General features: G+C 71.8%; 51 protein-coding genes and 4 pseudogenes. 16 read left to right on the top strand and 39 right to left on the bottom strand.

Annotated features, from left to right (window positions below):
• Positions 1-196 precede the first annotated feature (196 nt).
• A complete protein-coding gene (locus AQJ91_RS36415) occupies positions 197-1,213 on the top strand; it encodes a phosphatase PAP2 family protein (RefSeq protein ID WP_067030346.1) in 1,017 nt (338 codons plus the stop codon).
• A gap of 53 nt (positions 1,214-1,266) precedes the next feature.
• Here the strand turns inward: AQJ91_RS36415 and AQJ91_RS36410 are convergent, their stop codons facing one another.
• On the bottom strand, positions 1,267-1,482 hold the full coding sequence (locus AQJ91_RS36410) for an I78 family peptidase inhibitor (protein ID WP_067030344.1): 216 nt from the start codon (positions 1,480-1,482) through the stop codon (positions 1,267-1,269).
• Positions 1,483-1,732: 250 nt separating this feature from the next.
• Here AQJ91_RS36410 and ctaD point away from each other — a divergent pair.
• Positions 1,733-3,439 (top strand): annotated as a pseudogene (gene ctaD, locus AQJ91_RS36405) (aa3-type cytochrome oxidase subunit I); the annotation flags it as partial.
• A gap of 1 nt (position 3,440) precedes the next feature.
• On the opposite strand, the gene AQJ91_RS36400 reads toward ctaD, so the two are convergent.
• The 4 genes from AQJ91_RS36400 to AQJ91_RS36385 form a co-directional block, all read right to left on the bottom strand.
• Positions 3,441-4,481 (bottom strand): helix-turn-helix transcriptional regulator, encoded by a 1,041-nt coding sequence (locus AQJ91_RS36400; protein WP_079085491.1) that lies wholly within the window; start codon positions 4,479-4,481, stop codon positions 3,441-3,443.
• Positions 4,482-4,536: 55 nt separating this feature from the next.
• A complete protein-coding gene (locus tag AQJ91_RS36395) occupies positions 4,537-5,337 on the bottom strand; it encodes a hypothetical protein (protein WP_067030338.1) in 801 nt (266 codons plus the stop codon).
• A gap of 70 nt (positions 5,338-5,407) precedes the next feature.
• On the bottom strand, positions 5,408-6,706 hold the full coding sequence (locus AQJ91_RS36390; protein WP_067030334.1) for an ABC transporter substrate-binding protein: 1,299 nt from the start codon (positions 6,704-6,706) through the stop codon (positions 5,408-5,410).
• Positions 6,681-7,247: an MTB12 C-terminal domain-containing protein gene (locus AQJ91_RS36385; protein WP_067030510.1), complete on the bottom strand. Its 567-nt coding sequence runs from the start codon at positions 7,245-7,247 to the stop codon at positions 6,681-6,683. Before AQJ91_RS36385 ends, AQJ91_RS36390 begins: the two co-directional genes overlap by 26 nt.
• Positions 7,248-7,370: 123 nt before the next feature.
• Here AQJ91_RS36385 and AQJ91_RS36380 point away from each other — a divergent pair, with 123 nt between their 5' ends.
• The 3 genes from AQJ91_RS36380 to AQJ91_RS36370 are packed head-to-tail and all read left to right on the top strand — an operon-like array spanning position 7,371 to position 11,406.
• A complete protein-coding gene (locus tag AQJ91_RS36380) occupies positions 7,371-7,847 on the top strand; it encodes a hypothetical protein (RefSeq protein ID WP_067030507.1) in 477 nt (158 codons plus the stop codon).
• Positions 7,847-10,759 (top strand): ABC transporter permease subunit, encoded by a 2,913-nt coding sequence (locus tag AQJ91_RS36375; protein ID WP_067030332.1) that lies wholly within the window; start codon positions 7,847-7,849, stop codon positions 10,757-10,759. Before AQJ91_RS36380 ends, AQJ91_RS36375 begins: the two co-directional genes overlap by 1 nt.
• A 5-nt stretch (positions 10,760-10,764) precedes the next feature.
• A complete protein-coding gene (locus AQJ91_RS36370; RefSeq protein WP_407696981.1) occupies positions 10,765-11,406 on the top strand; it encodes an ABC transporter ATP-binding protein in 642 nt (213 codons plus the stop codon).
• Here the strand turns inward: AQJ91_RS36370 and AQJ91_RS36365 are convergent.
• Together AQJ91_RS36365 and AQJ91_RS36360 are read right to left on the bottom strand one after the other, a co-directional pair.
• Positions 11,369-11,917, bottom strand: a complete 549-nt coding sequence (locus tag AQJ91_RS36365) for a LysM peptidoglycan-binding domain-containing protein (RefSeq protein ID WP_067030327.1) — start codon at positions 11,915-11,917, stop codon at positions 11,369-11,371. The genes AQJ91_RS36370 and AQJ91_RS36365 overlap by 38 nt on opposite strands.
• A gap of 121 nt (positions 11,918-12,038) precedes the next feature.
• Positions 12,039-12,698: a LysM peptidoglycan-binding domain-containing protein gene (locus tag AQJ91_RS36360; RefSeq protein WP_067030324.1), complete on the bottom strand. Its 660-nt coding sequence runs from the start codon at positions 12,696-12,698 to the stop codon at positions 12,039-12,041.
• Between the two features lie 540 nt (positions 12,699-13,238).
• On the opposite strand from AQJ91_RS36360, the gene AQJ91_RS36355 reads away from it, so the two are divergent.
• Positions 13,239-14,021 (top strand): hypothetical protein, encoded by a 783-nt coding sequence (locus AQJ91_RS36355; protein WP_067030321.1) that lies wholly within the window; start codon positions 13,239-13,241, stop codon positions 14,019-14,021.
• Between the two features lie 249 nt (positions 14,022-14,270).
• Entirely contained in the window at positions 14,271-14,636 is a 366-nt protein-coding gene (locus AQJ91_RS36350) for a hypothetical protein (protein WP_067030317.1), read from the top strand.
• Positions 14,637-14,688: 52 nt separating this feature from the next.
• Here the strand turns inward: AQJ91_RS36350 and der are convergent, their stop codons facing one another.
• The 5 genes from der to aroH form a co-directional block, all read right to left on the bottom strand.
• Entirely contained in the window at positions 14,689-16,167 is a 1,479-nt protein-coding gene (gene der, locus AQJ91_RS36345; RefSeq protein ID WP_067030314.1) for a ribosome biogenesis GTPase Der, read from the bottom strand.
• A gap of 75 nt (positions 16,168-16,242) precedes the next feature.
• Positions 16,243-16,830: a lysophospholipid acyltransferase family protein gene (locus tag AQJ91_RS36340; RefSeq protein WP_407696980.1), complete on the bottom strand. Its 588-nt coding sequence runs from the start codon at positions 16,828-16,830 to the stop codon at positions 16,243-16,245.
• Positions 16,831-16,889: 59 nt separating this feature from the next.
• Positions 16,890-17,576 (bottom strand): (d)CMP kinase, encoded by a 687-nt coding sequence (gene cmk / locus AQJ91_RS36335; RefSeq protein ID WP_067030308.1) that lies wholly within the window; start codon positions 17,574-17,576, stop codon positions 16,890-16,892.
• A 109-nt stretch (positions 17,577-17,685) separates the two neighbouring features.
• Positions 17,686-18,771 (bottom strand): prephenate dehydrogenase, encoded by a 1,086-nt coding sequence (locus AQJ91_RS36330; protein ID WP_067030305.1) that lies wholly within the window; start codon positions 18,769-18,771, stop codon positions 17,686-17,688.
• Positions 18,768-19,130, bottom strand: coding sequence for a chorismate mutase (gene aroH, locus AQJ91_RS36325; RefSeq protein ID WP_067030302.1), 363 nt, complete (start codon positions 19,128-19,130; stop codon positions 18,768-18,770). The genes AQJ91_RS36330 and aroH overlap by 4 nt, the downstream gene beginning before the upstream one ends.
• 483 nt (positions 19,131-19,613) lie before the next feature.
• On the opposite strand from aroH, the gene AQJ91_RS36320 reads away from it, so the two are divergent.
• The 4 genes and pseudogenes from AQJ91_RS36320 to AQJ91_RS50770 form a co-directional block, all read left to right on the top strand.
• Positions 19,614-20,273, top strand: coding sequence for a hypothetical protein (locus AQJ91_RS36320; RefSeq protein ID WP_067030299.1), 660 nt, complete (start codon positions 19,614-19,616; stop codon positions 20,271-20,273).
• Positions 20,274-20,296: 23 nt separating this feature from the next.
• Positions 20,297-20,881, top strand: a complete 585-nt coding sequence (locus AQJ91_RS36315; RefSeq protein WP_067030296.1) for a DUF6529 family protein — start codon at positions 20,297-20,299, stop codon at positions 20,879-20,881.
• Complete coding sequence (locus tag AQJ91_RS36310; RefSeq protein WP_067030293.1) at positions 20,878-21,282, top strand: Rieske (2Fe-2S) protein; 405 nt, start codon at positions 20,878-20,880, stop codon at positions 21,280-21,282. The genes AQJ91_RS36315 and AQJ91_RS36310 overlap by 4 nt, the downstream gene beginning before the upstream one ends.
• A gap of 22 nt (positions 21,283-21,304) precedes the next feature.
• Positions 21,305-21,898 (top strand): annotated as a pseudogene (locus AQJ91_RS50770) (nucleotidyltransferase domain-containing protein); the annotation flags it as partial.
• 75 nt (positions 21,899-21,973) lie between these two features.
• Here AQJ91_RS50770 and AQJ91_RS56475 read toward each other — a convergent pair.
• The 15 genes and pseudogenes from AQJ91_RS56475 to AQJ91_RS36240 all read right to left on the bottom strand — a co-directional run bounded on the left by AQJ91_RS56475 (position 21,974) and on the right by AQJ91_RS36240 (position 36,815).
• Positions 21,974-22,719 (bottom strand): annotated as a pseudogene (locus AQJ91_RS56475) (nucleotidyltransferase domain-containing protein).
• Positions 22,720-22,722: 3 nt separating this feature from the next.
• Entirely contained in the window at positions 22,723-23,739 is a 1,017-nt protein-coding gene (locus AQJ91_RS36300) for an ADP-ribosylglycohydrolase family protein (protein WP_067030290.1), read from the bottom strand.
• Entirely contained in the window at positions 23,736-24,464 is a 729-nt protein-coding gene (locus tag AQJ91_RS36295; protein ID WP_067030287.1) for an NUDIX hydrolase, read from the bottom strand. The genes AQJ91_RS36300 and AQJ91_RS36295 overlap by 4 nt, the downstream gene beginning before the upstream one ends.
• A 117-nt stretch (positions 24,465-24,581) precedes the next feature.
• Positions 24,582-25,136, bottom strand: coding sequence for a TIGR03086 family metal-binding protein (locus tag AQJ91_RS36290; protein WP_079085490.1), 555 nt, complete (start codon positions 25,134-25,136; stop codon positions 24,582-24,584).
• On the bottom strand, positions 25,133-25,507 hold the full coding sequence (locus tag AQJ91_RS57915; protein ID WP_067030281.1) for a sigma factor-like helix-turn-helix DNA-binding protein: 375 nt from the start codon (positions 25,505-25,507) through the stop codon (positions 25,133-25,135). Before AQJ91_RS57915 ends, AQJ91_RS36290 begins: the two co-directional genes overlap by 4 nt.
• A 181-nt stretch (positions 25,508-25,688) precedes the next feature.
• Positions 25,689-25,790, bottom strand: a pseudogene (locus AQJ91_RS57910) (sigma factor); the annotation flags it as partial.
• Between the two features lie 215 nt (positions 25,791-26,005).
• Positions 26,006-27,076, bottom strand: coding sequence for a pseudouridine synthase (locus AQJ91_RS36280; protein WP_067030278.1), 1,071 nt, complete (start codon positions 27,074-27,076; stop codon positions 26,006-26,008).
• Positions 27,076-27,759: an SMC-Scp complex subunit ScpB gene (scpB, locus tag AQJ91_RS36275; RefSeq protein WP_067030275.1), complete on the bottom strand. Its 684-nt coding sequence runs from the start codon at positions 27,757-27,759 to the stop codon at positions 27,076-27,078. The genes AQJ91_RS36280 and scpB overlap by 1 nt, the downstream gene beginning before the upstream one ends.
• Positions 27,756-28,763, bottom strand: a complete 1,008-nt coding sequence (locus AQJ91_RS36270) for a segregation and condensation protein A (protein ID WP_067030272.1) — start codon at positions 28,761-28,763, stop codon at positions 27,756-27,758. Before AQJ91_RS36270 ends, scpB begins: the two co-directional genes overlap by 4 nt.
• 18 nt (positions 28,764-28,781) lie before the next feature.
• The gene (locus AQJ91_RS36265) at positions 28,782-29,360 is read right to left on the bottom strand and encodes a hypothetical protein (RefSeq protein ID WP_079085489.1); all 579 of its coding nucleotides are present in this window, start codon (positions 29,358-29,360) and stop codon (positions 28,782-28,784) included.
• On the bottom strand, positions 29,345-30,481 hold the full coding sequence (locus AQJ91_RS36260) for a ParA family protein (RefSeq protein ID WP_079085488.1): 1,137 nt from the start codon (positions 30,479-30,481) through the stop codon (positions 29,345-29,347). The genes AQJ91_RS36265 and AQJ91_RS36260 overlap by 16 nt, the downstream gene beginning before the upstream one ends.
• Positions 30,482-30,882: 401 nt before the next feature.
• Positions 30,883-32,007, bottom strand: coding sequence for an alanine dehydrogenase (ald, locus tag AQJ91_RS36255; protein ID WP_067030263.1), 1,125 nt, complete (start codon positions 32,005-32,007; stop codon positions 30,883-30,885).
• Between the two features lie 136 nt (positions 32,008-32,143).
• Positions 32,144-34,231, bottom strand: a complete 2,088-nt coding sequence (locus tag AQJ91_RS36250; RefSeq protein WP_067030260.1) for a tetratricopeptide repeat protein — start codon at positions 34,229-34,231, stop codon at positions 32,144-32,146.
• Between the two features lie 159 nt (positions 34,232-34,390).
• Complete coding sequence (locus AQJ91_RS36245; RefSeq protein ID WP_067030258.1) at positions 34,391-35,017, bottom strand: NUDIX domain-containing protein; 627 nt, start codon at positions 35,015-35,017, stop codon at positions 34,391-34,393.
• 130 nt (positions 35,018-35,147) lie between these two features.
• Complete coding sequence (locus AQJ91_RS36240; protein WP_067030255.1) at positions 35,148-36,815, bottom strand: CTP synthase; 1,668 nt, start codon at positions 36,813-36,815, stop codon at positions 35,148-35,150.
• A 515-nt stretch (positions 36,816-37,330) separates the two neighbouring features.
• Between AQJ91_RS36240 and AQJ91_RS36235 the strand changes: the two genes are divergently transcribed.
• Positions 37,331-39,133, top strand: a complete 1,803-nt coding sequence (locus AQJ91_RS36235) for a glycoside hydrolase family 15 protein (RefSeq protein ID WP_067030252.1) — start codon at positions 37,331-37,333, stop codon at positions 39,131-39,133.
• Between the two features lie 70 nt (positions 39,134-39,203).
• On the top strand, positions 39,204-40,586 hold the full coding sequence (locus AQJ91_RS36230; protein ID WP_067030249.1) for an FAD-binding oxidoreductase: 1,383 nt from the start codon (positions 39,204-39,206) through the stop codon (positions 40,584-40,586).
• Here the strand turns inward: AQJ91_RS36230 and AQJ91_RS36225 are convergent.
• Positions 40,573-41,529, bottom strand: coding sequence for an LLM class F420-dependent oxidoreductase (locus AQJ91_RS36225; protein ID WP_067030246.1), 957 nt, complete (start codon positions 41,527-41,529; stop codon positions 40,573-40,575). The genes AQJ91_RS36230 and AQJ91_RS36225 overlap by 14 nt on opposite strands.
• A gap of 120 nt (positions 41,530-41,649) precedes the next feature.
• On the opposite strand from AQJ91_RS36225, the gene AQJ91_RS36220 reads away from it, so the two are divergent.
• On the top strand, positions 41,650-43,293 hold the full coding sequence (locus AQJ91_RS36220; protein ID WP_067030243.1) for a PucR family transcriptional regulator: 1,644 nt from the start codon (positions 41,650-41,652) through the stop codon (positions 43,291-43,293).
• Here AQJ91_RS36220 and AQJ91_RS36215 read toward each other — a convergent pair.
• From AQJ91_RS36215 to AQJ91_RS36190, 6 genes are all read right to left on the bottom strand, one after another.
• The gene (locus AQJ91_RS36215) at positions 43,290-44,426 is read right to left on the bottom strand and encodes a glycosyltransferase family 4 protein (protein ID WP_067030240.1); all 1,137 of its coding nucleotides are present in this window, start codon (positions 44,424-44,426) and stop codon (positions 43,290-43,292) included. The two genes, AQJ91_RS36220 and AQJ91_RS36215, sit on opposite strands and share 4 nt — an antisense overlap.
• A gap of 236 nt (positions 44,427-44,662) precedes the next feature.
• Positions 44,663-45,424, bottom strand: a complete 762-nt coding sequence (locus tag AQJ91_RS36210) for a hypothetical protein (protein ID WP_407696976.1) — start codon at positions 45,422-45,424, stop codon at positions 44,663-44,665.
• 114 nt (positions 45,425-45,538) lie between these two features.
• Complete coding sequence (gene recN / locus AQJ91_RS36205; RefSeq protein WP_067030236.1) at positions 45,539-47,257, bottom strand: DNA repair protein RecN; 1,719 nt, start codon at positions 47,255-47,257, stop codon at positions 45,539-45,541.
• Between the two features lie 173 nt (positions 47,258-47,430).
• A complete protein-coding gene (locus tag AQJ91_RS36200; protein ID WP_067030232.1) occupies positions 47,431-48,336 on the bottom strand; it encodes an NAD kinase in 906 nt (301 codons plus the stop codon).
• Positions 48,333-49,148: a TlyA family RNA methyltransferase gene (locus tag AQJ91_RS36195; RefSeq protein WP_067030229.1), complete on the bottom strand. Its 816-nt coding sequence runs from the start codon at positions 49,146-49,148 to the stop codon at positions 48,333-48,335. The genes AQJ91_RS36200 and AQJ91_RS36195 overlap by 4 nt, the downstream gene beginning before the upstream one ends.
• Before the next feature lie 7 nt (positions 49,149-49,155).
• Positions 49,156-49,437, bottom strand: a complete 282-nt coding sequence (locus AQJ91_RS36190; RefSeq protein ID WP_067030226.1) for a hypothetical protein — start codon at positions 49,435-49,437, stop codon at positions 49,156-49,158.
• Between the two features lie 391 nt (positions 49,438-49,828).
• On the opposite strand from AQJ91_RS36190, the gene AQJ91_RS36185 reads away from it, so the two are divergent.
• A complete protein-coding gene (locus AQJ91_RS36185) occupies positions 49,829-50,176 on the top strand; it encodes a sterol-binding protein (protein ID WP_067030223.1) in 348 nt (115 codons plus the stop codon).
• Here the strand turns inward: AQJ91_RS36185 and AQJ91_RS36180 are convergent.
• From AQJ91_RS36180 to AQJ91_RS36165, 4 genes are all read right to left on the bottom strand, one after another.
• Positions 50,160-51,059, bottom strand: a complete 900-nt coding sequence (locus AQJ91_RS36180) for an ABC transporter ATP-binding protein (protein WP_067030220.1) — start codon at positions 51,057-51,059, stop codon at positions 50,160-50,162. The genes AQJ91_RS36185 and AQJ91_RS36180 overlap by 17 nt on opposite strands.
• Entirely contained in the window at positions 51,056-52,093 is a 1,038-nt protein-coding gene (locus tag AQJ91_RS36175) for a FecCD family ABC transporter permease (protein ID WP_067030217.1), read from the bottom strand. The genes AQJ91_RS36180 and AQJ91_RS36175 overlap by 4 nt, the downstream gene beginning before the upstream one ends.
• Entirely contained in the window at positions 52,090-53,133 is a 1,044-nt protein-coding gene (locus AQJ91_RS36170; protein WP_067030214.1) for a FecCD family ABC transporter permease, read from the bottom strand. The genes AQJ91_RS36175 and AQJ91_RS36170 overlap by 4 nt, the downstream gene beginning before the upstream one ends.
• 141 nt (positions 53,134-53,274) lie before the next feature.
• Complete coding sequence (locus tag AQJ91_RS36165; RefSeq protein WP_067030212.1) at positions 53,275-54,339, bottom strand: HAD hydrolase-like protein; 1,065 nt, start codon at positions 54,337-54,339, stop codon at positions 53,275-53,277.
• Positions 54,340-54,412: 73 nt separating this feature from the next.
• Here AQJ91_RS36165 and AQJ91_RS36160 point away from each other — a divergent pair, with 73 nt between their 5' ends.
• Positions 54,413-55,705 carry a DUF1015 domain-containing protein gene (locus AQJ91_RS36160; RefSeq protein ID WP_067030209.1) on the top strand — a complete coding sequence of 431 codons (1,293 nt, stop codon included), beginning with the start codon at positions 54,413-54,415 and terminating at the stop codon, positions 55,703-55,705.
• A 62-nt stretch (positions 55,706-55,767) separates the two neighbouring features.
• On the opposite strand, the gene AQJ91_RS36155 is transcribed toward AQJ91_RS36160, so the two are convergent.
• Positions 55,768-56,529 (bottom strand): hypothetical protein, encoded by a 762-nt coding sequence (locus AQJ91_RS36155; RefSeq protein ID WP_079085494.1) that lies wholly within the window; start codon positions 56,527-56,529, stop codon positions 55,768-55,770.
• Between the last annotated feature and the right edge of the window lie 202 nt (positions 56,530-56,731).

The following is a 56,731-nucleotide window of genomic DNA, read 5'->3' as shown; positions in this document are numbered from 1 at the left end:
CAGGTTTCGGTGAACGAATTCATAAGTGGCATAAAATCGCCGACCGGAATGATCAAAGGAAAAAGAAGGACTACGACCAGGGATTGCGGATTCCTCGGAAATAAACCTCCCCCTGAGAGGAATCCCACATCACATCGTCATCACAAAGCCGCTGATTCGCCCGGGAACAGAGCTCACTCGCTGTAACGTCCATTGGGTGCGTACCGAACGAAACCTCACCCGTCTGGACCGGGTGTTCGCCAGGCTGGACCGGGAACCCGAACGACCGGCCCACATCGATGTGCCGCGGATGACCCGGCACAGGGTCGTGCTGTTCGCCGGAACCCTGGCCTTCTATGTGGCGATCGTGTGGGCCGTCGTCATCACCTCGTGGCTGGTCCGGCTGGACTGGCAGGTCATGTTCTTCCGCCCGTACCAGCAGTGGTCGAACGTCCACTGGTTCGTCGACTACTACGTGGTGCTCGGCCAGCGCGGTCCCACCGCGGTGATGGTCGCGGCCTGGCTGGGCTGGCGCTGCTGGCGGCAGCACACGCTGCGCCCGCTGCTCGCGCTCGGCGTCTCACTGCTGCTGCTGAACATCACGGTCGGCGCCGCCAAGCTCGGCATGGGCCGCCTCGGACCGCACTACGCGACCACCATCGGCGCCAACGAGATGGGGCTCGGCGGCGATATATTTCCCAGCGGCCACACCGCCAACGCCGTGGTGACCTGGGGAATCCTGGCGTATCTGGCCTCCACCCCGCGAGCGCGCCGCTGGCTGTCCGCCCTGTCCGCGGTGACCTCGCTCGGCGTCGGCCTGTCCACCGTCTACCTCGGTACTCACTGGCTGAGCGATGTGCTGCTGGGCTGGGCCGCGGGTCTGCTGATTCTGCTGGCGCTGCCCTGGTTCGAGCAGCTGATCGCCCGCGCCGAGAACGGCATCTTCGACCTGCGCGACGACTGGCGGGCCCGCGGCACCGTCACGGTGTCCGTCCCGCCGGCCCCCGTCGAGGCTCCCGTGCTGCTCAAGCCGCGTCCAGCGCCCGCGGACGAGGACGCGGCGGCGCGCGAGGCGGCCCGCTCGGCCAGGGCGCCCGTCTATCTGGCTCCGGGCCCGCACACGCCCCGTTCGGAGCGCACACCGGTCACTCCCGTCGGCAGCCGCCGCCCGCCGCACCCGGACCGCACCGCCCGCGGCACGACCCCGACGGCCCGCCCGCTGACCGGCGGCTGACCTTCCGGACAGCGGGGTTCGGTACGCACGGCCACCCCGTACGGCGCCCTTGTTCAGCCTTTCCAGGCCCGCGCCACCCGGCTCTCCTTCACCTCGAAGTTCAGCCGTCCCACGCGGTATTCCATGGTGATGATCGCCCCGGGCGGCAGCGAGCGCACCGTCGACCACCCTCGTTCACGGGCGAGCCGTTCGGCCCGGTCGGCGTCGAGACCGACGTACGCGTCCGGGCTGTCGTGGGGTTCGGCAGGGGGTTTCGGTATCGGTGCCATGCCGCCACGCTAGGCCCTACATCCCCCTCCGGTCACGCTTTTGTCACAGGATCACGACACGTGTTTCAGTCGAAGTGCGTCACACGTACGAGCGGTTTCGTACGCCTTCCGCAGGCATTTGAACGTAATTACCGCGTGTCGCGACAGCCGACGGAATAGCGCGGCGGAAAGTTCCCGGAGAACTGCCCCCGGACTCCTTTCCTGTCCGATTCCATGCGGGGCGCGAGAGCTGACGCCGCATAGGAAATACATGGTTCTGGCACAGAACCCGCCGTACGCCCCCTGTCGGAGCGCACGCCGACACAAGCATCATGGCGTGAGCTCGCGGGCACGCGCAGCGCGGGCTTCAGCGGCCCCGGGGCGCGACGAGCGAAGGGGCGAGCGAGCGATGGGGACGCAGACCGTACACGCGACGGCACGGCCCGTGCGGACCAATCAGCGCGGCCAGGTGGTGGTCGACTGGCTGACCACCACCGACCACAAGAAGATCGGGCACCTCTATCTGATCACGTCGTTCGCGTTCTTCCTGGTCGGCGGGGTGATGGCGCTGCTGATGCGCGCCGAACTGGCCCGGCCGGGGCTACAGCTGGTGGACAACCAGCAGTTCAACCAGTTGTTCACGATGCACGGCACGATCATGCTGCTGCTGTTCGCGACACCGGCCTTCGCGGGCTTCGCCAACGAGCTGATGCCGCTGCAGATCGGCTCGCCCGACGTGGCCTTCCCACGGCTGAACATGCTGTCGTACTGGCTGTTCCTGTTCGGCGGCCTGATCGTGCTCGGCTCGCTGATGCTGCCCGACGGGCCGGCCTCCTTCGGCTGGTTCGCCTACGCGCCGCTCAACAGCCTGGAGCGCTCGCCCGGAGTCGGATCCGACCTGTGGATCATGGGCCTGGCGCTGGCCGGCTTCGGCACGATCCTCGGCGCGGTCAACTTCATCACCACGATCATCGGGATGCGGGCGCCCGGCATGACGATGTTCCGGATGCCGATCTTCACCTGGAACACGCTGTTCACGTCGATCCTGATCCTGATGGCGTTCCCGGTGCTGGCGGCGGCGCTGCTGTGTCTGGAGGCGGACCGGCGGTTCGGCTCGCACATCTTCGACGCGGCCAACGGCGGGGCGCTGCTGTGGCAGCACCTGTTCTGGTTCTTCGGGCATCCCGAGGTGTACATCATCGCGCTGCCGTTCTTCGGCATCATCAGCGAGATCATCCCGGTCTTCAGCCGCAAGCCGATCTTCGGCTATCTGACGCTGGTCGCGGCGACGATGACGATCACCGGTCTGTCGGTGGTGGTGTGGGCGCACCACATGTTCGCGACGGGCGCGGTGCTGCTGCCGTTCTTCTCGTTCATGAGCTTCCTGATCGCGGTGCCGACCGGCGTGAAGTTCTTCAACTGGACCGGGACCATGCTCAAGGGCTCGCTGTCCTTCGAGACGCCGATGCTGTGGTCGGTGGGCTTCCTGGTGACGTTCCTGTTCGGCGGTCTGACCGGGGTGATCCTGGCGTCGCCGCCGATGGACTTCCATGTCACGGACACGTACTTCGTCGTCGCGCACTTCCACTACGTCGTCTTCGGCACCGTCGTCTTCGCGATCTTCGCCGGGTTCTACTTCTGGTGGCCGAAGTTCACCGGGAAGATGCTGGACGAGCGGCTCGGCAAGATCCAGTTCTGGACGCTGTTCGTCGGCTTCCACACCACGTTCCTGGTGCAGCACTGGCTGGGCGCCGAGGGCATGCCGCGCCGGTACTCGGACTATCTCGCCGCGGACGGGTTCACGGCGCTCAACACCATCTCGACGATCGGCGCGTTCCTGCTCGGCATGTCCACGCTGCCGTTCCTCTACAACGTCTGGAAGACCGCCAAGTACGGCGAGAAGGCCGACGCCGACGACCCCTGGGGCTACGGCCGCTCCCTGGAGTGGGCGACGTCCTGCCCGCCCCCGCGGCACAACTTCACGACGCTGCCGAAGATCCGCTCCGAGTCCCCGGCGTTCGACCTGCACCATCCGGAGTACGGGGCGATCGAGCCGGGTCCCGTTCCAGCGCCCGGGACAGCAGGTCCCGAGCGGTCCTGATCGACTCGGTGAACTCCGCGGGCTCCAGCACCTCGAACTCGAAGCCCGTCATCATCACGTGCAGGACCATCACATCGAGGCTCGCGGCCCCGGTGCGCAGCACGCAGGCGTCGTCCCCTTCGGCCTCCAGCGTGCCCGCGGACGGCGAGATACGCTCCGCGGCCTCTTCCAGGGGCACCAGCAGCCGGATGACGGCCTGCGCGGCGTACGCGCGCGTGGAGACGCCCCGGGAGACGTATGCGGCGAGGTCGTCGGCGGGCGGGGGGCGGGGTGTGAAGCGCGGGCCATGCGGGGGCCTCGGCATGATGCGGTCGGCGCGGAAGGTGCGCCAGTCGTCGCGGTCCAGGTCCCAGGCGACCAGGTACCAACGGCGCTCGGTGCACACCAGGCGGTGCGGTTCGACCGTACGGCGGGTCGGGGCGCCTTCGTGATCGCTGTACTCGAAGCGGAGCCGCTCGGCGTCCCGGCAGAGGTTGGCGAGCTCGGTGAGGACGGCCGGATCGACGGCGGAGGGCTGCGGGCCGCGCAGCATCGGCACGGTGAAGGCGTTGAGGGCGCTCACCCGGCGGCGCAGCCGGCTGGGCAGGACCTGCTCCAGCTTGGCGAGGGCCCGTACGGAGGTCTCGCCGATGCCCTCGATGCCCTGTCCGGCAGCGGTGCGCAGGCCGACGGCGACGGCGACGGCCTCGTCGTCGTCCAGCAGCAGCGGCGGCAGCTCGGCGCCCGCGCCCAGCTGGTAGCCGCCGCCGGTGCCGGGGCTGGCGTTGACCGGGTAGCCCAGCTCGCGCAGCCGGTCCACGTCCCGGCGCACCGTGCGCGGGGTGACGCCGAGGCGGTCGGCCAGGTCGGCGCCGGACCACTCGCGGTGGGCCTGGAGGAGCGAGAGCAGGCGCAGGAGTCGTGCCGAGGTCTCCAACATGGGGCTGAGTCTGCCAGGGCTTGCGGACAGCTGCTGTCCGCAAGCCCTGGCAGACTCAGCGGGGCGGGGTGACGGACAGGGACAGGTCGTTGTCCCGTGTGTAGTAGGGCCCGGCCTCCACCGGTCCGTACGGCGTTCGCACCCGCACGCGTGGATAGGTGAACACCGGCTTCTTGTCGGCGACGTCGTCCAGCAGCCGCGCGATCCGCACGCACGGCCCCGCCTCCCCCGTCGGCCGCAGCCACAGGTCCCACACGCCGGGTTCCAGGGCCGCGTAGGCGACGGTGAACCGGAACCCGGTCTGGCCGGCGGCGACGGCGAGCCGGCGCACGGGGTCCGGGGCGTGCCGGCCGCGCAGTTCGGCATACGCGCCGGGCGTGAGGCAGGTGCCGTACACGCGCCCGCACACGGTCAGCCCACCCTCCGTGAGCCGCAGTTCCCCCGCCTCCGCGTGCGGGGCGCGCAACCAGCTGCGGACCGTGAGGTTGCCGTGCCGGGTCTCGTACGGGATGCGGACGGCGACATGGCCCCGGGCACCGCTCGGCGTCCGGGCTGCGAGGGAGCACAGGTCGGTGACGCCCGGGGCGAGGCGGCGCGGCTCACCGGCGCCCACGCGCGCGTAGGCGTCCCAGCGGCCCTCGGGCAGGGCGACGCTGCTGGGCAGCGCGGCGCGCAGCCGGCCGTCGGCCGCCGGGGTCAGCGGCAGACCGACCTCCTCCAGGCCGTCGCGTCGGCGCAGCACCAGGTGAGCTACGTCGGCCGCCCCGCGCACACTGACGTCGAAGGTCAGCCCGCCGGCGGAGTCGGCGATGCAGTCGGCGCGCAGCGGTGCGACCCGCGAGACGGGCGTCGTCATGCGGTGCGGTTCCTCCCTCGGTCTTCTGCCGTGTCCTGTTGGACCGGCAACCTGGGCGTTCGGTTGCCCGCTAAGGCTCGTAAGCCAGTTGCTGCACCTCGAAGCACGTGTCGTTCATGTCGCCCTGGGAGACCCAGCCCCTGCCGTCCCGCCAGCGGGCCACCGACAGGCACGTCCTGCGCCTCTCGGGCGGCTCGGCCAGCCGCTCGAAGCGGACCGGGACGAGGAGTCCGCCGGCGGTGTAGTCCTCGCTGCGGTTCATGAAGTCGTCGACGCACGCGCGCGTGACGCCCGTTTCCGCCTCCGCGCAGGACTTCGCCGCGTCCGTGAACCACCGGGCGGCCGCCCAGCCCTCCAACTGCCACTGGGAGTGGGTCTTCAGCCCCTCGGTGGCGTCCCGGAACTCCCGTACGGCCGCCTGGCCGGTGTCCTCGAAGTTGCGGCTGGAGCCCGTCGCCCACAGGGCGTTGCGGCAGCGCGGCGCGTCCTTGTAGTCGTCGGGGACGGTGGACGTCCAGTTCTGTACGTTCGTGACCTTGGCGGTGACCTCGACGCCGACGTCGTCCATCGCCTTGCACAGCCGGGCGTTGCCGTGACTGTCGATGGCGTCGAAGACCAGGTCGGCGCCCTGTTCCTTCAGGTCGGCCGCGGCGGCACGGAAGTTGGGCAGCGCGAAGTCGACCTGCTCGGTGACGACCTTGTAGCCCTCGGCCTTCAGACCGCGCTCGACGAGCCGGGCGTAGGCGGCGGACGCGGACTGGTTGTAGGAGATGACCGCGGCCGTACGGGCCCCGTGCTCGCGCTTGAAGTAGCGGTAGACCTCCGTGCCGCCGTACAGCTTGCCGTCCCAGCCCGGGGTGCCGGAGCGGGGCGCGAGGCTGCCGTAGATGCCGTAGAGGTGCGGCCAGGTGTCGTAGGCGGCCCCGATGGGCTGGCCGCCGATGTCGGGCACGCGTGCGCGTGAGACGCGGGAGGCGCCGGCGTAGTCCAGGGCGGTGGTGGCGACCAGGGCGACGACCTTGTCCTCGTCGACCACTTTGTGCACGCACTCGTTGTTGCCGACGCCGCTGCCGCCGTCGTCGCACAGCCGTACCTCGATCCGGCGGCCGTCGATGCCTCCGCGCGCGTTGAGGCGGTCGAAGTACGCCTTGGCACCGTCGCGCGGGCCGGTGAAGGCGCTGCCGCCGACCGGGCTGGTGGCGCTGGTGATGATGCCGACGCGGATCGGAGCGCCGTCGCTCGGCGCGGGTGTCGGGGTCCGGCCGCGGTCCTCGAAGTCACTCTCCGGCAGCCGGCTGCCGCAGCCCGCGCCCAGGGCGAGCAGCAGCACGGCGGCCATGGCCTCAGCAACCCGGGATCGGCGACCCATTGCCGCTCAGCTGGACCAGCGCGCACAGCGTCTTCGCGGACACCTTCCAGGTGCCGTCCTGCTCCACCGCCGTTCCGGAGGCGGCCGGCAGGGCGGTGGCGCCCTTCAGGGTCAGGTCGTACGTCACGTCCGCGTCGGTCGGCGAGGTGAACTCGATCTTGGTGACCTTCGCCTGGACCTGTCCGCCGCGCTCGTCACCGCTGAAGGCCTGCAGCACCGGCGCCATCCGGTCGCCGTTCTCCAGTACGGTCTGCTTCTCCTCCAGGGAGGTCGCCGGGTCGAAGAACTTCTGCCAGTTCTGCCGGATCTCCTGCTCGGCCACTCCCACGTCGGCGGGCGCCGTGGCAGCCGGAGACGTCTGCTCGACGGTCGGGGTGGGGGGCGTGGCGTCGCCGCCGCCTCCCTCGTCGTCGCTGCACGCCGCGAGGGCCGGGGCGAGAAAGAGGAGCAGGGCGGCCGCGAGTGCCGTACCCCGTCCCGCCGCCCGTGGGCCGTGTCCCCTCTGTACGGTCCCCCGCCTGAGGTCGCTCCCGAGAACCATCTGGCTCACCACCGGGTGTCGGTCCGGACCGTGCGAGCCCGGTGCTTTCAGGGTCAGCTTCAAGAAGGCATAGTGCAAGCCATTGGCTGGCATGCACAGACACACGACGTGTGGGAGTCGATGATGCGGACAGCCCGACTGCGCACCGTGCATCCCGTCCTGTGGGCCGGGTGGGGCGCGCTCGCCGCGGGTGCGGTGCTGTGCGTCATCGGCTGGTACGGCATCTCCGGGGAGCGGTTCGCGGAGCGTCAGCTGCCGTATCTCGCGTCCTGCACGGTCCCCGGTGCCGCGCTGATCATCGCCGGGGCGGTGCTGCTCACCCACGGCCGCAGCGCCATCGCCGCCGCGCGCGTGGAGGAGTTGTACGGCCTTCTGGTGGCCGCCGGGAGCGCCGACGGCGAGGAGTCCGGGGAGGCGGCCGCGACGCGGCCGGCGGTCAGCGGGGACCTGCTGATGGTGCCGGGCGGCACGCTGTGGCACCGCGCCGACTGTCCGCTGGTCGCCGGGAAGGCGGAGGCGGTGCCGGTGGACGCCAAGCTGCTGGCGACCGGCGAACTGGGCCCGTGCCCGATCTGCGAGCCCGCCGAAGAAACCGGCTGATGGCCTCCCTGACCTACGACCTCACCCTCGCCGGCCTCTCCGTTGGCAGCGCCGCCGCGCTCACCGGAATCGGCCTGATCGTGACGTACCGCGCGACCGGCGTGCTGAACTTCGCGCACGGCGCGATCGCCATGGTGTGCGCGTACGTCCTGCGGCAGTGCGTGGTGGAGTGGGGCTGGCCGCTGTGGGCGGGGGTGACGGTGACGCTGCTGGTGCTGGCGCCCGGGATCGGTATGGCGCTGGAACGGTTCGTCTTCCGGCCGCTGTCGGTCCTGGGGACCGACCCGGCGCAGGCTCTGGTGGCGTCCATCGGGGTGTTCGTGCTGCTGGTGGGCGGGGCGGCGCTGCTATGGGGCCAGGGGGCCCGGGACGACGCGCCGGAGCTGGTGTCGGCGGACCCCTGGGGGCAGCTGTCGGTGGCGCTGCTGCTGGCGGCGGGGGTCGGGGCGGTGATCCGCTGGACGCGTTTCGGCCGGGAGCTGCGGGCGGTGGTGGACGACCGTCAGCTGGCCGTCGTCGGCGGCATCGACGCGGACCGGGTGGCGGCGGCGGGCTGGGCGTTCGGGTCGTTCACGGCGGGTCTGACGGGCGTACTGCTGGCGCCGTACGTACGCCTGGACCCGTACGGCATGCCGCTGCTGGTCATGGAGGTGGTGGCGGTGGCGGTGGCGGCACGTATGCGCAGCCTCCCGGTCGCGGTGGTCGTCGCGCTCGGCATCGGGGTGGCGCAGAGCCAGCTGACCCGACTGCACCCCTCGGGCTGGGGGGAACCACTCGTCCAGGCGGCCGGCGCGAACCTCTTCGTGGTGGCCCTGCTGATCGCCGCCCTCGCTCTCCCTCGCATCGGCACACGGGACGCGCTCCCGCGCACGGCCACCGCGCGCGTACCGACTCCGCCGGGCGCCTGGATCGTGGCCGTGGTGCTGTTCCTGCTGCCGCTGGGCTTCGCGGGCTCGGACCTGCACACGTCCGTCCAGGTGCCGGCGCTGGGCGTGGTGCTGCTGTCGCTGGTCGTGGTCACGGGCCGGGGCGGCCAGATCTCGCTGGGGCAGGCGGCGTACGCGGGACTGGGCGCCCTGTTCACGGCGCTGCTGGCGGCGGGCCGCTTCCCCGGCCTGCCCCGTCTGCCGGAACTCGCGGCACTCGCGTTGGCGGTCGTCCTGGTGGCCCCCCTGGGCCTGCTCACGGGCTGGCCGGCGATCAGCCGCCAGGGCCTCGCCCTCGCGCTGGCGACGTTCGCGGTGGGCGTCGGAGTGAGCCGGTTCGTGTTCGCCCAGCCGTACGCGGTCTCGGGCCTGTCCCTCGGCCGCCCGGCGGGCTTCGACGGTGACCGCGCGTACTACGTCCTCGAACTCGCCCTGCTGGCGGGCGCGTTGCTGGCGACCTGGCGGCTCCGCCGGGGCCGTACGGGCCGGGCCCTGGCGGCGATGCGGGACCACGAGTCGGGGGCGTCGGCGGCGGGCGTCCAGGTCCCGTCCCTGAAGCTGCTGGCCTTCGTCTCCGGCGCCGCGCTGGCGGCCCTCGGCGGCGGCATGCTCGGCATGGGACTGCGGGCCTTCGACCCCGGGGCGTACGACCCCGTCCGCGGCCTGCTGTGGTTCGCGGCGGTCGTGGTCCTGGGCGCGGACAGCACGCTGGGCGCACTGGCGGCCGCGGCGCTCCTGGTCGGCCTGGACGCGGGCGCGCGGGGCGGGGTGGCGGCGGCGCTGATCGGGGTGCTGGCGGTGCTGGTCGGGCGGTTTCCCGGGGGGCCGTACGAGGCGCTGCGGACGGCGGCGGGGAGACTGCGGCTGCGACGGAGGGCGACGCTTACGGCGGTGGGGGCGGGGGCGCGGAGGAGGCTGCGGCCGGCGGTGGAGCGGACCACGCCCGCACCCGCGCCGGCGGGGACGACGCGCTGGTCGGAGCGGGGTGGAGCTTCGGGGACGGCCAGGCAGCGGGGGGATGCGGGGGCGAGCGGTGGAGGCGGCGGGGCGAGGGCGAGGACCGGACGCCCTGGGGACGCCGAGACAAACGCCGCCGCGGGTCGCCTGAGTGAGGGCAGTGAGGAGGGCGGAGCAGGGGGAGGGCATGGACGACCACACGGCGAGCCACCGACCGGCTTCCCGGACGCGAGCTGGCCGCCACGGGACGACCACCCAGACGACGCCGCACCGTCCGAGCGGCACCGCCGGGCGGACCCACCTCCTCCCACCGGCCCCGGCACACCCCCCTCCCCCACCCTCACCGCCCGCCACCTCCACGCCCGCTACGGCGGCTTCACCGCCCTCGACGGTGTCGATCTCGACGTCCCGCCCGGCGAGGTCACCGCCATCGTCGGACCAAACGGTGCCGGGAAGAGCACCCTGTTCCACTGTCTCGCCGGGACGCATCGTCCCTCGCGTGGGCAGGTTCTGCTCGGTGGGCGGGACGTGACGCGGCTGGCGGCGCATGCCCGGACCCGGCTCGGGATCGGGCGTACCTTTCAGCAGCTGGCCGTTTTCCCGTCGTTGACCGTGGCCGAGAACGTCCAGGTGGGCGCCGAGCAGGCGCGGGTCCGGGATCCGGGGGCCGTGGAGCGGGCGCTCAGGCTGCTCGGTCTTGACGGCCCGGTGAGGGCGTCGCCCGCCGCCGGGCTGCCCACCGGCACGCTGCGCCGCGTCGAACTCGCCCGCGCCCTCGCCGGCAGCCCGCGTGTGCTGCTCCTCGACGAACCCGCCGCCGGACTGGACACCGCCGAAGTGACCGCGCTGACCCGCGTGCTGAAGGCCCTGGCCGCCGACGGCACCGGCCTGCTCGTCGTCGAGCACGACCTCGACCTGGTCGCCGACCTGGCCGACGTCGTGCACGTGATGACGGCGGGCCGCATCGTCGCCTCCGGCCCGCCCGGCAGCGTGCTCGACACCCTCGCCGCCCGGGAGAGCCCCGCATGACGACGATGATCTCCCTGCGCCGTGCACGCGTGCGTTACGGCCCCCTGGAAGCGCTCCACGGCGTCACCCTGGCCGCCCCGGGCCCGGGTCTCACCGTCCTGCTGGGCCGCAACGGCTCCGGCCGTACGACGGCCCTGCGTGCCCTCGCCGGAACCGTGCCGCTGTCCGGCGGCGCGGTGGTGTGGGACGGCGCCGACGTGACCCGTATGCCCGCCCACGAACGCGCCCGGCGGGGACTGTGCCTCGTACCGGAACGGCAGGCCGTGTTCGGCTCCCTCACGGTGCGCGAGAACCTCGAACTCACCGCCCCCGCCTACGACTCCGCCCTCGACGCCTACCCCCAGCTGGAGCCCCTCCTCGCGCGCCGCGCCGGCACCCTCTCCGGCGGCGAGCAGCGCATGCTCGCCCTCTCCCGGGCCCTGCTGGCACGCGCGCGTGTGGTGCTCGTCGACGAACCCGCGCAGGGCATGTCGCCGACGGTCGCGGCCCGTACGTACGAGCTGCTGAGCGCGCTCCACGCGTGCGTGGTCGTCGCCGAGCAGCGGCTGCCGCCCGTGCTGCACGGCCGGCCGGCACTCGTGTACGAACTGCGGCGCGGTGCCGTCGTGTTCAGCGGAGAGGCGAGCGAGCCGCGGCCTTCGGGATGACCAGCAGCATGCCCGGCCTCAGCAGGTCCGGATCGCGGCCGACCAACTCCTCGTTGGCCCTGTAGAGCGCCTGCCAGCCGCCCTTGACGCCGTACTTGCGGGCGATCGACGAGAGCGTGTCGCCGGGTTTCACCGTGTGCATACGGCCCTTGAGTCCGTACCGCCGGGAACAGACCGGCCAGGCCTCCCAGCCCTGCACGGCGAGCACCTCCTGCCCGACCGCGATCTGCTGCTCGCGGGTGGCGAGATCCGCGCGCGGGGCGTACTTCAGACCGCCGAACTCCTCCCAGGTCGGCTGCCAGAACTGCAGTCCGCCGTAGAAGCCGTTGCCGGTGTCGACGTCCCAGCGCCCGCCGCTCTCGCACTCGGCGACACACCCCCATGGCCACTGGTCCTTCGCGCACTCGTACGAGACGGCGGCCGGTGGCGGTGGTGCCGCCTGTGAGACGCCCGGCGCGAGGGCCGTGTACAGGGCCGCGGCGATGAGAAGGCTGATCGGCTTGCGGTACATCGGGCCACGCTAAGCAGCGTGCCGCGTACGGCCTTGCGGCGCGTCCGGTGCGCCCAGAGGCCCCACCCGGTCGGCGGACCGGCCGGACGGGGCCCCGTGCCCGGAACGGGGGGAGCGCCGCTCAGATGTCGAGGCGCTGCCCGGGCACGATCAGGTGGGGATCACCGCCGATGACGGCCTTGTTGGCGGCGTAGAGACTCTGCCAGGTGGTCCCGTTCCGGGCGGCGATGCCGCTCAGGGTGTCGCCCGTGCGGACGGTGTAGTCGCCGCGGGACGCGTCGCGCGTCGTGTGCCCGGTCGAGCGCTCCGGCGTCTTCGACGGCGTCGAGGGGGCTGCCTTGGTGGTGGCGGAGCCGGTGGACGGAGCCGCGGGCGCGCTCCCGTACGCTCCGGCCCGGGCCGAACAGGTCGGCCACGCGCCCCACCCCTGGGCGCGCTGGACCTTGGTGGCCACCGCGATCTGCTGGGACTTGGAGGCCTGGTCGGCGGTCGGCGCGTAGGCCGTGCCGCCGTACGCCCGCCAGGTGGAGGCGGCGAACTGCAGTCCTCCGTAGTAGCCGTTCCCGGTGTTGATGTGCCAGTTGCCGCCGCTCTCGCACTGGGCGATGCGGTCCCACACTCCGCCGTCCGCCGCCACGGCGTTGCCGTTCGCGGCCAGCAGCCCGAGGGGGGCGAGCAGTGCCGCCCCGGCGAGGACCGCCGTCGTACGAGTCCGGCCCCGGGCCGGATTCCCCTGCGTCTTACGAGCGTTGCCGTGAGTGTTGTCGGCACATGCGGACATGTAGTTCCCTCTCGAAGGACCCGGGATCCCCCAAGGCGGGACGCCACGGCCCGCGTGTCGCACGCGGTCGTCGCGCTCCGCCCCGTCCGCCGGAGGCTGGTGCTGCGAGCTGGCTTTTGGTGCGGCCGGCGGACGTACCCGAGCGGTGCTCGTTGCACACGGCCGAGGAATCTAGGGAGCGGGGCGACCGGTATCAACCGACTCCTTGTCATTCCAGGCCAGTTCGCCGTTACCTCGGGTATCGGCGATTTTCAGCCACCCACTTCATTCGCTGATTTCAGGATTTGTCGACCCGCCGGTCCGGCGATCTGTGACTCACCTCACCGCATCAACTTCCTTGGATTTCCAAGGACTTGACCCTGAGTGTCCAATTCCGCACCGCACGTGACGCTGTGCGGTGGATGGTTCGATTCCGTTCGCCCTGGAGCGTGACTCCCGCCACAGATCACCCGTTGTCTCCTTCATGAGCCCGGGACCGCCCGGTTCACGGGGCCGGGAGCCACCCGGTCCCGCCACGCACCACTTCCCGAGGGAGCCACCGTGCCGCGCATGCTCGACGTCAGCAACGAGGTACGCGCCGAGATCGGCGACGAAGAAGCCGACCGGCTGCTCGCCGGAGAGAACGCCCCCGGCAGTTACGACTGCACGTCCTGCCGCACCCCGGGCGACTCCGAACAGGAGCGCACCAGCACCGTCCTGTTCATCGGCGACGAGACCGCCGTCCTCGCCTTCGCCCACGCCACCTGCCTGCCCTCGCAAGTCGTCCAGGTCACCGAGGAGCAGCTCCAGGGGGCCGTGAAGTCCATCACCGGCGACACCGTCGACCTGGAGCCCGAGAAGATCGTGCCCGAGCAGGCCGTGCTCGGCGTGACCAGCGGACTGATCCTGATCGCCGGGGAGTTGCATCCGGCGCTGGTCGTCGAGCCGACCGGGCCCATCGTGCGGCCCGGCGCGACCAGCGCGGGCGACGACTTCCTGCCGCTGCTCATCGAGCAGGGGTTCATGCCGGCGACGGCGATCGACTCGGTGCCGCCGGTGCTGCACGGGTGGTCGGTGCTGCTGGCCGTGGGGCAGCTGCATGCGGTGCTGCAGCCCGGGGCCAACGGGGGGCAGCCGGTTGCCTGGTGGCAGGCGCACCATCCGCTGCAGGTGACCGAGGGGTGGCGGGCCGCCGCCAACAAGCACCAGCAGGTACTCATGTTCGCGGCGCCGGTCGGGTCCATCGGGCGCCAGCCCCGGGAGGATCTGCTGCGGGACGCGCTGGACAAGGCGGCGGCCAACGGGAAGTTGGTCGCGGCCGCGCTGCCGCTTGCGGGGACGTGAGCGCCCAGGGAAAAGGGCACTGCGCGTTGTCGGGCGGCTGCGGGTCGGTTGTGGCTGGTCGCGCCCACGCGGCGGAGCCGCACATCTAGGGGGTGTTTCGAAAGTCCTGTGCGGTGCCCGCGGTGTCCGGTGCGTGCTCTCGGCGCGGGCGCCGTGGGTGCTGTGCGGGACTTTCGAAACACCCCCTAGTGCCCCTGGAGGCCTGCCGCGCAACCGCATCTCATCAAGCTCGCGATCGTTTGCACATACGTGCACACCTACGACGTTCCCCTCCGCCTGTCCTATCAGCCGGCGTTCTCGCGGTCGGCTCCGGATCCTCCTGGCGGCCCATCGGCCACGCCGATCTACGACGCGCTCTACGCCGAGTACGTCAAGTCCTTCCGCTCGCTGCCAGGTGACCGCAGTGGCGAGGAGGACCTGGGGTTCACCGCCTTCGGGAACACCCCGTACAGCACGGGCTCGTTCAGCAACTCGTACAGCGCCTACAGTGCGGGGGCCTTCAGTGCCCGTCAGCAGTCGCAGTGGCAGCGCGTCGGATCGATCGGGGAGCAGCACAGCACGGGCATGCACCACGTCCCGGCCTCGCTGCCGCCCGGCCCGCGCCGCGGCATCTGAGGCGTAAGGAGAGGGCGGCCCCGGTCGGGGCCGCCCTCTCCTTGTGTCCGCGTCACTTCTTCTTCGCGCCGCGCTTCTCGCGCACCCGCACCGAGATGTGGATCGGCGTCCCGTCGAAGCCGAACTCCTCGCGCAGCCGGCGCTCGATGAAGCGGCGGTAGCCCGCCTCGATGAAGCCGGAGGCGAAGAGCACGAACCGCGGGGGCTTGGTGCCGGCCTGGGTGCCGAACAGGATGCGCGGCTGCTTGCCGCCCCGGACGGGGTGCGGGTGGGCGGCGACCAGCTCGCCGAGGAAGGCGTTCAGGCGGCCGGTCGGGACGCGGGTCTCCCAGCCGGCCAGGGCCGTCTCGATCGCCGGGACCAGCTTCTCCATGTGCCGGCCGGTGCGCGCCGAGACGTTGACGCGCGGCGCCCAGGCCACCTGGGCGAGCTCGGTCTCGATCTCCCGCTCCAGGTAGTAGCGGCGCTCCTCGTCGAGGGTGTCCCACTTGTTGTACGCGATCACCATCGCGCGGCCCGCCTCGACGGCCATGGTGATGATGCGCTGGTCCTGGACGGAGATGTTCTCGGAGGCGTCGATCAGGACGACGGCGACCTCGGCCTTCTCGACGGCGGCCGCGGTGCGCAGGGAGGCGTAGTAGTCGGCGCCCTGCTGGAGGTGGACGCGCTTGCGGATGCCCGCCGTGTCGACGAACTTCCAGGTCACTCCGCCCAGTTCGATCAGCTCGTCGACCGGGTCACGGGTGGTGCCCGCGATCTCGTTGACGACGACGCGCTCCTCGCCGGCCACCTTGTTCAGCAGCGAGGACTTGCCGACGTTGGGGCGGCCGATGAGCGCGATGCGGCGCGGGCCGCCGACCGCGGTCCCGAAGGTCTGCTCGGGCGCGTCCGGCAGCGCCTCCAGAACCTGGTCCAGCATGTCGCCGGTGCCCCGGCCGTGCAGGGCGGAGACGGGGTGCGGCTCGCCGAGGCCCAGCGACCACAGGTACGCCGCGTCGGCCTCGCCGCTCGGGCCGTCCACCTTGTTGGCGCACAGCACGACGGGCTTGCCGGCCTTGCGCAGCAGGCGTACGACCGCCTCGTCGGTGTCGGTGGCGCCGACCTTGGCGTCGACCACGAACACCACGGCGTCGGCGGCCTCGATGGCGTACTCGGCCTGCGCGGCCACGGAGGCGTCGATACCGAGGACGTCCTGCTCCCAGCCGCCGGTGTCGACGACCTTGAAGCGGCGGCCCGCCCACTCGGCCTCGTAGGTGACGCGGTCGCGGGTGACGCCCGGCTTGTCCTCCACGACGGCCTCGCGGCGGCCGATGATGCGGTTCACGAGTGTCGACTTGCCGACGTTCGGGCGGCCGACGACGGCGAGGACGGGCAGCGGACCATGACCGGCCGCCTCGATCGCGCCCTCGACGTCCTCGATGTCGAAGCCCTCTTCCGCGGCGAGCTCCATGAACTCCGCGTACTCGGCGTCGCCAAGCGCTCCGTGCTCGTGCTCCCCGCCCGAGCCGTCGGAGTGGATCTGGTCGTTCATGAAGTCCGTACCTCGTTCATCGTGGTGATCGGTGGACCGCCCGTTTTCCCCGGTTGATCCACTACTCAGTGTCGCCTAGCGCCCGGTCAGGCGCCTGGCGTTTTCCAGGTGCGCGGTGAGCTGCTTCTGGATGCGTTCGGTCGCCTCGTCGAGGACCTTGCGCGTACGCCGTCCGCTGCCGTCGCCCGCTTCGAAGGGGTCGCCGAAGACGACGTCGACGCGGCTGCGCAGCGGCGGCAGCCCCTTTATCAACCGTCCCGCCCTGTCGGAACTTCCCAGCACCGCGACCGGGACGATCGGCGCCCCGCCGCGCACCGCGAAGTACGCGAGCCCGGCCCGCAGGGCGGCGAAGTCGCCCTCGCCTCGGGTGCCCTCGGGGAAGATCCCGAGAACGCCGCCGGCCGCCAGTACATCGAGTGCCCGGGTGATCGCCGTACGGTCGGTGGTGGCGCGGTCCACCTTCAGCTGGCCGATGCCGGTCAGGAAGGGGTCGAGCGGGCCGATGAACGCTTCCTTCTTGATCAGGAAGTGTGTCGGCCGGGGCGCCACGCCCATGACCATCGGGCCGTCGATGGCGTGGGAGTGGTTGACGGCGAAGATCACCGGGCCGGTGGCGGGCACCTTCCAGGCGCCCAGCACGCGCGGCTTCCACAGCCCGTACATCAGGCCGACGCCGATCCGCCGGCCGACTTCGGCGCCCCTCTCGGAGGCGGACGGTGCGCTCACTTGCCGGCCCGCTTCTCCTCGACGAGGGTGACGACGCACTCGATGACCTGCGCGAGGGTGAGGTCGGTGGTGTCCACCTCGACCGCGTCGTCCGCCTTGGCGAGCGGCGAGGTCTTCCGGCTGGAGTCGGCGGCGTCCCGCTTGATCAGGGCCTCGCGGGTGGTGTGCACGTCGGCGCCCTTGAGCTCACCGCTGCGGCGGGCGGCGCGGGCCTCCGGCGACGCGGTGAGGAAGATCTTCAGGTCGGCGTCGGGCAGCACGGTCGTACCGATATCACGGCCCTCGACGACGATGCCCTGCTCGGCGCCGGCCGCGATGGACCGCTGCAGCTCGGTGATCCGGGTGCGCACCTCGGGCACCGCGCTGACCGCGCTGACCTTGGAAGTGACCTCCTGGGTGCGGATCGGGCCGACCACGTCGGTGCCGTCGACGCTGATCGTCGGGTTGGCGGGGTCGGTCCCGGAGACGATGTCGGGCTTGCCGGCCGCGGCGGCGATCGCGGACGGGTCGTCGGTGTCGATCCCGTTGGTCACCATCCACCAGGTGATCGCCCGGTACTGGGCACCGGTGTCGAGGTAGCTCAGGCCGAGCTGCGCGGCCACGGCCTTCGACGTGCTCGACTTGCCCGTGCCGGAGGGACCGTCAATGGCGACAATCACGGGCTGGGCGGCGCCGTTTTCCACGGGGGGACACCTTCCTGGTGCGGTGCGGTGGGGTGTGCGGGGCGCGATCGTGCCCCGCACAAGGTTACTGGCTCCCCGGTACCGCTCTTACAGGCGGATGATCCGGGGATCACTGCCGGATCGCCCAGCCCCGTTCCCGCAGTGCCGCCGTCAGGACCGGCGCCGCCTGCGGTTCCACCATCAGCTGCACCAGACCGGCCTGTTGCCCGGTCGCGTGCTCGATCCGTACGTCCTCGATGTTGACCCCGGCCCGCCCGGCATCCGCGAAGATGCGGGCCAGCTGGCCGGGCTGGTCGTCGATCAGCACGGCGACCACCTCGTAGGCGCGCGGCGCGGACCCGTGCTTGCCGGGGACGCGGACCTGGCCCGCGTTGCCGCGCCGCAGGACGTCCTCGATGCCGGACGTGCCCGCGCCGCGCTTGGCCTCGTCGGAGGACTGCAGAGCGCGCAGGGCCTGCACCGTCTCCTCCAGGTCGGCAGCGACGTCGGTGAGCAGGTCGGCGACCGGCCCCGGGTTCGCGGAGAGGATGTCGATCCACATCCCGGGGTCGGAGGCGGCGATCCGGGTCACGTCGCGGATGCCCTGACCGCACAGCCGTACGGCGGCCTCCTCGGCGTGCTCCAGGCGGGCGGCGACCATGCTGGAGACCAGGTGGGGCATGTGCGAGACCAGGGCGACGGCACGGTCGTGTGCGTCCGCGTCCATCACGACCGGCACGGCACGGCAGTGCGAGACCAGTTCCAGGGCGAGGTTCAGCACCTCGGTGTCGGTGTCCCGGGTCGGCGTCAGCACCCAGGGGCGGCCCTCGAAGAGGTCGCCGGTCGCGGCCAGCGGGCCGGACTTCTCCCGGCCGGACATGGGGTGCGAGCCGATGTACGACGCCAGGTCGAGGCCGAGGGCCTCCAGCTCGCGGCGCGGGCCGCCCTTGACGCTGGCCACGTCGAGGTAGCCGCGGGCCACCCCTCGGCGCATGGCGTCGGCGAGCACGGCGGCGACACGGGCGGGCGGGGCGGCGACGATCGCGAGGTCGACGGGCCCGTCGGGCGCCTCGTCGGTGCCGGCGCCGAGCGCGGCCGCCGTACGGGCCTGCTCGAGGTCGTGGTCGGCGAGGTGGACGACGACTCCGCGCTTGGCCAGGGCGAGGGCGGCGGAGGTGCCGATGAGGCCGGTGCCGATGACGAGTGCCGTTCTCACTGGGCGATGTCCTTGCGCAGGGCGGCCGCGGTGCCGAGGTAGACGTGCGCGATGTCGGCGCGGGACCGGTCGGACTCGATGTGCGCGAGGACTCGCACGACGCGCGGCATGGCGCCCTCGATGTCCAGTTCCTGGGCGCAGATCAGCGGCACGTCGACGATGCCGAGCTTGCGGGCGGCGGCCGCCGGGAAGTCGCTGTGCAGGTCGGGCGTGGCCGTGAACCAGATGCTGATCAGGTCGTCGGCGGTGAGGTCGTTCCGCTCGAGGATGGCGGTGAGCAGGGCCCCGACCTGCTCGTCCATGTGGCCGGCCTCGTCCCGTTCCAGTTGGACGGCCCCCCGGACCGCTCGTACCGCCACGGCGCTGCTCCTTGCTGATGTACGTCTCGGCTCTTGGTCCGTCCAGCCTAGTCAGCCCGCGTCACCGGGGTGCGCGGCGCCCGCCCGCTGAGACGGCCGGCCTACTGGGACTGCTGCTTGACGATCTCGTCCAGCGAGGCGGGCACCTGGCCGTTCGGGGTCAGCTTGTCGACGGCCGTCGGCAGCACTTGGGCAAGCTCGGTCGCGGCCACGTCCGGGGAGAGCCGGCCTGCTCGGCGACGTGGTTGTGGGCCTCGTCGGGGATCGCCTGCCGGATCTGCGCGCCGGTCACGGACTGGTTCTCGCCGGTGCCGACCTGTGCGGCCGGGCGCAGGACACGGAGAGCCCGGTCTCAGACCCTGCTAATCTCACCTGAATAGTCCTATTCCGCTACTTGGGGTGAGAATACGCCCGTGCGCCTCTGGACGCCGGGGCGCGGGTCCGCTCTCATGGGGCAGGAAGCCCGCCTCGGGGGAGACCGTCATGAAGCGTCCTGGACCGCTGCTCACCCTTCTCGCGGGACTGCTGCTGGGCGTGTTCCTGCTGTCCCTGAACGCGACGAAGGGGACGAAGAGCACATCCGCGGAGACCCGCAAGGAGTCACCCACACCGACGGTGTCCCCGACCACCGCCACACCATCGGCATCCCCCTCTCCGTCCCCGTCGCGGACGCCCGTGCCCGACGCCAGTTACGCCGGCCGTACCGACGACGACTCTTCCGCCGTCGCCCTCACCCTCCGCGACGGAAAGGCGATCGCGTACTTCTGCGACGGCCGCAACAAGGAGTCCTGGCTGAAGGGCGACGTCACGGACGACGGCACCATGAAGCTCACCGGCAAGGACGGCTCGGTGCTCAACGGCACCCTGAGGGAGGGCGAGCGGATCCGCGGCACGGTCGACATCGACGGCGGGCACTACGCCTTCACCGCCGACAGGGCGAAGAAGCCGTCGGGGCTGTACCGGGCGACCGCCACCGTGCGCGGGGCGAAGGTCGACGGCGGCTGGATCGTACTGACGGGCGGCCGGCAGGTCGGCATCCTCAACCGCGACGGCACCCCCTCGCCCGCCCCCATGATCGACCCGGAGACCGGTGCGGTGACGGTCGACGGACAGCAGCTCACGGCCCGCCCGGCCCTGCCCTGATCCCCTGCTCACGGGAGCCGATCATGACCGTCGACCCGAACGCCGCCACCCAGAGCTTCCCGCCCTCGCCGCCCGCCCACGCCCGCCCGCGTCCGGCCCGCTATCTGGTCCCGGCACTGGTCGCCGGCGCGGTAGCGGTCACCCTCGGGGTGTACGGCAAGGTCCACGACCCGGCGGGCACGGCCTTCAACCTGGCCGGGTTCAACAGCACGGGTGCGGTGAAGTCGTGGCTGGCGACGGTCGCGTTCGCCTTCGCGCTCGTCCAGGTCGTCTCGGCGCTGATGGTGTACGGCAGGCTGCCGGGTCCCGACTGGTCGGCGGCGCTGCACCGCTGGTCGGGCCGGGCGGCGTTCCTCGCCTCGGTCCCCGTGGCGGTGCACTGCCTGTACGCGCTGGGCTATCAGACACACGAAACGCGCGTTTTGTGGCACTCCCTCCTGGGTTGCTTCTTCTTCGGTGCTTTCAGTGCCAAGATGCTGCTGCTCCGTTCGGAGCGACTTCCCGGCTGGCTGCTGCCGATCGTCGGCGGGCTGGTCTTCACCGCCCTCAGCATCATCTGGCTGACCTCCGCCCTCTGGTTCTTCCGCACCTTCGGAGTGACGACATGACCGACCGTCCGACGCGGCGCACGATCCTTCTCGCCACGGGGGCCGCGGCGCTTGTCGCGGGCTGCGGTGAGTACGGCGACAACGGGGACTCCTCGTCCGCGAACACCTCCCCCGGCCAGGAGCTGGCCAGGACGGCCGACATCCCGGTCGGCGGCGGCAAGATCTTCAAGGACGAGAAGGTCGTCGTGACGCAGCCGGAGGAAGGCGAGTTCAAGGCCTTCACCAGCATCTGCACGCATCAGCAGTGCCCGGTGGCGAGCGTCTCCGACGGCACCATCAACTGCAACTGCCACGGCAGCAAGTTCAACATCGCGGACGGTTCGGTGGCCAACCCGCCGGCGACGAGGCCACTGGCCGCGAAGAAGATCACCGTGGACGGAAATTCGATCCGGCTGGCGTGATGCGCCACGTACGCTCCCGGGCATGCGCCCCGAGAACCTGGTACGCGACCACACGGTCTACGCCTGTGTCATGGGTTCGCGCGCCTTCGGTCTGGCGACGGACGGCAGCGACACGGACCGCCGGGGCGTGTTCCTCGCGCCCACGCCCCTGTTCTGGCGTTTCGAGAAGCCGCCCACGCATGTCGAGGGGCCGGCCGAGGAGCAGTTCAGCTGGGAGCTGGAGCGCTTCTGCGAGCTGGCCCTGCGCGCCAACCCGAACATCCTCGAGTGCCTGCACTCCCCGCTCGTGGAGTACGCCGACGACACGGGCCGCGCACTCCTCGCCCTGCGCGGCGCGTTCCTGTCCCGCCGGGCCCACGAGACGTTCGCAGGCTACGCGCTGGGCCAGCGCAGGAAGCTGGAGGCGGACGTCCGCAACCACGGCGCCCCGCGCTGGAAGCACGCGACGCACCTCCTCCGCCTCCTCATGAGCGCCCGCGACCTGCTCCGCACGGGCCGCCTGACGATCGACGTCAGCGACCAACGCGAGCCGCTGCTCACGGTCAAGCGCGGCGAGGTCCCGTGGCCGGAGGTCGAGTCCTGGATGACCCGGCTGGCCGAGGAAGCGGACAAGGCGTCGCACACCAGCCCTCTCCCCGCGGAGCCCGACCACCGCCGCGTCGAGGACTTCCTGATCCGCGTCCGCCGCGCCTCAGCCCTCCAGCCGGATCCGTACGACGAAGTCGTGCAGGGCGTCGTAGACGGGGCATCGGGCAGCGCTGACGCAGCCTGCGCCTCGTCCAGCACACCGTGCAGCCGCTCGATGTCGGCCTCCACGCGCGCGTGGTCGACATCTGCGCCCCCGTGCTCCTGCTCGGCCTTCGCCGCGATCAGCTCCGGCAGATACGCGGGTGCGTCGACTTCCCCCAGCAGCGTGGGCAGATGTGCCTGCACCTCGCCACCGCGCATCAGGTGGATGCCGGTGAGCAGCACGCGGAAGGTGTAGAGCAGTGGCTTGAGCTCGCCGGTCTTCTCGAACAGCCGCCACTGCGTCGTCGCGAACCCCCGGTAGTGATGGGCGTGGTGGCTGGTGAGGACACCCGGCGCGAGCGCGGCCAGCTCACGATGCGCGTCGGTGGTGTGCACGACGAGCGGCGAGAGCAGCTGCTCCAGCACATAGCCGTTGCGGCGCAGCATCAGGCGTGCGAACTTGCGCAGGTCGTGCGTCACCAGGTCCATCTCGACGCCGTCCCGCACCCACATCCGCGACCGCGTCCCCGCCGGCTCCCGCAGCCCGACGAGGTCGGCGGCCGGCAGCAGGTGCACGCCCCGCAGGTCCACGTCGGAGTCGCGCGACGGGAAGCCGTACAGATGCGCGCCGGAGACCGTCGCGAACAGCACCGGGTCGGGCTGCTCGGCGACGACGGGAACGAGGTCGATGTCCAGGGCGTCGATCACCCGTCAAGCGTCCCAGAGCGCCCCAAGGGTCAGCAGGTCACCCCGGTACTCGATCCGGTCCGCCCACTCCGTCGGCCACGCGTCCGCGCCCAGGTACGCCCCCGCGAACGCCCCCGTCAGACAGGCGATCGAGTCCGAGTCGCCGGACGTGCAGGCCGCCCGGCGCAGGGCCGTCAGTGGGTCGTCGATGAACCACAGGAAGCACAACAGCCCGGTCGCCAGGGCCTCTTCGGCGATCCAGCCCGCGCCGGTGGCCAGGCACGGGTCGGTCTCGGGGGACGTCGTGCGCACGGCGCCCTGGAGGCGGTCCAGGATCTCCGCGCACTCGCCCCAGCCGCGCGCCATGAAGTGCTCGGGGGTCGGGTCCTGGCTGCGGGTCCACAGGTCGCCGAGCCAGGCGTGGTGGTAGTGGCTGCGGTTCTCGTGGGCGTACGACCGCAGCAGGCCGACCAGTCCGGTCGGTTCGGCTCCCTGCGCGAGCAGCCGTACGGCGTGCGCGGTGAGGTCGGAGGCGGCGAGTGCCGTCGGGTGGCCGTGGGTGAGGGCGGACTGCAACTGGGCGGCGCCCGCACGCTGTTCGTCGCTCAGGCCGGGGATCAGACCGATGGGCGCGACGCGCATGTTGGCGCCGCAGCCCTTGGAGTTGATCTGGCTGGCGTCCTGCCAGGGACCCGGGCGCTCAAGCAGCTCGCAGGCCCGGAGGCAGGTGTTGCCCGGCGCGCGGTTGTTCTCCGGGGAGCGATTCCACGCGGTGAACTCCCGCCGTACGGCCTCGGCCATGTTCTCGGGTGCCAGCACGCCCCGGTCCGTGGCCGTCCGCAGCCCCTTCCCCAACGCGAGCGTCATCTGCGTGTCGTCGGTGACGATCGCCGGCCTCGGCAGGTCCATCTCCCTCCAGGGCCCGCACTTGGCGAGGATCGACGGCACGTCGTTGAACTCGGTCGGGAAGCCGAGCGCGTCCCCGAGTGCGAGGCCCAGCAGGGACCCGGTGGCGGCGCGCTTGCGGACGGTGGTGGTCATGCGGGGCGTCCTTCCCGGGACGGTCGGAGCAGGGGCGGGTGGAGGGCCGTGGCGGCGCCCGCGCGGTACAGCGCGGCCGGTTTGCCGCGGCCGCCGGTCAGGCGCGCGGCGCCCGGGACCGGTTCGACGAAGCCCGGCGTGGCGAGCACCTTGCGCCGGAAGTTGGGCCGGTCCAGGGGCGTGCCCCACACCGCCTCGTAGACGTGCCGGAGCTCGCCGAGCGTGAACTCGGGCGGGCAGAAGGCGGTGGCGAGGCAGGTGTACTCGAGCTTGGCGCCGACGCGTTCGTGGGCGTCGGCCAGGATCCGGTCGTGGTCGAAGGCGAGCGGCCCGGCCGTGTCGTACGGCATCCAGCGGGCCTGCGCCGCGTCGCTGCCGCCGTGCGGTTCGGGCGGGTGCGGCAGCAGCGCGGCGAAGGCGACCGTCACGACCCGCATACGAGGATCGCGGTCGGGTTCGCTGTAGGTGCGCAGCTGCTCCAGGTGCAGTCCGGAGACGTCCGACAGGCCGGTCTCCTCGGCGAGTTCACGCCGGGCCGCCGTCTCCGCGGACTCGTCCGGCTGCACGAAGCCGCCGGGCAGCGCCCAGTGGCCCTTGTACGGCTCCTGTCCGCGCTCGACGAGCAGGACGTGCAGGGCGCCGGCTCGGATCGTCAGGACGGCCAGGTCGGCGGTGACAGCGAAGGGTTCGTGGGCGTACTTGTCGTAGCCCGGTGGTGCGGACACGGCCGCTCACTCCCTTTATGGTCAGTACGACTAATAGTCGCTCCGACTATAAAGAGGGTGGACGGGCTCGCACAACCCCTCAAACCTCCGAGGTCACTCACGGAAAGCAGACCAACCTCAGCCCGGAAAGGAATCGCGCCGCCCCAGGAAGCCCAGCAGCCGTACCTCGATACGCGCGCGTGGCGGCACCTGGACCGGCGCCCCGAACCGCGCCCCCCGGTCCTCGTCCCCGACCACGCACCGGGCGATGCTCAGCAGCTCGGCCGCGAGGGGCCCCGGGATGGGCCGTGGCCGCCCGCAGGCCTGGGCGACGTCCCAGCCGTGCACGGCGATCTCGACGGCCCCCGCGGCGGCCATCACCCGCACGTCCAGCGGCCGTTCACCGACCAGGACGCGCTCGCCGGGTCCCGCCGCCCACGCCCCCAGCACGGCACACGCCCGCCGCCGGAACCCGCATGCCGGATCCGCCGCGGGCTCCCCGGGGAACAGCCCGATCCGCCCGCCGGTCAGCCCCTCGTGCAGGGCGTCCAGCGAGTCGTCGAGATGCCCGAGCAGCTCCCCCAGATCCCACTCGGCGCACGGCGTCCCCCGCCCCAGACTCCCGGCCTCCACCCCGGTCACGCTCCCCAGCGCGTAGGCGAGCGAACGCTCCAGCAGCTCCCCGGAGTTCACGACAGCACCTCGCGCATCCACGCGTCGGCCGGCTGTCCGTTCGCGCGCGTGGGCGGCATCCGGAGCGTGCCCTTCTCGTGCACCCGGGCGCCCAGGAACCGCAGCACGTCCTTCTTGCCGCTGAACCATTCCAGGTGCGGCGGCATCTCCAGCTCGACGACGAGGTCCTCGTCCGGCGCAACCTCGTCGAGCCGGGCACGCGCGCGTTGCAGGCTGCTCTTCACGGGCACCGTGGAGGTGCCGAGCAGCGAGGCGACCTCGGGCGCCCGCGAGGCCGACACGTCCCACAGGATGAGCACGGCCCGCCGCCGCGCCGGCAGATGCTGGAGCGCGGCGACGAACGCGAGCCGCAGACTCCCCCGCGCGGCCACGACGGTCGCCGGGCCGACGAGCGCGTCCAGGCAGCGGCTGGAGCCACGGAACGTCCGCCACAGGGGCCCTCAGCGGCTCCTCAGGCGCCTCTGACGGCCCGCCGAGCCCCGAGGGCAGCGGACGTCGCGCGCGGCTCTCCAGCGCCGTCAGACACGTGTTGGTGGCGATCCGGTTCAGCCAGGTCCGCAGGGAGGCCCGGCCCGCATAGCCGTCGTAGGACCGCCAGGCCCGCAGATACGTCTCCTGCACCAGGTCCTCGGCGTCGTCGGCCGAGCCCAGCATCCGGTAGCAGTGCGCGAGCAGCTCCCACCGGTACGGATCCGTCAGCCGTTCGAACTCCTCGCGGTCCGTCGTCGTCGCAGCCATCACCGCTCCCTCCGTCACCGATACAGACCGGCGGGAGCGCGAAAACCAATCGGCCGGCCCCGGACGCTGTGTCTTCTGGGGGACACCCCCAGGCCCCCGGCCCGGAACCGGCCTCCTTCACCAGAAACGACCTACAGGTCGACTTCCTTCATCAGCATCCCGACCTCGGTGTTCGACAGCCGCCGCAGCCAGCCCGACTTCTGGTCGCCCAGGGTGATCGGCCCGAAGGCGACCCGGACCAGCTTGTCGACCGGGAAGCCGGCCTCGGCGAGCATGCGGCGCACGATGTGCTTGCGGCCCTCGTGCAGCGTGACCTCGACCAGGTAGTTCTTGCCGGTCTGCTCGACGACCCGGAAGTGGTCCGCGCGCGCGTACCCGTCCTCCAGCTGGATGCCGTCCTTGAGCCGCTTGCCCAGGTCGCGCGGGATCGGGCCCACGATGTGCGCGAGGTAGACCTTCTTCACGCCGTACCTGGGGTGGGTCAGCCGGTGCGCCAGCTCGCCGTGGTTGGTGAGCAGGATGACGCCCTCGGTCTCGGTGTCGAGCCGGCCGACGTGGAAGAGCCGCGTCTCGCGGTTGGTGACGTAGTCACCGAGGCACTGCCGGCCCTCGTTGTCCTCCATCGTCGAGACGACACCGGCGGGCTTGTTCAGCGAGAAGAACTGGTACGACTGCGTGGCGACCGTCAGGCCGTCGACCTTGACCTCGTCCTTCTCCGGGTCGACCCGCTTGCCCTGCTCCAGGACGATCTCGCCGTTGACCTCGACCCGGGCCTGCTCGATGAGCTCCTCGCAGGCACGCCTGGAGCCGTAGCCCGCGCGCGCGAGGACCTTCTGCAGTCGCTCGCCCTCCTGCTCGGCGCCCGGGAAGGTCTTGGGCAGCTTGACGTCCTTCTTGCCCGCGTACCGCTCGCGGTTGCGCTCCTCGGCCCGGGCGTCGTACTCCCGGGAGCTCGCCGGGGCCGAACGGCCGCGACCGGTGCCCTGGCCCTGCTTGGGCCCGCCCTTGGCGCCGCCGCGCGCGGAGGCGCCGCGCCCGGACTTCGGTCCGTCCTTCGTCGCCCCGGGGCCCACGTCGTAGCGGCGCTCCTCGGGGCGGGGCTTGCTGGGGCGGCCCTGCCCCTGCTTCTGGTCCCTGTTGTTGCCGGCACCGCGGTAGTTACCGCGCCCGCCACCGCTCTTGCCGCTGCCGCTGCTTCGCATCAAAGTTCCGTCTGGTCGTCTACGTCGTCGGTACCCCGGCTGACCGGGGTGCCCGGACCGTCATCGGGAGCGTCCGGGTCGAACGACGGCACCCCTTCCTGGGTCTCGGCCTCGATCGCCTCCGCCTCCGGGAGGAAGGGCGCGAGCTCCGGGAGCTCGTCCAGACCTCGCAGGCCCATCCGCTCCAGAAAGTAGTTCGTCGTCCTGTACAGGATCGCACCTGTTTCGGGTTCCGTGCCCGCCTCCTCGACCAGACCGCGCTGGAGGAGGGTCCGCATCACGCCGTCGCAGTTCACTCCGCGCACGGCCGAGACGCGGCTGCGGCTGACCGGCTGCCGGTACGCGACCACGGCGAGCGTCTCCAGTGCGGCCTGGGTGAGCCGGGCCTGCTGCCCGTCGAGGACGAACCGCTCGACGGCGGCGGCGTACTCGGGCCGGCTGTAGAAGCGCCAGCCGCCGGCGATGAGCCGCAGTTCGAAGCCACGCCCCTGAACCGTGTACTCGTCGGCCAGCTCCCGCAGGGCATCCGCGACCTGGCGCCGAGGCCGCTCCAGGATCTTCGCGAGGTTCTCCTCGGTCACGGGCTCGTCCACGACCATGAGGACGGCTTCCAGGGCGGGTTTGAGCTCGAGATCGGCGACGGTGCGCAGCCCGGCCGGAACCTCCGTGGTCTCCTCACTCACGCCTTCTTCTCCTCCTTGGGCGGCTCGGGCGGCCGGTCGAACTCGTCGGTCACCATCGGCGTCTCGCCCCCGTCCCCGCCGGTCCACCGCACGATGAGCTCCCCGAGGGCGGTCTCCTGGTCGAGGGCGACGGCCTTCTCGCGGTACAGCTCCAGGAGGGCCAGGAAGCGCGCTACGACGGTGAGGGTGTCGTCGGTGTCCTCGACCAGCGCCCGGAAGCTGGCCTCGCCGAGCTCCTTGAGCCGCGCGACGACGATCCCGGCCTGCTCCTGCACGCTCACCAGCGGCGCGTGGATGTGGTCGACGTACACCTGCGGCTTGGGCTTGGGCTGCATCGCCTTCACGGCGAGCTTCGCGAACCCCTCCGCGCCGATGCTGATGACGACCTCGGGCAGCAGCTCGGCGTGGTGCGGTTCGAGCCCGACGGTACGGGGATAGCGCCGGGCCTCCTCGTCGAGCCGCCGGCTGAAGATGTCGGCGATCTGCTTGTAGGCCCTGTACTGCAGCAGCCGCGCGAACAGCAGGTCCCGTGCCTCCAGCAGCGCGAGATCGGCCTCGTCCTCGACCTCGGCGGCGGGCAGCAACCTGGCCGCCTTGAGGTCCAGCAGGGTGGCGGCGACGACCAGGAACTCGGTCGTCTGATCCAGATCCCAGTCCGGCCCCATCGCCCTGATGTGCGCCATGAACTCGTCGGTGACCCTGGACAGGGCGACTTCGGTGACGTCGAGCTTGTGCTTGGAGATCAGCTGGAGAAGGAGATCAAAGGGCCCCTCGAAGTTCGCAAGCCGAACCTTGAAGACGCCGTCGGCGGGCTCTTGGGGCGCCTCGGCGATCTCCTGCGACTCGACAGCCGAGGGCTCGGCCGACGGCCCACCGGCCTCAGCCGGAGCCTCGACCTCAGCCAGCGCCCCGCTCTCCGGCTCAGCCCCCAGCGCGCCCCGCCCCAGCGCACGCCGACGACCGGCAGATGCGCCGGCGACCGGGGGAAAGCCGTTCGAGGTCATAGCCCCCGCAGGCTACCGCTACCGCCCGCGAAGCCGTCGTACGAGGATGCTGGCGTCTCCGCGGCTCTCCAGATCCGCGAGCACCACGGCCACCGCCTCACGGACGATCCGCCCGCGGTCCACGGCCAGACCGTGCTCACCGCGGAGCACCAGTCGCGCGTGCTCCAGATCCATGAGCTCCTCGGCGGACACGTACACCGTGATCTTCTCGTCGTGCCGTTCCCGCCCGCTCGGCCGGCGGGCCGCGGCCCGCCCCCGCTTGCGCGACGCGGACCCGGCGGTCGCCGCCCCGGCAGAACCTTCCTGCGCCCCCTGACGCCGCCCGGAGCCCTCGGCGGCAGCGGCCCGGCTACGGGACTCCCCCGCGTCGGCCGACCCCGGCTCCGTGGCCACGTGCTCGGCCCCGTCGCCGTCGCCGCCCCGCGCGGGCACCGACTGCGGCGCGTCCTCCGCGGCGGCGTTGTCGCTCTCCCCTGCGGGAGCCGGCACCCGGGCCTCGCCGTTGGCCGGGCGCCGGGGAGTGGACGGCTGGAGCGCCATTCCCCCTGTCGTACGGAACAGTTCGTCGGCCCCCGGCAGACTCACTCGGCGTGACACCGGGCGAGCACCTCCCTGGCGAGCTGGCGATAGGCGGCGGCGCCGACGGAGTTGGAGGCGTACGTGGTGATCGGCTCACCGGCGACCGTGGTCTCCGGGAAGCGGACCGTGCGCCCGATGACCGTGTGGTAGACGTGGTCGTCGAAGGCCTCGACGACACGCGCGAGCACCTCACGGCTGTGCACCGTGCGCGAGTCGTACATCGTGGCGAGGATCCCGTCGAGCTCCAGCTCCGGGTTGAGCCGCTCCTGGACCTTCTCGATGGTCTCCGTCAGCAGTGCCACACCACGCAGGGCGAAGAACTCGCACTCGAGCGGCACGATCACCTTGTGAGCCGCCGTGAGGGCGTTCACGGTGAGCAGACCGAGCGAGGGCTGGCAGTCGATCACGATGTAGTCGTAGTCGGCCATCAGCGGCTTCAGGGCCCGCTGCAGTGTCGACTCGCGCGCGACCTCGGAGACCAGCTGGACCTCGGCCGCCGACAAGTCGATATTGCTCGGCAGCAGGTCCATGTTCGGGACCGCCGTCTTCAGGAGCACCTCGTCGGCCGCCATGCCCCGCTCCATGAGCAGGTTGTAGACCGTGAGGTCGAGCTCCATCGGGTTGACGCCGAGACCGACCGACAGCGCGCCCTGCGGGTCGAAGTCGACGAGGAGGACCCGGCGTCCGTACTCCGCGAGCGCGGCACCCAGGTTGATGGTCGACGTGGTCTTGCCGACGCCGCCCTTCTGGTTGCACATCGCGATGATCGTCGCGGGGCCGTGACTGGTGAGCGGGCCCGGGATCGGGAAGTACGGCAGCGGACGCCCGGTCGGGCCGATGCGCTCGCGGCGCTGGCGGGCAGCGTCGGGCGCGAGAGTGGCCGCGTACTCGGGGTCGGGCTCGTACTCCGCGTCGGGGTCGTAGAAGTGCCCTTCGGGCAGTTCGTCGTAGTCGGCGAAGTGGTTGTGGGGCGCGCCACTTCCGTCGCCGGCCATGGCGTTCACGTGATGGCCATCCATGCTCTGGTGTGCTGGCTGAGTCACCCCTGCTTTGTGGTGACTCTGGTGGGCTGCGAAGGTGCGCACCGCGACGGAGCCGACAGCCTCGAACCCCGCGGGGCCCTCGGCCCGTGCAGGCATTCCTGGTTGACCACCCCCGGGAGAAAATGTCGACTCATTCACAAGTCGTCTTACCTCCTTGGTGACCAGGAAACTTCTAGACAGGTCAGCGTGGCACCATGCCGACGGTTGGCGACTCTATGGCGTGTCGGCGGTCCGCAGCAACACAATCCGCCGGACCCGGCAGGATGTGTCGGCAATGAAACATCCCTCTGTCAAGGGCGTACGGCCGTCGCACGGTGGGTTTCACCGGTGTACGAATCGGCCCAAGGGTTACGTTCGAGGCGAGTTGACCGAGAGCCGCAAAGTGACCATACACACATCCGGCCGGACCTTGTCGGGCAAGGTCCGGCCGGGTGCGGACGGTTGACGACCTGTGTTGACGTATCGCCTTTTACCGAACGGTGACTTGGCGCGGCGGCTCAGCCGAGCAGCGAGTCGAGCTCCATGTGCTCCAGCCCGTGCGCCTCGGCGACCTCCCGGTAAACCACCTTGCCGTCATGGGTGTTGAGGCCCCTGGCGAGCGCGGGGTCACGGCGCAGCGCCTCGGCCCAGCCGCGGTCGGCGAGCTCGACGATGTACGGCAGCGTGGCGTTGGTCAGCGCGTAGGTGGAGGTGTTGGGCACCGCGCCGGGCATGTTGGCGACGCAGTAGAAGACCGACTCGTGGACCTTGAAGGTCGGCTCGGCGTGGGTAGTGGGACGCGAGTCCTCGAAGCAGCCGCCCTGGTCGATCGCGATGTCGACAAGGACACTTCCCGGCTTCATCCGCGACACGAGCTCGTTGGTGACGAGCTTCGGGGCCTTGGCGCCCGGGATCAGGACGGCGCCGATGACGAGGTCGGCGTCGAGGCAGGCCTTCTCGAGCTCGAAGGCGTTGGAGACGACCGTCTGGATCTTCGTACCGAAGATCTTGTCGGCCTCCTTGAGCTTGTTGATGTCGCGGTCGAGCAGGGTCACGTGGAAGCCCATGCCGATGGCGATCTGCGCGGCGTTCCAGCCGGAGACACCGCCGCCGATGACGACGGCCCGGCCGGCCAGCACACCCGGGACACCGCCGGGCAGCACACCGCGGCCGCCGTTGGCGCGCATCAGGTGGTAGGCGCCGACCTGCGGGGCGAGGCGGCCCGCGACCTCCGACATCGGGGCGAGCAGCGGGAGCGCGCGGGAGGGCAGCTCGACGGTCTCGTATGCGATCGCGGTGGTGCCGGACTCGATGAGCGCGTCCGTGCACTCCTTGGAGGCGGCCAGGTGCAGGTAGGTGAAGAGCGTCTGGTCCTTGCGGAGGCGGTGGTACTCCTCGGCGATGGGCTCCTTGACCTTCAGCAGCAGGTCCGCAGTGACCCACACCTCGTCGGCGGTCTCCAGGATCTGCGCACCGGCGGCGACGTACTCGCCGTCCGGGATCGACGAGCCGACACCGGCGCCCTGCTCGATGACGACCTGGTGACCGTGGCGCACCAACTCGTGCACACCGGCGGGGGTGATGGCCACCCGGAACTCGTTGTTCTTGACCTCGCGGGGGATGCCGACCTTCACGTCGATCACGGTCCTTGGCTCAGAGAATGTGGGGGCATTACATGACATACCCAGGCATGCATGGGCACACCGGGAGACACCGCAGGAGAAGGTGCGGCAGAGCCAGTTTAATGAAGGCGTACCCGCTGTCTAGCCTTTCATTGCATCAATCTTCGGCGGATGTACTACGGATTTCGCAGGCGTTAGGACCGTGTTCCGGCTCGAAAGTGCCTTGTTCCGGCTCCGGCGCCTCCTCCGAGAGCCCGCCCCTCAGCAGCCGATCGGCGGCTTTCCGGTGCAGCGCGGCCGCCGTGGGATCGCCGAGGCGCTCCAGCGTGTCGGCGAGCCGCAGCTGCAGCGCGGCCTGCAGCCTTACGTCCTCGGCGCGGCGCGCCCACTCCACCGCCTCCTGGCAGGTGCGCAGCGACTCCTCGGACCGTCCCGCGTACTCCTGGACCCGCGCCAGCTGGCTCAACGCCCGTGCGTGGGCGGCGACATCACCGTTCTTGCGGTGCCCGGCGACCGCGGCGCGCCAGCCGCGCTGTGCCTCGCCGTAGCGGCCCGCGCAGGTGTGGGCGGCGGCGATACGGCCGTACAGCCGGGCGGCGTCCGCGCGCTCGTCCCGGGCCAGGCGCTGGGCAAGGGCGCGGCCGAACCAGTCGGCGGCCCGGTCGTAGTCCCCGAGCTCCAGATGGGCACCGCCTACGGATTCCATCGCGCGGCTGGTCGCATACGGGTCGTTCGCCTCCCGTCCGGCGTCCAGTGCGGCCCGGTAGCGCACCATCGCCTCCTGGGTCCGTCCGGTCCGGGCGTCCAGGTCGCCGAGGTTCAGCAGGGCGGCGGCCTGCTCGCGGGGCAGGTTCCGGCGCTCGGCCACGTCGAGGACGAGGCGGTGGATGCCGTAGAGGTCGGGCGCGGCCGCCTGCATGCCGTAGTGCACGACCATGGCCCTGACCAGCTGCGACATCAGCCGCCGGGCGAGGGTGTCGAGCTCCCCGTCGGCGACCGCGAGGCGAGCGGAGGCGAGCAGGGCGGGTTTGCGGACGGTCAGCCAGTCAGCGGCCGCGCGGGGGCTGGGGAAGCGCAGGGAGCGCGGCATGCCGAGGAGCTTCTCGCGGGCCAGGGGGTTGTCGGTCTCGGTGATCGCGCGACAGGACTGCAGCAGCCGTACCGTCCGCTCCAGCATCCGGGCGCGGGCGAGCTGGAGCTCGGCCGGGCGGTCCTGGGTCTCGGCGAGGGCCTTCAGGAGGGGGTACAGACAGGCCGGGACCTCGTACTGCGGCAGCGGCGAGTCGACAGCGTGCAGCAGGCCGAGGGCGACGAAGTCGTCCAGGGTGGTGTGGGCGCCGCTGACCGAGCAGCCGGCGAGCGCGGAGGCGGTGTGCGGGTCGACCAGGCCGGCCGGGGCGAGGGAGAGCAGTCGCAGTATCCGGGCGGCGGCGCCGGGCAGGGAGCCGTAGGCGAGCCGGAACATGCGGGTCAGCGGACTCCCCGCGGTGTCCTCGTCGACCTCGGCGTGCAGATGCTTGGCGAGGTCGGCGACGGCGGCCTTGGGGCGGGCGGCGAGCCAGCCGCCGGCCAGCGTCAGCGCGGCCGGATGGGCCCGGCACTCCTCGACGAGGCCCTCGGCGGCGCGTGGGTCGACGGTGATGCGGACCGATCCGGTGTGCCGGGACAGCAGTTCCACCGCCGACTTGGTGTCGAGGCCGCCGAGGGTACACGGGCGGACGTCCGAGATCCCGGTCAGCGGGCCGTCGGAGACGGCGACGACCAGGCATTCCGGGGTGTCCGGCAGCAGGGCGTCGACCTGCTCGGCGTCAGCCGCGTCGTCGAGCAGGAGCAGCATCCGGCGCTCGGCGAGGGCGTCCCGGAGAGCCGCCGTGAGGTCGTCCTCGGCGGCGCCGGCCGGGGTCGGCAGGCCGAGGGCTGCGAGCAGTTCGCGGGCGGCGCGGTCGACGGGGACGGGGGTGCCGTCGGGCTCGCCGAGGCGGGCGCGGAGCACACCGTCGGGATAGCCGTCCGCGACCTGCCGTACGAGCTCCTCGGCGAGTGCGGTACGGCCCGAGCCGGGGCGCCCCGCGATGAGCAGCACGCGCGCGCGTGGCGCCTTGCGGCCGGCCAGGGTGTCCAGGCCGGCCCGCGCGATGTCGGCCCTGAGCTCCTTCAACTCCCGTGTGCGGCCGAGGAATCGGCTTTCGTTCGAAGCCAGTGACGACAGCTGCACGCCGCCTGTGTCCACCGCCTGATCCGTCACGGGCCACACTCCCGTCCCACCGCACGCGCAAGCCCGCCGGGACTCCGGTTCGGGCGTTTCCAGAGCCTAGTTCACGCTCTGCTACGTTCCGGGCGGAGCGCGGCGGCCACGTCCCCCGATCGGATCAGCCGATGGTCACACCACGGGGCAGGTGAGGGTTCATGCCTCGAAGGGCCGCGCCGGCCACGGCGCCTCCGCCGGACGCAGTGCGTCGAGCCCGTCCCCGTTCTGCGCGGCGACGAGCGAAAGGACGCCCACGACGAGGCAGTTGTTGTGCAACCCGCCCGCGAGGACCCCGCGTACGAGTTCGGCCAGGGTCACCCGCGCCAGCTCCATGTCGGCCTCCTCGTGCTCGACCTCGAAGCGCTCGCCGTCGGCCTCGGACAGATCACGGGCGAGGAAGATCCGTACGGCCTCGTCGCAGCCGCCGGGCGTGGTGTAGACGTCGGTCAGGACGCGCCAGTCCTCGGCCTTGACGTGAGCCTCCTCGTACAGCTCGCGCTGGGCTGCGTGCAGCGGGTTCTCGCCGGGCACGTCGAGGAGGCCGGCCGGGATCTCCCACAGCTTGTGGCGGACGGGGTGGCGGTACTGGCGGAGGACCAGGACACGGCCCGCGTCGTCGAGGGCGAGGACGGCGACCGAGCCGGGGTGGACCTGGTAGTCGCGGCGGGCCACATGGCCGTCGGGCATGACCACGTCGTCCGTGCGGACGGAGGTCTTGTTGCCCACGAAGGGGGTCTCCGTCGCCCGGATCTCCCACTCCTCCGGGGTGTCCTTGATCGTCATGCCCTGTCCTTCCAGCCGTACAAGAGAAAACCGGCCACGCGGGCACGAGAGATCCCGGCCGCGCGTACAAAGAAAGCCGGGGTGCGCGCGTAGTGAACGCACGCACCCCGGCCACCGTACAACCCTCGTGTTACTTGCCCGTCTTGCGCTCGACCGAGGCCTTCACCAGGCCCGCGAACAGGGGGTGCGGCCGCGTCGGACGCGACCGCAGCTCCGGGTGCGCCTGCGTGGCGACCAGGTAGGGGTGGACGTCGCGCGCGTACTCGACGTACTCGACGAGCTTGCCGTCCGGGGAGGTGCCCGAGAAGAGGATTCCGGCCTTCTTCTCCAGCTCCGCGCGGTAGGCGTTGTTCACCTCGTAGCGGTGCCGGTGCCGCTCCTCGACGTACTCCTTGCCGTCGTACACCTCACGGACGATGGAACCCTCGGCCAGCTTGGCCGGGTACATGCCCAGGCGCATCGTGCCACCCATGTCGCCCTCGCCGGCGACGATGTCGAGCTGCTCGGCCATGGTGGAGATGACCGGGTGCGAGGTGGCCGGGTCGAACTCGGTGGAGTTGGCGTCGGAGATGTCGGCGAGGTTGCGCGCCGCCTCGATCACGATGCACTGCAGTCCGAGGCACAGGCCCAGCAGCGGGATCTTGTTCTCGCGGGCGTACTTGATCGCGCCGACCTTGCCGAGCACGCCGCGGTCGCCGAAGCCACCCGGGATGCAGATGCCGTCCACGTCGGCGAGCTGGGCCTTCGCGCCGGCCGGGGTCTTGCAGTCGTCGGAGGTGACCCACTTGATCTTCACGCGGGCCTTGTTGGCGAAACCGCCCGCGCGCAGCGCCTCGGTGACCGAGAGGTAGGCGTCGGGCAGGTCGATGTACTTGCCGACCAGGGCGAGGGTGATCTCGTGGTCGGGGTTGTGGACGCGGTCGAGCAGGTCGTCCCAGGTCGTCCAGTCCACGTCGCGGAACGGCAGGTCCAGCTTGCGGACCACATAGGCGTCCAGGCCCTCGCCGTGCACGGTCTTGGGGATGTCGTAGATCGAGCGGGCGTCGGGGCAGGCGACCACGGCGGCCTCGTCGACGTCGCACATCAGCGAGATCTTGCGCTTGATCGCGGTCGGCACCTCGCGGTCGCAGCGCAGCACGATCGCGTCCGGCTGGATACCGATGTTCCTGAGGGCCGCAACCGAGTGCTGGGTCGGCTTCGTCTTCAGCTCTCCCGAGGGACCGATGTAGGGCAGGAGCGAGATGTGGACGACGAAGACGTTGTCCCGGCCGACCTCGTGACGGACCTGGCGGACCGTCTCCAGGAACGGCAGCGACTCGATGTCGCCGACCGTGCCGCCGACCTCGGTGATGACGACGTCGACCTCGTCGGTCGCCATCCGGCGGATGCGGTGCTTGATCTCGTTGGTGATGTGCGGGATGACCTGGACGGTGTCGCCCAGGTACTCGCCGCGCCGCTCCTTGGCGATCACCGTCGAGTAGATCTGTCCTGTAGTGACATTGGCGGAGCCGTCCAGGTCACGGTCGAGGAAGCGCTCGTAGTGTCCGATGTCCAGGTCGGTCTCTGCACCGTCGTTGGTGACGAACACCTCACCGTGCTGGAAGGGGTTCATCGTGCCCGGGTCGACGTTCAGGTACGGGTCGAGCTTCTGCATCACGACGCGCAGGCCCCGCGCCTTGAGCAGCATGCCGAGGCTGGAGGCCGTCAGGCCCTTGCCGAGCGAGGAGGCGACACCCCCGGTGACGAAGATGTGCTTGGTCGTCGTGGCTGTGCTGTTGCGAAAAGCAGCGGGCGGCATGGCCAAGAGGGGGCTCCCGTGGTCTCGGTTTGGGGTGCGGTGCGGCTGTCCGGCCCGGAGATTCCGGGTTTTTACTGGAGGAGCCGTCGCTGCGGTTCGGGGGTTTTTCTCCCACCGGTCCACGGGCTACCAGGGTATCAGCGACCGAAGGAGATGGCTTCCGGCCACGCTCCGCGCACACGCGGACACGGACCCCGCACGGGCACACCCTTTTCTCACTCGTTACTCACCCGTTCGCCCCACCCGCGTTGTCCGGAGCGGCACCCAGATCATCTACGTGCGTCGTATCCTGCTCGGACATTCGCTGCCGAGCGCGGCCGGCCATACGGCACACCCCCGACCGTTACCACCGGAACAACAAGAGCTCGTCAGTTCGTTGAGCAACAATCGTCGCTTTGCACCACAGCCGGGCGACTGCTTTGCTTCACCGCTCAACGACGCATTACAAACACCCCTTGACCGCACTAGCGACAGCCCCCTTGCGGGGTGACGTGGCCGTTCGACTGGAGTTGCACGTGGCCGGGCGCATCGAAGACTACGCACTCATCGGAGACATGCAGACCGCCGCGCTGGTCTGCCGGGACGGCACGGTGGACTGGCTCTGCCTGCCCCGCTTCGACTCGCACGCCATCTTCGCCGGTCTGCTGGGTACCGAGGAGCACGGCTTCTGGCGGCTCGGCCCCGCGCACGCCTCCGACGCGGAGCCCCCGACGGCGGCCCGGCGCAGCTACCGCGGCGACTCGCTGATCCTGGAGTCCGAGTGGGACACCCCGCGCGGCACGGTCAGGGTGACCGATTTCATGCCGCCGCGTGACGGCGCGCCGCAGCTGATCCGGATCGTGGAGGGCGTGTCGGGCCGGGTGCCCATGCGTTCGGCCCTGCGGATGCGGTTCTCGTACGGCCGTGTCGTGCCGTGGGTGCACAAGCACGAGGGGCGCACGGTGGCCGTCGCTGGCCCCGACTCGGTGTGGTTCGACACCGACTGCGAGACCTACGGCAAGTCGCTGACGACGTACTCGGACTTCACGGTCGCCCCGGGTGACCGGATCGCGTTCACCATCTCGTGGCAGCCCTCGCACAAGGAGGCGCCGCCGCTGCCGGAGCCGGAGCAGTCGCTGGAGGCGACGGAGGACTTCTGGCGCGAGTGGGTCGAGCACTGCACGTACCACGGCCCGTACCGCGAGGCCGTGATCCGCTCCCTGATCACGCTGAAGGCCCTGACGTACGCCCCCACGGGCGGCATCGTCGCGGCGCCCACCACCTCCCTGCCGGAGGAGATCGGCGGCGTCCGCAACTGGGACTACCGCTACACCTGGCTGCGCGACGCGGCGATCACGCTGTCCTCGCTGCTGCGCACCGGCTACCGCGAGGAGGCCCGCGCCTGGCGCGAGTGGCTGCTGCGGGCCGTCGCGGGCGACCCCGAGAACCTGCAGATCATGTACGGCATCGCCGGCGAGCGCGAGCTGGGCGAGGCCGAGCTGGACTGGCTGCCCGGCTACGAGAACTCCGCGCCGGTCCGGGTCGGCAACGGCGCCGCGCACCAGCTCCAGCTGGACGTGTACGGCGAGGTCACCGAGGCCCTGCACCTGGCCCACATGACGGGTTTGTCCCGCAACGACTACGCCTCGCTGCTCCAGCTCAAGCTGATCCGCTACCTGGAGCAGCACTGGGACGAGCCGGACGAGGGCATCTGGGAGGTGCGCGGCCCGCGCCGGCACTTCGTGCACTCCAAGGTGATGGCCTGGGTCGCCGTCGACCGCACCATCAAGCTCATCGAGTCCGGCGACGCCGACGGCCCGCTGGAGCGGTGGCGCGAGCTGCGCGACGACATCCACCGGGACGTGTGCGAGAAGGGCTACGACAAGGAGCGCAACACCTTCACGCAGTCCTACGGCTCGAAGGAGCTGGACGCCTCCCTGCTGCTGATCCCGCAGATGGGCTTCCTGCCGCCGGACGACAAGCGTGTGATCGGCACGATCGAGGCGATCCAGCGCGAGCTGTCCACGACGGACGGTTTCATCCTGCGCTACCCGACCGACGGCGAGAAGGAGGGCGTCGACGGCCTCCCCGGCGACGAGGGCGCCTTCCTCGCCTGTTCGTTCTGGATGGCGGACGACCTGGCGATGATCGGCCGCGTGGACGAGGCCCGCAAGCTGTTCGAGAAGCTGCTGTCGCTGCGCAACGACCTCGGTCTGCTGGCCGAGGAGTGGGACCCGCGTCTGCAGCGCCAGGTCGGCAACTTCCCGCAGGCCTTCAGCCACGTTCCGCTCATCGACACGGCACTGCGGCTGACGGCTTCCGGGGCCTACGGCGGCTGAACAGGACGGCCGCAGCGTGCCCGCCTAGGCTTGGAGCAAGCGATTGCCCCTTTCCGGAAAGGGGGCGGCCATGGCTTCCCTCTCGAAGGCGGGCGCGGCCCTCGCCGCGCTGCGCGAGGATCTCACCGGCGACGTGTTCGCCCCTGGTGATCCGGGGTACGACGAGGCCCGGACCGTCCACAACGGCATGATCGACCGTCGGCCCGCTGTCATCGCGCAGTGCACCGACGAGGACGACGTCGTACGGGCGGTCCGCTTCGGCCGGGAGCTGGATCTGCACATCGCGGTGCGGGGCGGCGGGCACAGCGTGGCGGGCATGGCGCTGAACGACGGCGGGCTCGTCGTCGATCTGCGCCGTATGCACGACGTGACCGTCCATCCCGGTGCGGAGGCGGTACGGGTCGGGGGCGGCGCCACGATGAGCCACCTGGACTGGGCGTGCCAGCCATACGGTCTGGCGACCACCGGCGGGCGGGCGTCCACCACCGGTGTCGGCGGTTTTGTCCTCGGCGGTGGCAGCGGCTGGCTGGACCGGCGCTGCGGGCTCGCCGTCGACAATCTGCTGGGCGTGGAGCTGGTCACCGCCGACGGCGGCCGGATCCACGCGAACGCCGACGAGAACCCCGAGCTGTTCTGGGGCCTGCACGGCGGCGGCGGGAACTTCGGCATCGCCACCGCGCTCACCCTGAAGCTGCACGAGCTGCCCGAGTTCTCCATCGCGTTCGCGCTGTACCTCCCGGAGGTCGGCCCCGAGCTCGTCCGCACCTTCCGCGACATCATCGCGGTCGGCCCGGACGAGGCGGGCGGCGGTGTCCTGTACATCACCGGCCCGCCCGAGGAGTTCGTACCGCCGCAGCTCGTCGGCACGCTGCTGTGCGGGGTGCTGCTGACGTACGCCGGCGGCGAGGAGGACCTGCGCAAGCTCGCCGAGCCGCTGCTGGCGCTGCCGCACGAGGCGGAGATCGTCGGGGCGATGCCGTACGCCGAAGTCCAGTGCATGATCGACGATCCGCCCGGGATGCGGAACTACTGGTCGGCGGAGTACATGGCGGAGGCCACCGACGACTTCGTGGACGTCTTCTGCGGCCTGGCGGACTCCATGCCCGTGCCGACCAACACCCAGCACGTGCTGCTGCCGCAGGGCGGCGCGATAGCCGACGGGCCGCGCGAGTACCCCGTGCCGTACCGGGACGCACCGTGGGTGGTGCATCCCTTCGCGGCCTGGGAGGACCCGACGGACGACGAACGCGCCATCGGCTGGGTGCGGGACGTCCGCAACCACGTCCGGCCGTGGAGCACCGGCGACGTCTACCTCAACTTCATCGGCGACGAGGGCGCCGAGCGGGTGATCGCCGGCCTGGGCGCCGAGAACGCCCGCAGGCTGGCGGAGCTGAAGCGGCTGTACGACCCCGACAACGTGTTCCGCTTCAACCACAACATCATTCCGGCCTGAGCGCCGTCAGCGTCCGCTCCCCACCGGGGTCGCCGACGGTGGCCGGGACCAGGGCGATCTCGTCCAGGCCCGCCGCGGCGTAGTCCTCGACACGCGCGCGTACGGCTTCGACGTCGCCCACCAGCCCGACCACGCCGGCGGCCTCGGGCGGCAGCGCCCGCACCAGGACGTCCGGGTCCGCGCCGGTACGCGCCAGCTCGACCGCCTCACCGAAGCCGGCCGCCTCGAACATGTCGCTGTACCCCGGCACCGTCAGATACCCGGCGATGCTCCGCAGGACCTGGGCGAGGGACTCCGGCTCCGGATCGACGGCGGCGGGCAGCCAGGAGGCCAGCGTGGGCGGCGTACGGCCCACCCGCTCGGCGGCCGCCTCCAGCTTGGCGCGCAGGGTGCGGACCTGCTCCGGGGAGACGATGTCGAGCAGCATACGGTCGGCGTGCGCGGCGGCCGTGGCGATCGCGCGGTCTCCGAAGGCCGCCACGGTGAGGGGGCCGCCGGGCGGCTGCTGGCGGCGCGGGAAGACGCTGCCGGGGACGACCGGCTCGCCGGGCTTGCCGTGCAGGAGGGTGCGCAGTGCTGCCGCCGACTCCTCCATCACGGCCGCGGGACGCAGCCGGGGCCGCCCGTGCACGCCCTCGACGACCCGCTTGCTGGACGTCCCGAGCGCCACACCGACGGGGCGGCCGGTGACGGCGGCGGTCGACGCGGCGCCCCGGACGATGCTGAACGCGTCCCGCACGGACACCGCCACCGGACCGGCCGTCAGCGCCACCCGCTCGGTGGCCCGCCCGATCGCCGTGGCGAGGACGAAGGAGTCCCAGGTCGGCCCCTCCCCCGCCCACACCTCGCGGTACCCGAGCCGGTCGGCGGCCACCGCCACTCGCAACGGCTCGTCGATGGGACTGTCGTCCTCCCGTGCCACGGCCACCACAGTGAAGTCCATGCCGGCGCGCTTACCCGTGCCGAACAGCCCTAATCCCGCACGGCGATCACCTCCCCGGCCGCTCGCTCACCCGGGAGCGGGAGATGCCGCCGGAGCACGCGCGCGGGTAGCGTCCGGCTCATGGACAGCGGTATGGACAGCGGATTCGACACCCAGGGCGCCGGGATCACCGTGCAGCGGGCACTGGAACTGCCCGGTCTGCGCAGCGGTCTCCCGGAGATCCTCGCGGGCGCCGACCGGCTGGGGCGGACGGTGCGCTGGGTGCACGCGGGCGAGGTGCCCAACATCGCCTCCCTCCTGAAGGGCGGCGAGCTGCTGCTGACCACGGGCTACGGCCTCGGCACCCGGCCTGCCGACCAGCGGGCGTTCGTGCGTACCCTGGCCGAGCGCGGCATCGCGGCCCTCGTCATCGAACTCGGCCCGCGCTTCACCCGCCTGCCCGCCGCCCTCGTCGACACGGCACGCACGGCCGGCCTCCCGCTCGTCCAGCTGCACCGCGAGGTGCCGTTCGTGGCGGTGACGGAGGAGATCCACACCGAGATCGTCAACGGTCACTACGCGCTGCTGCAACGGGCGGAGGAGGTGCACCGGCGGTGCACCGAGGCCCTGCTGGGCGGCGGCGGGATACCTCAGGTGCTGAGCATCCTGGCCGACTTCAGCGGCAACCCGGTGTTCCTGGAGACGACGGACGGGCAGTTGCTGTACGCCGCCGGGGCGGGGCCGGAGGGCGCGGATCCGCTGCAGGTGTGGGAGGGGCTGCGGGGGCAGCACAAGGACACGCCGCCGCCGTCGGGGTCGGTGCTGGTGGACGTGCCGGGCGGCGGGCCGGGGGCAGGGTCCGTGCGGGCGCGTCTCGTCCTCCTTCCGGTGCGGGCTCCGCTGGCACCCGTGCACCGGATCGCCGGTGAGCGGGCCTCGGGCATCCTCGCCGTGGTGCTGATGCAGGCGCGGCAGGAGGAGGAGCTGGCGGCGCGGGGACGCGGGGACTTCCTGACCGACCTCGCCGAGGGCCGTATCGCCGCCGAGGCCGCGCCCGCGCAGGCGCGCGTGCTGGGATTCAAGCCGGGCGACAGCCCGTTGCTGCCGGTGGTGATGCGGCTGGGCGACGCGCTGTCTCCCGGCGGTGGCTGGGCGGTGCTGGCGCGGGCGGTGGCGGAGGAGCTGGCGTCGGTGGGGGTTCCGGTGCTGCTGGGCGTACGGCCGGTGGAGGGCCGGGTCCCGCTGCTGCTGGGCCTGCGCTCGGAGTCGGAGCGGTCGGCGGTGGCGGACCGGGTCGCGGCGGCGCTGCGGGCGGGTGTGGAGCGGGCCGGGATGCAGCGGCCGGGCGCGCTGCCGCCGGTCGTGGTCGTCGGGGTGGCCGGCAGCTGGGCGGCGGCGTCGGCGGGGCTGCGGCACGCCGCCGAGACGGCGACCGCGGCGCAGGGCCTGTCGGACCGGCCCTGGTACGACGCCCGGCGTCTGGACATCGACCTGCTGCTGTGGCGGCTGCGCGACCATCCCGACCTGGCGGCCTTCGTGGACCGTGCGATCGGCCCGCTCCGGGACCACGACAACCGTTCCAGGCCGCCGCTGCTGCCCACCCTGGAGACATACCTGGCGCACGCGGGACGCAAGGCGGAGACGGCCCGCGAGCTGCACCTGAACCGGCAGACGCTGTACAACCGGCTGGCCCGCATCGGGGAGTTGCTCGGCACGGACCTCGACGACCCGCAGACGGTGCTGGCGTTGAGCCTGGCGCTGCGGGCGCGCCGGCACGTGCCCTAGATCATGGGCCCGGGCTGGGTCAACTCGTCGTAGACGCTCAGCACCTGCGCGACCGTCTCGTCCTCGCTCGGCCAGGTGGCCGCCTGCCGCACGCCCCGCTCCCTGAGCAGCCGCTGCCGCTCGGGATCGCCGAGGAGCCGTACGACGGCGCCGGCGAGCGCCTCCGGGTCGCCGTACGGGATGAGTTCGGCCGCGTCGCCGACGAGCTCGGGGATGCCACCGACGGCGGTGGCGACGAGCGGCACGCGCGCGTGGAGGGCCTCCTGGGCGAGGACGGACCGGGACTCCCAGCTGCTGGGCAGCAGGGCGAGGTCGGCGGCGGCGAGCAGTTCGCCGACGTCGTCGCGCCGCCCGATGAGCCGGACCGGCAGCCCCTCGTCCTCGATCCGCCGCTGCAGCTCGGCCCGCAACGGCCCCTCCCCCGCGATCACGACGAGCGGCACGGGGTCGAGCGTCCGCCACGCGCGCGAGGCGTCCAGCAGGACGTCGTAACCGCGCTGCCCGTCGAGCGATCCGACGGCCATCAGCAACGGGCGTCCGGTGGCGCCCAGTTCGGCCCGGACCTTGGGCCGCAGCCGGTCCGGGTCCTCGGACTCGGCGGCCCGGCGCGGCCCGGGCAGGGCGACGGCGGCGAGCCGCGCGTCCCGCGCCCCGGTCCGGCGCGCCCGGTCGACGAGGGCGGAGGTGGTGCCGAGCACGACGGAGGCGGCCTTGACGACCCGCCGCTCCAACAGCCGTACCAGATGGGCGCGGGCGCCCTCGGCATGCGCCCGGTCGTGCCAGGTGACGATGAGCGGGGTCCGCCGCCCGCTGAGGGCGAGCACGGCCCGGAACGAGGCGTGCAGCCCGTGCGCATGCACCAGGTCGGCGTCCGCGCACGCCGCCCGCAGCGCGGCCACGGAGGCCGGGTCGCTGCTGCGCGGCACGTGCACGTGTTCGGCGCCGGCGCCGGTGAAGTCGTAGAAGTGATCGGCCTCGGTGGGGGCGCACACGGTGACCCGTACGCCCCTCGCGACCAGCCCCGAGGCCAGCGATCGCACATGCGCGCTACTGCCGGCGTTGCCGCCGCCCAGCACCTGCACGGTGCGCAGCGACGACTGGCCGTGCGGTGAGTGGCTGCTCACGGGGGTCACGTGGCCGGGGCTCCTGGTTCGGCGTCGGGCGGTCACGAAGAACGTACAGAAGGATCGGGCGAAGGGGGTGTACCGCCGGGATCCCCACGCGTACGACGTGCTTACGCCAAGGATGCCAGGACGTACGGGTGTTCCGGGAACGCCGGGAGCGCGCGGGCGGCGCGCGCGGCAGGGTCAGTCACCCACACGGGTGAGGGAGGACCGGCTTCCGCTCGAACACACGCGCGCCCTCGTACTCACCTCCCGCCCAGCGAACGCGCCGCCTCACTCACCTTGTCGCCGTACACCGCGGCGGCAACGACGGCGGCGGCATGCGCGACCAGCCCGGCCCGCCCGTTCCCGGCGACGACGGCGGCTCCCAGGGCCGCGCCCAGCGCGTGTGCACCCGTGTCCCCGATCATCGCCCGTTCCCCGAGGTCGTCGGGCAGCACGGCCGCGGCGGCGCCCATGGCGGTGGCGGCGAGCCCGGCGCCGGGGCCGGCACGCAGCAGCCCCGGCGCGCCGAGCGCGAGTACCACCGCGGCGGCCCGGCCGGGCCGTACGTCCACGAGGTTGACGCAGTGCGCGGCTCCGGCGATCACGACCCCCGCGAGCACCTTGTCCAGCGGCCGCTCCCTGAGGAACGCGCCCGCGACGAGCCCGGCCGTGGAGATCCCGAGCAACTTCACGGCCCCGCTGGTGACTTCACCGTGCCGAAGGGCGGAGAGGTGCGCGCGGAACCCGCGCCGGGCGTCCCCGACCCCGACGACGTCGTCGTACGCCCCACAGGCCCCGGCAACGGCCACGGCGAATCCGGCGGCGGGCCGCACCCGCCCGGCCCCGACGGCGGCCGCCAGGGCGGAGGCGGGCCCGGCGTACAACTCCACGGTCCGCCCGGCGTAGTTCTTCCGCTCCCAGCGGTCGCGGCCGGGTGTCGTCCCCCGCAGGAGGCTCATTCCCGCACGCGTGCCGACAGCGGCCAGGGCGAATGCCGCTCTCCTGCCTGTGTGAACGATCACGCGCCCATCCTAGGAAGGTGTCGACCCACGCGTGGGCCTACCACACGGCCCGGCAGCGAATGAGCCTGCGGGGCCGGCACCAGGACAGCGCCCGCCCCTGAGCCGGCCGCGTCGCTACGCGTCCGCCCGAGCCGTCGCCAACAGCTCCTCCGCATGCGCCCGGGCGGTCTCCGAGTCCTCCTGCCCGGCCAGCATCCGGGACAGCTCCCGGATCCGCTCCTCACCTTCGAGGACCTTGACGCCGGACCGGGTGACCGACCCGTCGTTCGTCTTCTCGACCAGCAACTGCCGGTCGGCGAACGCGGCCACCTGCGGCAGGTGCGTCACCACCACGACCTGCGCGGTCTTCGCAAGCCGGGCCAGCCGCCGCCCGATCTCCACCGCGGCCTTGCCGCCGACACCGGCGTCGACCTCGTCGAAGAGATACGTCGGCACCGGATCGGTCCCCGCGAACACGACCTCCACGGCCAGCATCACGCGCGACAGCTCACCGCCGGACGCCCCCTTGGCGATGGGCCGGGCCGGCGCCCCCGGATGCGGGGCCAGCAGCAGCTCGACCTCGTCGACGCCGGACGGCCCGTACGCGACCGTACGCCCGCCGACCTCGACGCCCTCCGCATCCTCGGTTTGCCGGATGGCGAAGGACACGCGCGCGTGCGGCATGGCCAGCGAGGCCAGCTCCGCGGTCACGGCGGCCGCGAACCGCTCCGCCGCGTCCGTCCGCGCATCCGTCAGCGCCTGGGCCAGCCCGCCCAGTTCGGCCCGCAGCGCGTCCCGCTCGGCGGTGAGCTCCCCGATCCGGTCGTCGTCACTGTCGAGTTCGGTCAGCCGGGCGGCGCTCTCCTCGGCCCACCCGAGCACCGCGTCGACGTTCTCGCCGTACTTCCGCGTCAGCGCGTTCAGCGCGGCCCGCCGCTCCTCGACCGCCGCCAGCCGCAGCGGATCGGCGTCGAGATCATCGGCGTACCCCGCCAGCTCCCCGGCGACATCGCCCAGCAGGATCCCGATCTCACCGATCCGCTCGGCAAGGGCGGCCAGCGCCGGATCGTGCGACCGCACCGCGTCCAACGCCCGCTGCGCGCCCGCGACGAGCGTCGTCGCGTCCACACCCTCGGGATCCTCGGGATTGCCCGCGAGAGCGGCATGCGCGGCCGTCGCGGCGGACGCCAGCGCCTCGGCGTGCCCCAGCCGCTCCGCCTCCTCGGCGAGCTCCACGTCCTCGCCGGCCCGCGGCTCCACACCGGCGATCTCGTCCAGCCCGAAACGCAGCATGTCGGCTTCCTGGGCCCGCTCACGCGCGCGCGTGGTGATCTCGTCGAGCTCGACGGAGACGGCCCGCAGCCGCCGATAAGCCTCGGTGTACTTGGCGAGCGGCCCGGTCACCGTGTCACCCGCGTACCGGTCGAGCGCCTGCCGCTGCCGGGACAGCTTCAGCAGCCCCTGCTGATCGGTCTGCCCGTGCACAGCCACCAACTCGTCGGCGAGCTCGGCAAGCATCCCCACAGGCACGGAACGCCCACCCAGATGCGCCCGAGACCGCCCCTCGGCGGAAACGGTACGACTGATCAGCAACGCCCCGTCGTCGAGCTCGGCCCCGGCCTCCTCCGCACGCACCGCGGCGGACGCGTTCGCGGGCACGGCGATCCGCCCCTCGACGACCGCGCTCTTCGCCCCGATCCGCACGAGCGCCGGGTCCGCCCGCCCACCGAGCAACAGCCCCAGGCTGGTGACCACCATGGTCTTGCCCGCACCCGTCTCACCCGTGACGGCGGTGAATCCGGGCGACAGCTCGACAACCGCGTCGTCGATGACTCCGAGCGACCGTATCCGCATCTCCTCCAACACGGACACGACCTTACGAGGTCGGGGAGGAGAAGTGCGACGCCCCCCGGCCCCGTGATGTGAAGGTGCAGGTGACGAATACGCAACGCCCTCACATATCACCCAGGCGAGTGGGGGCGCCTCCAGGGCGCGGGGCTGTTCACATCGCACCCCCTTTGGAAGCGCTAGTGCGGCGCCCCCCGCCAGCCAGAAACGGGCAAAGCGAACTTCGCCACAAGCCGATCGGTGAACGAAGCATGATGCAGCCGAGCAAGCCGCACCGGCACAGCCCCCCGCCGAACCTCCACACGCGCCCCCGGCGGCAACTCCACGGTCCGCCGCCCGTCACACCACAACACCCCCGGCGGAATGTGCGGCAGAACCTCCACGGCAAGCACGGAATCCGGCGAGGTCACCAACGGCTTCGCGAACAGCGCATGCGCCGAGATCGGCACCATCAGCAACGCCTCGACCTCAGGCCACACCACAGGCCCACCCGCCGAGAACGCATACGCGGTAGACCCGGTGGGCGTCGACAGCACAATCCCGTCGCACCCGAACCCCGTAACCGGCCGCCCGTCAATCTCCAGCACAACCTCGAGCAGCTTCTCGGCGCCGGCCTTCTGCACGGCCGCCTCGTTCAGCGCCCAGTCCGTGTGCACGATGTCCCCGTTGCTGTGCACGACGACATCGACGGTCATCCGCTCCTCGACCTCGTACGCCTTGGTCACCACCCGGTCGACGACCTTGTCGAGATCGTCCCGCTCGGCCTCGGCGAGGAACCCCACGCGTCCGAGGTTGACGCCCAGCATCGGCACCCCCGACGCCCGCGCGAACTCCGCGCCCCGCAGCAGCGTCCCGTCACCCCCGAGAACGATCAGCAGCTCACACCCGTCGAGGCACTGCGGAGTCGCCTCCTTGACGAGCTCCACCTCCTCGGGAAGCGGCAGGTCGGCGGCCTCGTGCTCGAGGACACGCACCCCGATCCCCGACCGCAGCAGCCCCTTGACCACCAGCTCGGCGCTGCGAATGGCCGCGGGCCGCCCGGTGTGGGCGAGCAGGAAAACAGTACGAGCTCGGTTCTGTGTCAACGCGGCCCCTCCGCCACTGCACGGTCAACGTCGGCCGGGTCCAGAGCGGGTGCCCCGGCACGCAGCCACAGAAAGTACTCGACATTCCCGGAGGGGCCGGGCAACGGACTGGCCGTGACGCCCTTCACCCCGAGCCCGAGTTCCCACGCCTTCCCGGCCACGCCGCACACAGCCTCGGCCCGCAGCTGGGGACTGCGGACGACCCCGCCGCTCCCCAGCCGCTCCTTGCCCACCTCGAACTGCGGCTTGACCATCATCACCAGATCGGCGTCCGGCTTCACGCACCGCACCAGGGCGGGCAGTACCAGTCCGAGCGGGATGAAGGACAGATCCCCCACGACAAGATCCACTGGCTCCCCATCGATCGCTTCGAGCGTCAACTCGCGTACGTTCGTACGGTCCTTGACGGTGACGCGTTCATCGCTCTGCAGAGTCCAGGCGAGTTGTCCGTATCCGACGTCGACGGCGACGACGTGCGCGGCCCCCGACCGCAGCAGGACGTCGGTGAAACCCCCGGTCGACGCGCCGGCGTCCAGCGCCCGCCGCCCCTCGACGCCGAGCCCCCGCGGCACGAACGCCGCGAGCGCGCCGGCGAGCTTGTGGCCGCCTCGGGACACGTAGTCGGGATCGCTGTCGTCGTCGGTGACCACGATCGCGGCCGCGGTCTCCACCTGCGTGGCGGGCTTGGTCGCGACGGTCTTGCCGACGGTGACCCGCCCCGCGGCGATCAGCTGGCCGGCGTGCTCGCGCGAGCGCGCGAGCTTCCGGCGGACCAGCTCCGCGTCGAGACGGCGGCGTGCGACTCCTGCCACGTTCGGTTCAGCTCCTACTGCCATACGTCGATGGGGGCGCCGGAGGTCCCGGGCGGGCGTCGAGCGCGGTGAGCGCGTCGCGCAGCCCCCTGTGTACATCCTCGTACACCTCGAGGTGTCCGTCCGTGGCGAGGTGGTCGGCATCGCCCAGCCGCTCCAGCTGGGCGTCGACCTCTGCGTCGCCGGTCGGCGTGCGGGGCACGTTCAGGGGGGCGGTGGCGGGCCCTGGTGCGGGCTCCACCACCGCCGAGTCCTGGGGAGAATCGGTCTCCACAACAGAGTCGCTCATGCCCAGACGCTACCGTTCCTTCGCAGTGAGCAGGAGTGAGCCCGCGCACTGGCACGCTCCGAACGGTCTTGAGCGCTCCCCCACTGCCAAGGGCGTGGGAGGTACCCCCAGGTCGTCCGCTTTCACATCCCGGGCGGCGACACGGATCGCGTCCGTGGTCCAAGCCGGGCGGGCAGAGTCCCTCACGATCTGGCCTGTGGGTGTGGCCAGAGGTGGCGGGGAGGCCCTGAACCATCTCGATGGTGAGGCAGGGGCCCCGCACGCTGGCGCCACACTCGGCATCCCAGATCGCGGGATTCAAGATATCCCGCCCCTCATGCAGCACCGCAAGCCGAGAGCCCGACGATCACACGATCGAGGCATAGCGGCCTGTGGGGTACCGTCGACCGCGATGGCCACGATCGAGGAGTGCCGCGCAGCACTCGAGAAGCTCTCGGACAACATGCAGCACGCCGAAGGGGACGCCCGCGACGCCGCGACCCTGGACCGCTCGGTGAGCTGCCACATCACCGACCTGGACATCACGTTCGTCGGCCGGATGACGGGCGGCCTGATCGACGTCCAGGACACCCTTCAGGGCCTCCCCCCTGAGAAGGCCCAGATCAGACTCACCATGGCCGGCGACGACCTGGTGGCGCTGGTCGGCGGCGAGCTGAACTTCGCGAAGGCGTGGGGCTCGGGCCGGGTGAAGCTGGAGGCGGGGCTGAAGGACCTGTTCCGCCTCAGGAAGCTTCTGTAGCGGCCACCTTCTCGGCGCCGGTCCGCGCTTCCGTACGCGCCTTCCGCGCCGCCGGCACCACCAGCGGCGTCCCCGTCTCCGGGTCCTCGATCACCTGACAGCGCAGCCCGAACACCTCCTCGACCAGCTCGGCCGTGACGATGTCGTTCGGCGCGCCCTCGGCGATGACCGTGCCGCCGCGCAGGGCTATGAGGTGCGTGGCGTAGCGGGCGGCGTGGTTGAGGTCGTGCAGGACGGCGACCAGGGTGCGCCCCTGCTCCTCGTGCAGTTCGGCGCACAGGTCCAGGACGTCGATCTGGTGCTGGATGTCGAGGTAGGTGGTCGGCTCGTCGAGCAGCAGCAGCGGCGTCTGCTGGGCCAGCGCCATGGCGATCCACACGCGCTGCCGCTGACCGCCGGACAGCTCGTCGACGTACCGGTCGGCGAGCTCGGCGACGCCGGTCTGCGCCATGGACTCCTGGACGACCCGCTCGTCCTCGGTCGACCACTGGCGCAGGATGCCCTGGTGCGGGTAGCGGCCGCGGCCCACCAGGTCGGCGACGGTGATCCCGTCGGGCGCGATCGACGACTGCGGCAGCAGGCCCAGCGTCCGGGCGACCTTCTTCGCGGGCATCGACTGGATGACCTGCCCGTCGAGCAGGACCCGGCCCTCGCTCGGCTTGAGCATCCGCGACAGCGCCCGCAGCAGCGTGGACTTGCCGCACGCGTTCGGGCCGACGATCACCGTGAAGGAATTGTCGGGAATCTCCACCGACAGCTGCTCGGCGATGACCCGCTGGTCGTAGGCGAGGGTGACATTGTCGGCGGACAGTCGGTTCACGGTGCTCCTTCGGATGTTCTTGTTCGCTGAGCCGCTCATGTCCGGCGTGGTGGCGGCGCTCATATCCGGCCCGCCTTGCGCTCGGTGACGAGCAGCCAGAGCAGATAGACACCGCCGAGCACGCCCGTGACCACGCCCACGGGCAGCTGGTCGGCGCCGAAGACGCGCTGCGAGACCCAGTCGGCGGTGACCAGGAGGGCGGCGCCCATGCACAGGGACGGCAGCAGGTTGGGGCCGGGCGAGCGGGTCAGGCGGCGGGCGAGCTGCGGCGCGGTGAGCGCCACGAAGCTGACCGGTCCCGCGGCGGCCGTGGCGGTCGCGGTGAGCAGCACGGCGGCGATCATCAGGAGGGCGCGTACCCGCTCGACGCGCACCCCGAGGGCGTGGGAGACCTCGTCGCCCATCTCCATCATCCGCAGCTCGCGCGCATTGGCGAGGACGAGGGGTACGAGGACGGCGCACAGCATGAGCAGTGGCCAGACCTGGTCCCAGTCGCGGCCGCTGAGGGATCCGGTCATCCAGACGACCGCGCGGGCCGCGTCGACGATGTCGGAGATGGTGAGCAGATAGCCGTTGACGGCCGTGACGATCGCGGACACGCCGATGCCGACCAGCACCAGCCGGTAGCCGTGCACGCCCCGCTTCCAGGCCAGCAGATAGATGGCGATCCCGGTCGCGAGTCCGCCCACGAGCGCGCCCACGGTGACCAGTTCGGCGCTTCCGGAGAACAGCACGATCACCACGAGCGCCCCGGCCGTCGCCCCCTGTCCCAGGCCGAGGATGTCGGGGCTGCCCAGCGGGTTGCGGGAGACGGCCTGGAACAGGGCGCCGCCGAGTCCGAGCGAGGCGCCGACCAGCAGCCCGACCAGGACCCGCGGCAGCCGCAGCTCGTTGACGATGAACTCCTGCCCCGCGTCGCCGTCGCCCGCCAGCGTCCTGAGCACGTCGCCCGCCGGTATCGGGAAGTCGCCGGTGCCGATCAGCACGACGCTCGCGGCGAGTGCGGCGGCCAGCAGCAGGAGGACGACGGTGAGGGCCCGGACGTCCAGCCGGACGGAGAGCCCGCCCGGGGTCCGCACAGCACGGTTGGTCTTCACAGCTGGGCCGGCCTCCGGCGTCGTACGAGATAGATGAACACCGGGCCGCCGATGATCGCGGTGACGATGCCGACCTGGAGCTCGGAGGGACGGGCGACGAGCCGGCCGAGGACGTCGGCGCCGAGCAGCAGCACGGGCGACAGGATGGCCGCGTACGGCAGGATCCAGCGCAGGTCAGGCCCGGTGAAGGAGCGGACGACGTGCGGCACCATCAGCCCGACGAACACGATCGGCCCGCAGGCGGCGGTCGTGGCCCCGCACAGCACGGTGGCGGCGAGCATGGCCAGCGCCCGGGTGCGGTTGAGGTTGGCGCCGAGGGCCTTGGCGGTGTCGTCGCCCATCTCCATGGCGTTCAGCGGCCGGGCGAGGGACAGCGCCAGTGCGGTGCCGACCGCGAGGAACGGCAGCACCTGCGTGATGGTCGAGTCGGTCGCCGAGGCCAGTGAACCGACCGTCCAGAAGCGCATCTTGCCGAGCGCCGCATCGTCCGTGATCATCACGGCCTGCAGATAGCCGTAGAGCGCGGCGCTGATCGCCGTACCGGCGAGCGCGAGCCGCACCGGTGTCGCCCCCCGGCTGCCGCCGAGGAACCAGACCAGTGTCCCGACCGCGGCCGCCCCGAGGAAGGCGAACCAGACGTAGCCGCTGAGGCTCGTGACGCCGAAGAAGGTGATGGCGGTGACGACCGCGGCGGACGCGCCCGCGTTGATGCCGAGCAGTCCCGGGTCGGCCAGCGGGTTACGGGTGAGCGCCTGGAGCACGGCTCCGGAGAGTCCGAGCGCGGCGCCGGCGAGCAGTCCCAGCACGGTCCGCGACACCCGCTCGGCGACGACGACGTCGCCGTACGTCCCCGAGTCCTCGAACAAGCCGTGCCAGATCTGCCCGAGGGACAGTTCCTTCGCCCCGATCGCGATGCTCGCCAGCGCGACGAGCGCAAGGATCAGGACAGAGACGAGCAACCCAACGGCACGTATCGTCCGGCGGTTTGGGGGCGCGGCGGCGGTTTCCTCGCGCAGTTCGGGGGGACTGTCGACCAACACGCAGTTAGGTTAGCCTACCCTCTCAAGCGATCACGATTCCCAGGGTACGACCGCACACGGATCCCCAGGTTCGCAGCCCCGCCCGGGAACTGTGCGCCGACTCACACCCCAAGTAGCCCCGACGCCTTCGCCCTACGGCGGTCACAACCCCAGCCGTGCCAGCGCCTTCCCCGCGTCCAGCTCACACACACCCGCGCCGGCCGCCGTCCACGCCGCCGCGCACAGCGCCCGCAGCCCGTCCAAGGCCTCACCCTCACCGTCGAGTTCGAGCCTCCCCCACTCTCGACTTCGCTCGAGCGGGGGGACCCCCATGCCACCCGCGACCGCCGTCCAGCCACCGCACCGGAACCCGTCCCCCGCGGACACGACCTCCGGCTGCCCGGTGAGCATCCCGCGCAGATCGGCGTCGACATACGTCGGCCGGTGCTGCGGCGGCGCCGCAAGCAGCTGCGCGCCGTCGGTCACACCGGTCAGAACCAGCAGCGAGTCCACGTCGCCGTTGAACGCCCCCTCGATGTCCGTGTCCAGCCGGTCCCCGACCACCAACGGCCGCTCGGCGCCGGTGCGCAGGACCGTCTCCCGGTGCATGGGAGGCAACGGCTTCCCCGCCACCTGCGGCTCGGCACCGGTCGCTGTCCGTACGACCTGCACCGCCGCGCCGTTGCCCGGCGCGATGCCGCGCGCGCTCGGAATCGTCAGGTCGGTGTTGGACGCGAACCACGGCACCCCGCGCGCGATGGCGTAGCACGCCTCCGCGAACCGTCCCCAGGGCAGCTCGGGCCCGCCGTACCCCTGCACGACGGCCGCCGGATCGTCGTCCGCCGACTCGACCGGCTCCAGCCCGCGCTCCCGCAGCGCGACCCGCAGCCCCTCCCCACCGATCACCAGCACCCGCGACCCGGCCGGCACCTGCTCGGCGATCAGCCGCGCCACCGCCTGCGCCGACGTGATGACGTCGTCCGCCCCCGTCGGTATCCCCAGCGCGGTGAGATGCGTGGCCACGGTGCCCGGTGTGCGCAGCGCGTTGTTGGTGACGTACGCCAGACGCATCCCGCCCGCCCGCGCGGTGGCGAGCGACTCGACCGCGTGCACGATCGCGTTCCCGCCCGCATACACCACCCCGTCGAGGTCGAGCAGCGCCGTGTCGTACGCCTCGCTCAGTGCCTGCCCACTGCCCTCGGGCCTCGTCCTGACGCCCTGGCTCATTCCGCATCGCTCCTCGGTGTGCTCGCTTTCCCCCGATCATCCCCCATGCCACTGACACCCGTACGATGCCGGGATGAACTCAGCAGGTCACTCGGAAGCAACGGCGCGCCGAGGCCTGGAACTCACCCCGTTCCGAGGCCTTCGCTACGATCCCGACCGGGTCGGCAGCCTGGCCGCCGTGACATCCCCGCCGTACGACGTCGTCGTCCGCCCCGACGGCCTGCATCACCTCCAGGACGCCGACCCGTACAACATCGTCCGCCTGATCCTCCCTCAGGACGGCACCCCGGCCGCCCGCAACGAACAGGCGGCACGGACCCTGCGCCACTGGCTGTCCGAGGGCGTCCTGACGGCCGACCCCGAGCCCGGCCTGTACGTCTATGAACAGCGCGACGGCGACGGCATGCTGCAGCGCGGCGTCATAGGCGCCCTGCGCGTCTCGGACCCCGCCGACCATGTGGTCCTGCCGCACGAGGACGTCATGCCGCACGTCGTCGCCGACCGCGCGGCCCTGATGCGCGCCACCTCCGCGAACCTCGAGCCCCTGCTCCTGACCTACCGTGGCAACGGCTCGGCGGCGGACACGACCGCCGTCCTCGAACGCACGGCCAACCGCGCACCGCTGCTGGCCACGACCACGGAGGACGGTTTCAGCCACCGCCTGTGGTCGATCACCGACCCTGCCGACATGGCGCAGATCCAGGCGGACCTGGCCCGCCACCAGGCGTTGATCGCCGACGGCCACCACCGCTGGGCGACGTACCGCCGGCTCCGCGCGGAGCACGCCTCCCCCAGCCCCTGGGACTACGGCCTGGTCCTCCTGGTCGACACCGCCCGCTACCCCCTCCGCGTCCGCGCCATCCACCGCCTTCTGCACGACCTCCCGGTGGCCGACGCCCTGGCCGCCCTGGACGGCCAGTTCCACGTCCGCCACCTGGAAGTCCCGTTGCCACAGGCCCTGGACGCCCTGGCCGACGCGGCCCGCGCCGGCAACGCCTTCCTCCTGGCCGGCGACGGCGCCTTCCACCTCGTGGACCGCCCCGACCCGGCCCTCCTGTCCCGCACGATCCCCGCGGACCGTCCCGAGGCCTGGCGCACCCTGGACGCGACGGTCCTGCACGCCACCCTCCTCGACCACGTCTGGCACATCCCCGAGGACGACCCCGCCCGCATCGCCTACATCCACGACACCGCCGCCACAGTCCGCAAGGCACAGCGCGACGGCGGTACGGCCGTCCTGATGCACCCCGTCCGCGAGGAGGTCGTACGCGACCTCGCCCGGCAGGGCGTCACGATGCCCCGCAAGTCGACGTCGTTCGGCCCGAAGCCGGCATCGGGCCTGGTCCTGCGCACACTGGATCTCTGAGCCCTCCCCACGCAAAAGGGCGGGACCCCGTCATCGGGATCCCGCCCTCTCACTCACAGACGTCAGTCCTTGTCGCCGTCCTCTTCAGGGGCACCCTGTACGTCCTCGTCGGCCTCGATCTCGGCTTCGTCCTCGTCCTCGTCCTCGTTCAGGGCGTCGACGAACTCGACACCGTCCAGCTCCGCGAGCCGGTCCGAGGCGTCGGTGCTGCCGTCCTTGTCGGCCTCGACGGCCTTCGCGAACCACTCCCGGGCCTCGCCCTCCCGCCCGGCGGCGAGCAGCGCGTCGGCATACGCGTACCGCAGTCGCGCGGTCCACGGCTGTACGGCGTTGGACGCCAGCTCGGGGCTCTGCAGCGTCACAATGGCCGCGTCCAACTGGTCCATGTCACGCCGGGCGCCGGCCGCGACGAGCCGCATCTCGACCTGCCCGGCCTTGTCGAGCTTGTTCACCTCGGGCGCCCCGGCCATGTCCAGCGCCTTCTCCGGCCGCCCGAGCCCACGCTCGCAGTCGGCCATGACGGGCCACAGCTCCACGGTCCCGGTCATCCGCCGCGCGGCCCGGAACTCGGCGAGCGCCTCGGAGTACTTCTGGTTCGCATACGCGGCAAACCCGGCCGCCTCTCGTACGGCGGCGACGCGCGACGCCAGCCGCAGCGCCACCTTGGAGTAGCCGTACGCGCCCTCGGGGTCCTCGTCGATGAGCCGCGCGACCATCACCAGGTTCCTGGCGACGTCCTCCGCGAGCCCCTTCGGGAGGCTCTGCAGCTCCTGCTTGACGTCCTTGTCGATCTCGTCGCCGGTGACGTCCTCGGGGATCGGCAGCCGCTTGATCGGCTCCCGGTCCCGCTCCCGCTCCTCACGGAACCGGCCACCGCCGCCACCGCGCCGATCGTCACCCCGGCGGTCGTCGCGCCGGTCGTCCCGGCCACGGAACCCGCCGGGACGTCCACCGCGGTCGTCACGCCGGGGCCCACGGGCGCCACGGTCGTCCCGGCCACGGAATCCACCGCCGCCACCGCGGCTG

This window comes from Streptomyces dysideae (assembly GCF_001514305.1).
Taxonomy (GTDB): Bacteria; Actinomycetota; Actinomycetes; order Streptomycetales; family Streptomycetaceae; genus Streptomyces; species Streptomyces dysideae.
The sequence above is the reverse complement of the archived record's forward strand: the minus strand, read 5'-3'. Positions and strand labels throughout refer to the sequence as shown.

What these genes read in the sequence shown, in the direction of transcription:
- AQJ91_RS36225 (WP_067030246.1), bottom strand. Translation starts at nt 41,529, where the DNA reads ATGGACTTCACTGTGGTGGCCGTGGCACGGGAGGACGACAGTCCCATC.
- AQJ91_RS36260 (WP_079085488.1), bottom strand. Translation starts at nt 30,481, where the DNA reads ATGCCTGCACGGGCCGAGGGCCCCGCGGGGTTCGAGGCTGTCGGCTCC.
- AQJ91_RS36395 (WP_067030338.1), bottom strand. Translation starts at nt 5,337, where the DNA reads ATGACGACGCCCGTCTCGCGGGTCGCACCGCTGCGCGCCGACTGCATC.
- AQJ91_RS36390 (WP_067030334.1), bottom strand. Translation starts at nt 6,706, where the DNA reads ATGGGTCGCCGATCCCGGGTTGCTGAGGCCATGGCCGCCGTGCTGCTG.
- AQJ91_RS36300 (WP_067030290.1), bottom strand. Translation starts at nt 23,739, where the DNA reads ATGACCACCACCGTCCGCAAGCGCGCCGCCACCGGGTCCCTGCTGGGC.
- AQJ91_RS36310 (WP_067030293.1), top strand. Translation starts at nt 20,878, where the DNA reads ATGACCGACCGTCCGACGCGGCGCACGATCCTTCTCGCCACGGGGGCC.
- AQJ91_RS36385 (WP_067030510.1), bottom strand. Translation starts at nt 7,247, where the DNA reads ATGGTTCTCGGGAGCGACCTCAGGCGGGGGACCGTACAGAGGGGACAC.
- AQJ91_RS36340 (WP_407696980.1), bottom strand. Translation starts at nt 16,830, where the DNA reads ATGTACGGGCTGTGGAAGCCGCGCGTGCTGGGCGCCTGGAAGGTGCCC.
- AQJ91_RS36220 (WP_067030243.1), top strand. Translation starts at nt 41,650, where the DNA reads ATGGACAGCGGTATGGACAGCGGATTCGACACCCAGGGCGCCGGGATC.
- AQJ91_RS36280 (WP_067030278.1), bottom strand. Translation starts at nt 27,076, where the DNA reads ATGCGAAGCAGCGGCAGCGGCAAGAGCGGTGGCGGGCGCGGTAACTAC.
- AQJ91_RS36180 (WP_067030220.1), bottom strand. Translation starts at nt 51,059, where the DNA reads ATGAGCGCCGCCACCACGCCGGACATGAGCGGCTCAGCGAACAAGAAC.
- AQJ91_RS36410 (WP_067030344.1), bottom strand. Translation starts at nt 1,482, where the DNA reads ATGGCACCGATACCGAAACCCCCTGCCGAACCCCACGACAGCCCGGAC.
- AQJ91_RS36375 (WP_067030332.1), top strand. Translation starts at nt 7,847, where the DNA reads ATGGCCTCCCTGACCTACGACCTCACCCTCGCCGGCCTCTCCGTTGGC.
- AQJ91_RS36400 (WP_079085491.1), bottom strand. Translation starts at nt 4,481, where the DNA reads ATGTTGGAGACCTCGGCACGACTCCTGCGCCTGCTCTCGCTCCTCCAG.
- AQJ91_RS36270 (WP_067030272.1), bottom strand. Translation starts at nt 28,763, where the DNA reads ATGACCTCGAACGGCTTTCCCCCGGTCGCCGGCGCATCTGCCGGTCGT.
- AQJ91_RS36185 (WP_067030223.1), top strand. Translation starts at nt 49,829, where the DNA reads ATGGCCACGATCGAGGAGTGCCGCGCAGCACTCGAGAAGCTCTCGGAC.
- AQJ91_RS36165 (WP_067030212.1), bottom strand. Translation starts at nt 54,339, where the DNA reads ATGAGCCAGGGCGTCAGGACGAGGCCCGAGGGCAGTGGGCAGGCACTG.
- AQJ91_RS36245 (WP_067030258.1), bottom strand. Translation starts at nt 35,017, where the DNA reads ATGACGATCAAGGACACCCCGGAGGAGTGGGAGATCCGGGCGACGGAG.
- AQJ91_RS36370 (WP_407696981.1), top strand. Translation starts at nt 10,765, where the DNA reads ATGATCTCCCTGCGCCGTGCACGCGTGCGTTACGGCCCCCTGGAAGCG.
- AQJ91_RS36190 (WP_067030226.1), bottom strand. Translation starts at nt 49,437, where the DNA reads ATGAGCGACTCTGTTGTGGAGACCGATTCTCCCCAGGACTCGGCGGTG.
- recN (WP_067030236.1), bottom strand. Translation starts at nt 47,257, where the DNA reads ATGCGGATACGGTCGCTCGGAGTCATCGACGACGCGGTTGTCGAGCTG.
- AQJ91_RS36365 (WP_067030327.1), bottom strand. Translation starts at nt 11,917, where the DNA reads ATGTACCGCAAGCCGATCAGCCTTCTCATCGCCGCGGCCCTGTACACG.
- der (WP_067030314.1), bottom strand. Translation starts at nt 16,167, where the DNA reads ATGAACGACCAGATCCACTCCGACGGCTCGGGCGGGGAGCACGAGCAC.
- AQJ91_RS36315 (WP_067030296.1), top strand. Translation starts at nt 20,297, where the DNA reads ATGACCGTCGACCCGAACGCCGCCACCCAGAGCTTCCCGCCCTCGCCG.
- AQJ91_RS36230 (WP_067030249.1), top strand. Translation starts at nt 39,204, where the DNA reads ATGGCTTCCCTCTCGAAGGCGGGCGCGGCCCTCGCCGCGCTGCGCGAG.
- AQJ91_RS36380 (WP_067030507.1), top strand. Translation starts at nt 7,371, where the DNA reads ATGCGGACAGCCCGACTGCGCACCGTGCATCCCGTCCTGTGGGCCGGG.
- AQJ91_RS36360 (WP_067030324.1), bottom strand. Translation starts at nt 12,698, where the DNA reads ATGTCCGCATGTGCCGACAACACTCACGGCAACGCTCGTAAGACGCAG.
- AQJ91_RS36160 (WP_067030209.1), top strand. Translation starts at nt 54,413, where the DNA reads ATGAACTCAGCAGGTCACTCGGAAGCAACGGCGCGCCGAGGCCTGGAA.
- AQJ91_RS36320 (WP_067030299.1), top strand. Translation starts at nt 19,614, where the DNA reads ATGAAGCGTCCTGGACCGCTGCTCACCCTTCTCGCGGGACTGCTGCTG.
- AQJ91_RS36240 (WP_067030255.1), bottom strand. Translation starts at nt 36,815, where the DNA reads ATGCCGCCCGCTGCTTTTCGCAACAGCACAGCCACGACGACCAAGCAC.